Annotated in this window: 44 protein-coding genes, 1 pseudogene and 1 riboswitch (1 of these 46 cut by a window edge); of the genes and pseudogenes, 10 read left to right on the top strand and 35 right to left on the bottom strand. The window is 71.7% G+C overall.

Features of this window, described 5'->3' with window-relative positions:
* Positions 1–43 precede the first annotated feature (43 nt).
* The 5 genes from ilvC to NQO67_RS23390 form a co-directional block, all read right to left on the bottom strand.
* The gene (gene ilvC, locus NQO67_RS23410; RefSeq protein ID WP_255952138.1) at positions 44–1,042 is read right to left on the bottom strand and encodes a ketol-acid reductoisomerase; all 999 of its coding nucleotides are present in this window, start codon (positions 1,040–1,042) and stop codon (positions 44–46) included.
* A gap of 265 nt (positions 1,043–1,307) precedes the next feature.
* Positions 1,308–1,832, bottom strand: coding sequence for an acetolactate synthase small subunit (ilvN, locus tag NQO67_RS23405; protein ID WP_255952137.1), 525 nt, complete (start codon positions 1,830–1,832; stop codon positions 1,308–1,310).
* A 20-nt stretch (positions 1,833–1,852) separates the two neighbouring features.
* Entirely contained in the window at positions 1,853–3,727 is a 1,875-nt protein-coding gene (locus NQO67_RS23400) for an acetolactate synthase large subunit (protein ID WP_255952136.1), read from the bottom strand.
* 276 nt (positions 3,728–4,003) lie between these two features.
* A complete protein-coding gene (locus NQO67_RS23395; protein WP_255952187.1) occupies positions 4,004–6,949 on the bottom strand; it encodes a putative bifunctional diguanylate cyclase/phosphodiesterase in 2,946 nt (981 codons plus the stop codon).
* Positions 6,950–7,391: 442 nt separating this feature from the next.
* Positions 7,392–8,345 (bottom strand): 2-hydroxyacid dehydrogenase, encoded by a 954-nt coding sequence (locus NQO67_RS23390; protein ID WP_255952135.1) that lies wholly within the window; start codon positions 8,343–8,345, stop codon positions 7,392–7,394.
* Positions 8,346–8,578: 233 nt separating this feature from the next.
* Here NQO67_RS23390 and NQO67_RS23385 point away from each other — a divergent pair, with 233 nt between their 5' ends.
* Positions 8,579–9,757, top strand: coding sequence for a PQQ-dependent sugar dehydrogenase (locus NQO67_RS23385; RefSeq protein WP_255952133.1), 1,179 nt, complete (start codon positions 8,579–8,581; stop codon positions 9,755–9,757).
* A 128-nt stretch (positions 9,758–9,885) separates the two neighbouring features.
* Here the strand turns inward: NQO67_RS23385 and NQO67_RS23380 are convergent, their stop codons facing one another.
* From NQO67_RS23380 to NQO67_RS23305, 16 genes are all read right to left on the bottom strand, one after another.
* Complete coding sequence (locus tag NQO67_RS23380) at positions 9,886–13,044, bottom strand: helix-turn-helix transcriptional regulator (protein WP_255952132.1); 3,159 nt, start codon at positions 13,042–13,044, stop codon at positions 9,886–9,888.
* Positions 13,045–13,181: 137 nt separating this feature from the next.
* A complete protein-coding gene (locus NQO67_RS23375) occupies positions 13,182–13,400 on the bottom strand; it encodes a hypothetical protein (protein ID WP_255952130.1) in 219 nt (72 codons plus the stop codon).
* A gap of 332 nt (positions 13,401–13,732) precedes the next feature.
* On the bottom strand, positions 13,733–14,644 hold the full coding sequence (locus tag NQO67_RS44320; RefSeq protein WP_374119066.1) for a hypothetical protein: 912 nt from the start codon (positions 14,642–14,644) through the stop codon (positions 13,733–13,735).
* A gap of 327 nt (positions 14,645–14,971) precedes the next feature.
* Positions 14,972–16,138, bottom strand: coding sequence for a PP2C family protein-serine/threonine phosphatase (locus tag NQO67_RS23365; protein WP_255952129.1), 1,167 nt, complete (start codon positions 16,136–16,138; stop codon positions 14,972–14,974).
* A 218-nt stretch (positions 16,139–16,356) separates the two neighbouring features.
* A complete protein-coding gene (gene gatB / locus NQO67_RS23360) occupies positions 16,357–17,880 on the bottom strand; it encodes an Asp-tRNA(Asn)/Glu-tRNA(Gln) amidotransferase subunit GatB (protein WP_255952127.1) in 1,524 nt (507 codons plus the stop codon).
* Positions 17,881–17,893: 13 nt separating this feature from the next.
* On the bottom strand, positions 17,894–18,127 hold the full coding sequence (locus tag NQO67_RS23355; RefSeq protein ID WP_255952185.1) for a hypothetical protein: 234 nt from the start codon (positions 18,125–18,127) through the stop codon (positions 17,894–17,896).
* Between the two features lie 5 nt (positions 18,128–18,132).
* On the bottom strand, positions 18,133–19,626 hold the full coding sequence (gene gatA, locus NQO67_RS23350) for an Asp-tRNA(Asn)/Glu-tRNA(Gln) amidotransferase subunit GatA (protein WP_255952126.1): 1,494 nt from the start codon (positions 19,624–19,626) through the stop codon (positions 18,133–18,135).
* Between the two features lie 3 nt (positions 19,627–19,629).
* Complete coding sequence (gene gatC, locus NQO67_RS23345) at positions 19,630–19,926, bottom strand: Asp-tRNA(Asn)/Glu-tRNA(Gln) amidotransferase subunit GatC (protein WP_255952123.1); 297 nt, start codon at positions 19,924–19,926, stop codon at positions 19,630–19,632.
* A 203-nt stretch (positions 19,927–20,129) separates the two neighbouring features.
* Complete coding sequence (locus NQO67_RS23340; RefSeq protein ID WP_255952122.1) at positions 20,130–21,635, bottom strand: APC family permease; 1,506 nt, start codon at positions 21,633–21,635, stop codon at positions 20,130–20,132.
* Positions 21,635–23,194 carry a GMC family oxidoreductase gene (locus NQO67_RS23335; RefSeq protein ID WP_255952121.1) on the bottom strand — a complete coding sequence of 520 codons (1,560 nt, stop codon included), beginning with the start codon at positions 23,192–23,194 and terminating at the stop codon, positions 21,635–21,637. The genes NQO67_RS23340 and NQO67_RS23335 overlap by 1 nt, the downstream gene beginning before the upstream one ends.
* A 21-nt stretch (positions 23,195–23,215) precedes the next feature.
* The gene (locus NQO67_RS23330; protein ID WP_255952120.1) at positions 23,216–24,682 is read right to left on the bottom strand and encodes an aldehyde dehydrogenase family protein; all 1,467 of its coding nucleotides are present in this window, start codon (positions 24,680–24,682) and stop codon (positions 23,216–23,218) included.
* 357 nt (positions 24,683–25,039) lie between these two features.
* The gene (locus NQO67_RS23325) at positions 25,040–27,340 is read right to left on the bottom strand and encodes a putative bifunctional diguanylate cyclase/phosphodiesterase (RefSeq protein ID WP_374119065.1); all 2,301 of its coding nucleotides are present in this window, start codon (positions 27,338–27,340) and stop codon (positions 25,040–25,042) included.
* Positions 27,341–28,891: 1,551 nt separating this feature from the next.
* Entirely contained in the window at positions 28,892–31,084 is a 2,193-nt protein-coding gene (gene ligA, locus NQO67_RS23320; protein WP_255952118.1) for an NAD-dependent DNA ligase LigA, read from the bottom strand.
* Between the two features lie 12 nt (positions 31,085–31,096).
* The gene (locus NQO67_RS23315) at positions 31,097–32,128 is read right to left on the bottom strand and encodes a methionine synthase (RefSeq protein WP_374119064.1); all 1,032 of its coding nucleotides are present in this window, start codon (positions 32,126–32,128) and stop codon (positions 31,097–31,099) included.
* Between the two features lie 278 nt (positions 32,129–32,406).
* Complete coding sequence (locus tag NQO67_RS23310; protein ID WP_255952117.1) at positions 32,407–33,105, bottom strand: SDR family oxidoreductase; 699 nt, start codon at positions 33,103–33,105, stop codon at positions 32,407–32,409.
* Between the two features lie 62 nt (positions 33,106–33,167).
* Positions 33,168–33,707 carry an LOG family protein gene (locus NQO67_RS23305; RefSeq protein ID WP_255952116.1) on the bottom strand — a complete coding sequence of 180 codons (540 nt, stop codon included), beginning with the start codon at positions 33,705–33,707 and terminating at the stop codon, positions 33,168–33,170.
* Positions 33,708–33,758: 51 nt separating this feature from the next.
* Here NQO67_RS23305 and NQO67_RS23300 point away from each other — a divergent pair, with 51 nt between their 5' ends.
* On the top strand, positions 33,759–34,088 hold the full coding sequence (locus NQO67_RS23300; RefSeq protein WP_255952115.1) for a DUF427 domain-containing protein: 330 nt from the start codon (positions 33,759–33,761) through the stop codon (positions 34,086–34,088).
* Between the two features lie 25 nt (positions 34,089–34,113).
* On the opposite strand, the gene mnmA is transcribed toward NQO67_RS23300, so the two are convergent.
* Positions 34,114–35,301: a tRNA 2-thiouridine(34) synthase MnmA gene (gene mnmA / locus NQO67_RS23295; protein WP_305126142.1), complete on the bottom strand. Its 1,188-nt coding sequence runs from the start codon at positions 35,299–35,301 to the stop codon at positions 34,114–34,116.
* Between the two features lie 140 nt (positions 35,302–35,441).
* Between mnmA and NQO67_RS23290 the strand changes: the two genes are divergently transcribed.
* The gene (locus NQO67_RS23290) at positions 35,442–36,143 is read left to right on the top strand and encodes an N-acetylmuramoyl-L-alanine amidase (RefSeq protein ID WP_255952113.1); all 702 of its coding nucleotides are present in this window, start codon (positions 35,442–35,444) and stop codon (positions 36,141–36,143) included.
* Between the two features lie 587 nt (positions 36,144–36,730).
* Positions 36,731–37,246 carry a lytic polysaccharide monooxygenase auxiliary activity family 9 protein gene (locus tag NQO67_RS23285; RefSeq protein WP_255952111.1) on the top strand — a complete coding sequence of 172 codons (516 nt, stop codon included), beginning with the start codon at positions 36,731–36,733 and terminating at the stop codon, positions 37,244–37,246.
* Between the two features lie 129 nt (positions 37,247–37,375).
* Here the strand turns inward: NQO67_RS23285 and NQO67_RS23280 are convergent, their stop codons facing one another.
* The 3 genes from NQO67_RS23280 to NQO67_RS23270 form a co-directional block, all read right to left on the bottom strand.
* Entirely contained in the window at positions 37,376–38,539 is a 1,164-nt protein-coding gene (locus NQO67_RS23280) for a cysteine desulfurase family protein (RefSeq protein ID WP_255952110.1), read from the bottom strand.
* A 134-nt stretch (positions 38,540–38,673) separates the two neighbouring features.
* Positions 38,674–38,955, bottom strand: a complete 282-nt coding sequence (locus tag NQO67_RS23275; protein WP_255952109.1) for a DUF4190 domain-containing protein — start codon at positions 38,953–38,955, stop codon at positions 38,674–38,676.
* Positions 38,956–39,109: 154 nt separating this feature from the next.
* A complete protein-coding gene (locus tag NQO67_RS23270; RefSeq protein WP_255952108.1) occupies positions 39,110–39,268 on the bottom strand; it encodes a hypothetical protein in 159 nt (52 codons plus the stop codon).
* A gap of 141 nt (positions 39,269–39,409) precedes the next feature.
* Here NQO67_RS23270 and NQO67_RS23265 point away from each other — a divergent pair, with 141 nt between their 5' ends.
* Positions 39,410–40,027, top strand: a complete 618-nt coding sequence (locus tag NQO67_RS23265; protein ID WP_255952106.1) for a TetR family transcriptional regulator — start codon at positions 39,410–39,412, stop codon at positions 40,025–40,027.
* A gap of 76 nt (positions 40,028–40,103) precedes the next feature.
* Here NQO67_RS23265 and NQO67_RS23260 read toward each other — a convergent pair whose 3' ends face one another.
* The 9 genes from NQO67_RS23260 to NQO67_RS23220 all read right to left on the bottom strand — a co-directional run bounded on the left by NQO67_RS23260 (position 40,104) and on the right by NQO67_RS23220 (position 51,266).
* Positions 40,104–41,030 carry a thioesterase family protein gene (locus NQO67_RS23260; protein ID WP_255952105.1) on the bottom strand — a complete coding sequence of 309 codons (927 nt, stop codon included), beginning with the start codon at positions 41,028–41,030 and terminating at the stop codon, positions 40,104–40,106.
* Between the two features lie 138 nt (positions 41,031–41,168).
* Positions 41,169–42,428, bottom strand: coding sequence for an ABC transporter ATP-binding protein (locus NQO67_RS23255; RefSeq protein ID WP_255952104.1), 1,260 nt, complete (start codon positions 42,426–42,428; stop codon positions 41,169–41,171).
* Positions 42,425–43,543 (bottom strand): ABC transporter ATP-binding protein, encoded by a 1,119-nt coding sequence (locus tag NQO67_RS23250; RefSeq protein ID WP_255952103.1) that lies wholly within the window; start codon positions 43,541–43,543, stop codon positions 42,425–42,427. Before NQO67_RS23250 ends, NQO67_RS23255 begins: the two co-directional genes overlap by 4 nt.
* Entirely contained in the window at positions 43,540–44,538 is a 999-nt protein-coding gene (locus NQO67_RS23245; RefSeq protein ID WP_255952102.1) for an ABC transporter permease, read from the bottom strand. Before NQO67_RS23245 ends, NQO67_RS23250 begins: the two co-directional genes overlap by 4 nt.
* Before the next feature lie 138 nt (positions 44,539–44,676).
* Positions 44,677–46,446 (bottom strand): ABC transporter substrate-binding protein, encoded by a 1,770-nt coding sequence (locus NQO67_RS23240; RefSeq protein WP_255952100.1) that lies wholly within the window; start codon positions 46,444–46,446, stop codon positions 44,677–44,679.
* A 53-nt stretch (positions 46,447–46,499) separates the two neighbouring features.
* Positions 46,500–47,507, bottom strand: coding sequence for an ABC transporter permease (locus NQO67_RS23235; protein WP_255952099.1), 1,008 nt, complete (start codon positions 47,505–47,507; stop codon positions 46,500–46,502).
* A 781-nt stretch (positions 47,508–48,288) separates the two neighbouring features.
* Positions 48,289–49,089: an enhanced serine sensitivity protein SseB C-terminal domain-containing protein gene (locus NQO67_RS23230; RefSeq protein ID WP_255952098.1), complete on the bottom strand. Its 801-nt coding sequence runs from the start codon at positions 49,087–49,089 to the stop codon at positions 48,289–48,291.
* A 421-nt stretch (positions 49,090–49,510) separates the two neighbouring features.
* Positions 49,511–50,335: an enhanced serine sensitivity protein SseB gene (locus tag NQO67_RS23225; RefSeq protein ID WP_255952096.1), complete on the bottom strand. Its 825-nt coding sequence runs from the start codon at positions 50,333–50,335 to the stop codon at positions 49,511–49,513.
* A gap of 292 nt (positions 50,336–50,627) precedes the next feature.
* A complete protein-coding gene (locus NQO67_RS23220) occupies positions 50,628–51,266 on the bottom strand; it encodes an AAA family ATPase (RefSeq protein ID WP_255952182.1) in 639 nt (212 codons plus the stop codon).
* Positions 51,267–51,849: 583 nt separating this feature from the next.
* Positions 51,850–51,946: riboswitch (glycine riboswitch) on the top strand.
* 330 nt (positions 51,947–52,276) lie between these two features.
* Between NQO67_RS23220 and gcvT the strand changes: the two genes are divergently transcribed.
* From gcvT to NQO67_RS23195, 5 genes and pseudogenes are all read left to right on the top strand, one after another.
* The gene (gcvT, locus tag NQO67_RS23215) at positions 52,277–53,449 is read left to right on the top strand and encodes a glycine cleavage system aminomethyltransferase GcvT (protein WP_255952095.1); all 1,173 of its coding nucleotides are present in this window, start codon (positions 52,277–52,279) and stop codon (positions 53,447–53,449) included.
* Positions 53,450–53,601: 152 nt separating this feature from the next.
* Positions 53,602–53,979 carry a glycine cleavage system protein GcvH gene (gene gcvH / locus NQO67_RS23210; protein ID WP_255952094.1) on the top strand — a complete coding sequence of 126 codons (378 nt, stop codon included), beginning with the start codon at positions 53,602–53,604 and terminating at the stop codon, positions 53,977–53,979.
* A 213-nt stretch (positions 53,980–54,192) separates the two neighbouring features.
* Positions 54,193–55,488, top strand: coding sequence for a serine hydroxymethyltransferase (gene glyA / locus NQO67_RS23205; protein WP_305126141.1), 1,296 nt, complete (start codon positions 54,193–54,195; stop codon positions 55,486–55,488).
* A gap of 290 nt (positions 55,489–55,778) precedes the next feature.
* A complete protein-coding gene (locus NQO67_RS23200; RefSeq protein WP_255952092.1) occupies positions 55,779–57,146 on the top strand; it encodes an L-serine ammonia-lyase in 1,368 nt (455 codons plus the stop codon).
* A gap of 220 nt (positions 57,147–57,366) precedes the next feature.
* Positions 57,367–57,591: pseudogene (locus NQO67_RS23195) on the top strand (cation:proton antiporter domain-containing protein); the annotation flags it as partial.
* 47 nt (positions 57,592–57,638) lie between these two features.
* Here the strand turns inward: NQO67_RS23195 and NQO67_RS23190 are convergent.
* Positions 57,639–57,671 carry the 3' end of an ROK family protein gene (locus tag NQO67_RS23190; RefSeq protein WP_255952088.1) on the bottom strand. 903 nt of this gene lie beyond the right edge of the window, so the window shows 33 of its 936 coding nt (coding positions 904–936); its start codon lies off the right edge, out of view — the gene reads right to left on this strand; its stop codon occupies positions 57,639–57,641.

The raw sequence follows: 57,671 nt of genomic DNA, 5'->3' as shown, positions 1-57,671 counted from the left end.
CCGCGGGGCCGCCCCCGTAGGAGCGGCCCCGCGGCGCACGCCGTCAGTTCTCTTCGTCGACCCAGCTCATCAGCTTGCGCAGCTTCTTGCCGGTGGTCTCCAGGAGGTGCTCCTGGTCGGCCTTCTTGTACTCGTTGTACTTCGGCAGGCCGGCCTCGTACTCCTTCATCCAGTTCTGCGCGAAGGAGCCGTCCTGGATCTCGGCGAGGATCTTCTTCATCTCGGCCTTGGTGCCGTCGTTGATGATCCGCGGGCCGGAGACGTAGTCGCCCCACTCGGCGGTCTCGGAGATCGACCAGCGCATCTTCTCCAGGCCGCCCTCGTACATGAGGTCGACGATCAGCTTCAGCTCGTGCAGGCACTCGAAGTACGCGATCTCCGGCTGGTAGCCGGCCTCGACCAGCGTCTCGAAGCCGGCCTTCACCAGCGCCGACGCGCCACCGCACAGCACCGTCTGCTCACCGAAGAGGTCGGTCTCCGTCTCCTCGGTGAAGGTGGTCTTGATGACACCGGCGCGGGTGCCGCCGATGCCCTTGGCGTACGACAGCGACAGCGCGAACGCGCCCCCGGTGGCGTCCTGCTCGACGGCCGCGATGCAGGGCACGCCGCGACCCTCCTCGTACTGCCGGCGCACCAGGTGACCCGGGCCCTTCGGGGCGACCATGCAGACGTCGACGCTGGCCGGCGGCTTGATGAAGCCGTAGCGGATGTTCAGGCCGTGTCCGAAGAACAGGGCGTCGCCGTCCTTGAGGTTGCCGGCGATGGACTCCTCGTAGACGCGGCCCTGGATCGGGTCCGGCACCAGGATCATGATCACGTCGGCTTCGGCGGCGGCCTCGGCCGGGGTGACCACGCGCAGGCCCTGCTCCTCGGCCTTCGCCTTGGACTTCGAACCCTCGTGCAGGCCGACGCGGACGTCGACGCCCGAGTCGCGCAGCGACAGCGCGTGCGCGTGACCCTGGCTTCCGTAGCCGATGACCGCGACCTTGCGGCCCTGGATGATGGACAGGTCGGCGTCGTCGTCGTAGAACAGCTCGGCCACTGGGTGTCTCCTTGAATTACTCAGGTTTGCCACGCGATGTCCGTGCTGGTTACACCGCGTCGTCTGTTTTTCTGGGTGGGGGGTCCGGCCCGTCGCGGAGCGACTGTGTACTGCCGCATCCCCCGGGAAATTGCAGCACGCCGGTATGGCTCGTGTTGCGTCCCACCGTAGGGCGGGAGGGGGAGGGGGTGTGCGCGCCGGGGCGTCGTCGACCCGTACGCAGCAGCCGGCCGGCGGGTCCGGGTGGGACGCCGCCGGCCGCAGGTCAGGCGCTGCGGTCCAGGGCCCGCAGGCTGCGGTCCGTGATGGAACGGGCGCCGCGCCCGATGGCGATGGTGCCGGACTGGACGAGCTCCTTGATACCGAAGGGCTCCAGCATCTTCAGCATCGCCTCCAGCTTGTCGCTGGAGCCGGTGGCCTCGATGGTGACGGCCTCCGGGGAGACGTCCACCGTCTTGGCACGGAAGAGTTGGACGATCTCCACGATCTGGGAGCGCGTCTCGTTGTCGGCGCGGACCTTCACCAGGACGAGTTCGCGCTGTACGGCGCCGCCCGGCTCCAGTTCGACGATCTTCAGGACGTTGACCAGCTTGTTGAGCTGCTTCGTGACCTGTTCGAGCGGCAGGTCCTCGACGGTGACCACAATGGTGATGCGGGAGATGTCGGGGTGCTCGGTGGTACCGACCGCGAGCGAGTCGATGTTGAAGCCGCGGCGGGAGAACATGGCGGCGATCCGGGCGAGGATGCCGGGGGTGTTCTCGACCAGGACGGAGAGCGTGTGCTTGGACATGGTTCCTTCGTCTCTCTCGCTCAGTCGTCTTCGTTGTCGCCGAAGTTGGGGCGGACGTCCCGGGCGGCCATGATCTCGTCGTTCGAGGTGCCGGCTGCGACCATCGGCCACACCATCGCATCCTCGTGGACGATGAAGTCGATCACGACCGGGCGGTCGTTGATCGCGTTGGCCTCCTGGATGACCTTGTCCAGCTCGTCCGGGGACTCACAGCGCAGCGCGACACAGCCCATCGCCTCCGACAGCTTGACGAAGTCGGGGATCCGGGTGCCCTTGGCCTCCCGGCTGTCCGTCGCGCCACCCGCGCCGGTGTGCAGGGTGGTGTGCGAGTAGCGCTGGTTGTAGAAGAGCGTCTGCCACTGGCGGACCATCCCGAGGGCGCCGTTGTTGATGATGGCGACCTTGATGGGGATGTTGTTCAGGGCGCAGGTGGTGAGCTCCTGGTTGGTCATCTGGAAGCAGCCGTCGCCGTCGATCGCCCAGACCGTGCGGTCCGGGCAGCCGGCCTGGGCGCCCATCGCGGCCGGCACCGCGTAACCCATCGTCCCGGCACCGCCGGAGTTCAGCCAGGTCGCCGGCTGGTCGTAGCCGATGAAGTGGGCCGCCCACATCTGGTGCTGGCCGACTCCGGCCGCGAAGATCGTGCCCTCCGGTGCCAGCTGCCCGATCCGCTCGATGACCTGCTGCGGGGCCAGGCTGCCGTCCTCCGGCTGGTCGTAGCCGAGCGGGTAGGTCTCCCGCCAGCGGTTCAGATCGCGCCACCATCCGGCGTAGCGGCTGCCGGCGGCCTCGCCCTCGTGACCCTCGCTGTGCTCGCGCTGGACCGCCTGCACCAGGTCAGCGATGACCTCGCGGGCGTCACCGACGATCGGGACGTCAGCGGCGCGGTTCTTGCCGATCTCGGCCGGGTCGACGTCCGCGTGCACGATCTTGGCGTGCGGCGCGAAGCTGTCCAGCTGGCCGGTGACCCGGTCGTCGAAGCGGGCGCCCAGCGCGACGATCAGGTCGGCCTTCTGGAGGGCGGCCACCGCGGTGACCGCGCCGTGCATACCGGGCATGCCCACGTGCTGCGGGTGGCTGTCGGGGAAGGCGCCGAGACCCATCAGGGTGGTGGTCACCGGGGCGCCGGTGAGCTCGGCCAGCACCTTCAGCTCCGCCGTGGCGCGCGCCTTGAGCACACCGCCGCCCACGTACAGCACGGGCCGCTTGGCCTGCGTGATCAGCCGGGCCGCCTCACGGATCTGCTTGGCGTGCGGCTTGGTCACCGGACGGTAGCCGGGCAGGTCCATGACGGGCGGCCAGCTGAACGTGGTCTGCGCCTGGAGGGCGTCCTTGGCGATGTCGACCAGCACCGGTCCCGGGCGGCCGGTGGAGGCGATGTGGAACGCCTCGGCGATCGTCCGGGGGATGTCCTCGGCGTTCTTTACCAGGAAGTTGTGCTTGGTGATCGGCATGGAGATACCGACGATGTCGGCCTCCTGGAAGCCGTCGGTCCCGATCAGCTTGCTGGCCACCTGGCCGGTGATCGCGACCATCGGGACGGAGTCCATGTGGGCGTCGGCGAGCGGGGTGACCAGGTTGGTGGCGCCGGGACCCGAGGTGGCCATGCAGACCCCGACCTTGCCGGTGGCCTGCGCGTAACCGGTGGCCGCATGCCCCGCGCCCTGCTCGTGACGGACCAGGATGTGGCGGACCCGCGAGGAGTCGACCAGCGGGTCGTACGCCGGAAGGATCGCACCGCCGGGGATTCCGAATACCGTCTCCGCGCCGACCTCCTCAAGCGAGCGAATGAGCGACTGCGCGCCCGTGACGTGCTCGACGAGGGGGGTGGAGGGCTGCCCTGTGGATCGGGGCCGCGGCTGCGGATGGTGGGCCCCGGAGGCCTGCTCGGTCATCGGCGTCTCTTCTCGATGCGAGGGTTGGTGCGTGGTTGGGGGTGCGAAGCTGGGTTACGGATACGGGGGACGGGGTGCCAGGGGGGCGGCAGGTGCGCCGTGCCACTCCCGCGAGGGCACTGGTGCAACAAAAAACCCTCGCGGCCGTGAGGCAAGCGAGGGGAGCGCGCCGGATGTGGTCGCCGGGTTGATGGGCCCGGCTCAGCCGACGCGCTGGCCAAGTACGAGAATTCGGGTGCGCATGGCTCTGACCTTCTCCCCGCCGCGCTCTGGCTGTCAAGGAGGTGGGACGGGCGTCTCACTATGTGAGCGAGTGGCGGCCTGTCCGGAGTACACCCCCGCTGCACCGCCGGTGAGGACCGCCTCCACGGGAACGCGCGGCACCGGGAACCGCCCCACGGCCAGCGCCCGCCGCAGCCGGTACTCGTCCAGGGGCCCGGAGAAGGCCAGCCCCTGGCCGTAGGTGCACCCCATGGCCTGGAGGGCGGCCACCTGCTCGGGGCGGTCGACGCCGTCCGCCACGGAGCACAGGCCGAGGTCGGACGCGATCCGCAGCAGCCCGCTGGTGATCTTGTGCAGCCGGGCGGAGTCGACGACGCCTTCGATGAGGGCGCGATCGAGTTTGAGCCAGTCGACGGGGAGCCTGCGCAGGCTGTTGAAGGCCGCGTATCCGCTGCCGAAGCCGTCCAGGGCGATCCGGACGCCGTGCCGCCGCAGTGCGGCGAGGCGGCGTTCGAGATCGTCCAGCGGGACGTGGGGGTCGCTGCCGGCCAGCTCGATGATGAGAGAGCCGGAGGGCAGGCCGTGCCGGGTGAGCAGCGCCTCGATGGTGCCGGACGGCAGGGAACGGTCCATGAGGCGGCGCGCGGCGGTGCGGACGACGACGGGCACCGGGTGCCCGGTCCTGCTGCGCTCGACGGCCTGCTCGACGGCGGCCTCGAAGGTCCAGCGGCCCAGGTCTGCGGTGTGGTCGGCGTCGTCGACGGCGCGCAGGAAGTCCGCGGGTGCGAGCAGCGCGCCCTGCGGGGAGCGGCGCCGGGCCTGGGCGGCGACCGTCACGATCCGGCCGTTGGTCAGGGAGACCACGGGCTCGTGCAGCAGGGTGAACTCGCTGTCGTGGCGGCAGGTGCGCGGCCGGGGGGAGGTGAACGTCGCCTTGCGCACCGCCTCGGCGCGCATCTGGGGGGCGTAGAGCACCACGCGGCCCTTGCCGCCGGCCTTGGCGCGGTACATGGCGAGGTCGGCGTTGCGCAGCAGCTCGCCCGCGGTCAGGCCGGGCTCGGCGAAGGCGGCGCCGATGGAGGCGCCGACCCGCACGGTGTGGCCGTCGACCGTGTAGGGACGGGAAAGGGCGGCTCGCAGGCGGTCGGCCAGCTCGTAGATGTGCTGCTCGCGTGCGGTGCCGGGGGTGCCGTCACCGAGGACGAGGGCGGCGAACTCGTCGCCGCCGAGGCGGGCCGGCGTGTCGGACTGGCGCACGGCCTCCCGTAGCCGGCGGGCGGCCTGCACGAGCAGTTCGTCGCCGGCCTGGTGACCGATGGTGTCGTTGATCCCCTTGAAGCCGTCCAGGTCGATGAAGAGCACCGCGGTGCCCCGGTCGGTGGCGCGTCGCCCGCTGAGCGCGAGGCCGACCCGGCGGGTGAACAGGACGCGGTTGGGCAGGTCGGTGAGCGGGTCGTGCTCGGCGTTGTGCTGCAACTGGGCCTGGAGGCGGACGCGTTCGGTGACGTCGCGGCTGTTCAGGATGAGGCCGCCCTCGTGGCGGTTGACGGTGGACTCGACGTTGAGCCACTGGTGACCGCCGGATCGGAAGCGGCACTCGATGCGGGTGGTGGGCTCCTGGTGCGGGCTGGCGGCGAGGAAGCGGCGGATCTCGTGCAGGACGCTGCCCAGGTCGTCCGGGTGGATGAGGGCGGACAGCTCGGAGCCGATGAGCTCCTCGGCGTCGCGGCCGTAGACACCGGCGGCGGCGGGGCTGACGTAGCGGAGCACGCCGTCCGGGTCGGCGATCATGATGACGTCGCTGGAGCCCTGCACCAGGGAGCGGAAGTGGTTCTCCTTCTCGGCCAGCTCCCGGGCGAGCGCCATGTTGTCCAGGAGCATGATGCCCTGGCGGACGATCAGGACGAGGACGACGAGGCAGGCGGTGAAGAGCACCACGCGGTCGACCTTGCGGCCGTCCAGGACGGTGGACAGGATGCCGAGGGTGCAGACGGCGGCCGCCAGGTAGGGCGTGAGGGCGGTGAGCGAGCCGACGCTGGGGCGGCTGACCGGATAGCGCTCATGGCTCGCGAAGGTGCCGGGCGGGATGCTCGCCGGGCTGCCGTGCGCGGCGGCGGTCGTGGTGACCCCGGCGGTGCGGCCGGTGGCCGGCGCGAAGCCGGCGGCGAGGGCCGGACCGCGCACATAGCGGGTCTCCGAGGCCGGGCCGAGGGGCTGGCCGGTGCGGATGCCGCCCGCCCAGGGCGCGTAGGCGAGCAGCAGGGAGCCGGCGAACCAGCCGGCGTCCAGCAGGTGCCCCGAGTGGTAGTTGGCGTGCAGCAGCGGCGAGGTGAACAGCGCGTCGGACAGCACGGTCAGTCCGAGGGCGCCGATGGCGGTGTTCACCGCGGAGCGGTTGACGGACGTGCGGCGGAAGTGCAGCACGAGCACCATGCTGATCAGGACGATGTCCAGCATGGGGTAGGCCAGCGAGAGCGCGACGTGCTGCACGCTCTGGCCCCCGACACGGGCCGTGCGGGCCAGTGCGAGGCTCCAGGAGAGCGTCAGCAGCGACCCGCCGATGAGCCAGGAGTCCAGGCCGAGGCAGATCCAGCCGGCCTTGGACTGGGGTCGCTTGGCCAGCACCAGCAGGCCGACGATGGCGGACGGCGCGAAGCACAGGAAGAACAGGTCGGCGCAGCTCGGGTTGGGCACGGGGCGGTCCAGGACCACCTCGTACCAGCCCCACACGCCGTTGCCCAGCGAGGTCATCAGCGAGGAGACGGCGAAGAGCAGCCAGGCGGGCCGCAGGCCGCTGCGTCGGTCGCGTGCGTACAGCAGGCAGGAGACCGAGGCGGCGAGCGCGGCGGCGCTCAGCCCGAAGTCGCCCATCACCAGGGCGAACCACCGCGAGCCCCACCCGAGGGTGGCGCCGATGGCGTATCCGCCGCAGACCAGGGCCAGAGCGCACTGCGGGAACCGGCCGCTTCCCCCGCCGAGGAAGGGACGCCGGGCCCACAGCACGGGCGAGCTCACCGCTCCGCTCCCGCCCGGGAGGCCCCGCGCACGACCGGCGCGACGGCGAGCGAGGCGTGGCAGGGGCGTGCGCCCGGCGGCCGGCGGGTGCCGGCGTACCGAGCGCGACCGGAGCGGGATGCGCTGCCGGGTATGGGTCGCACCGCGCGCCAGGGCCGTGGTCGTCGGTTCTGCCGCGTTGGATCGTCTGTCCATAGGCCGTGCATCGCCCGTCGCCCCCCTCGCAGGTCATGGGGCCTCTCCGTCGGCGCCGAACGGTCCGGCGCAGCCCCCTGTTCGGGACCATACACCAGGTTGGTCACTCAGGGACATAGGCGATCTACGGAGGGTAGTCGTTCACCGCGATACGAACACGCCCCGTATTCATGGGAATACTCAGGCTTTACACGGCATGTCCCAACTGGGCGGATGGCCTTCCGTGTCCGCCTCACTCCCCGGTGGTCAGGATCACGTTGTCGAGTGGTTCTCCAGCGGCGTACCGGGACAGCTGGGACACGAGGAGACGCTTGGCGCGCGGCTCGAAGGCCGAGGACGGGCCGCCGACATGCGGGCTGATGAGCACTCCGGGGGCGCGCCACAACGGATGCCCGGGCGGCAGCGGTTCGGGGTCCGTGACGTCCAGCGCCGCGGTGATCCGGCCGGTGTCCAGCTCGGCCAGCAGCGCCTTGGTGTCGACGATCGCGCCGCGTGCCACGTTCACCAGCAGGGCGCCGTCCTTCATCCGGGCCAGGAAGTCGGCGTCCACCAGGCCTCGGGTGCTGGCGTCGAGCGGGGTGGCGAGCACCACCACGTCGGCGTCGGGCAGCAGAGCGGGCAGGTCGGCGAGCGGGTGTACCGGGCCGCGCTCAGTGGTGCGTGCAGAGCGCGCGACGCGCGCGACCCGCGCGACCTCAAAGGGCACAAGCCGGTCTTCCACGGCGGCGCCGATGGCTCCGTAGCCCACGATCAGCACCGACCGGTCGGCCAGAGCCGGCCGGAAGCCCGCCGCCCAGTGACCCGCCTGCTGGGCCGTGACGAAGTCCGGGACACCGCGCAGCGAGGCGAGGATCAAGGTGAGGGCGAGCTCGGCGGTGCTGGCATCGTGCACGCCGCGCGCATTGCAGAGCCGCACGCCGGGCGCGATCGACGACAGGTTCGCGAGGATGTCGTCGACGCCCGCCGTGAGTGTCTGGATCACATCGAGGTGCACCATCTCCGCGAGTGGCCGGATCTTTGCGGGCATCGACTTCATATAGGGCACCACGTAGCAGACGCAGTCCGCCGGATCCCCCGGGAACTCCTGCTCACCTCGGTCACCGCCGTCCCAGAAGCGGTAGGTGAAACCCTCGGGAAGCCCGTCGATCTCGTCCGGCGGAATGGGGAGCCACACATCAGCAGTCATGGTCAGGAGGCTATGACCTGAGACCCGGCGGCTCGCATCGGGGCCGCCGCGTACCGGCCCCCGGCGCCCACCGGGGGCACGGATACGCGGACGGCCGAGCGAGACGGACGCAGGGGCAGGGGCAGAGGGAGTGGCAGAGGCAAGAGATACGGATGTGAAAGCGCGTCAGAGGGAACCTGAAGGGCCGCGGCAGTGTAGGAACAGGTGAACCAGCTGCGTCGAAGGGATCGATCGTGCAACGTCCAGCTGTGCCGGCCGGGTTGGCCGCTGCCGTGCTCCTGCTCACCGCCGCGTGCTCCTCCGGAGCCGATCAACCGGGGCGCACGCCGGAGCGCACGGCGAGCCCCACCCGGCACGCCGCACCGTCGGCGAGTGCGACGCCGGCCGAGACGGCGCCCCCCGCGAAGGGCTCGGCGAAGGTGCTGCGCACCGTCACCGAGAACCTCAAGTCGCCCTGGGGCCTGGCGGAGCTGCCGGGAGGCGATCTGCTGGTCTCGTCACGGGACGACGGGACGATCATCCGGGTCGCCCCGGACACCGGCAAGAAGACCGAAATCGGCCAGGTTCCGGGCGTCTCCCCGGCCGGCGAGGGCGGGCTGCTCGGCATCGCGCTCTCCCCGACCTTCGCCAAGGACCACATGGTCTACGCGTACTTCACCAGCGTCTCGGACAACCGCATCGTCCGCATGCCGTACGACGAGACACGGGATTCCGGCCAGCAGCTCGGCGCGCCCAGCACGATCCTGCGCGGCATCCCGAAGGGCCAGATCCACAACGGTGGCCGGATCGCGTTCGGTCCGGACAAGATGCTCTACGCCGGCACCGGCGAGGGCGGCGAGCGCGGCCGGGCCCAGAACAAGGACGACCTGGGGGGCAAGATCCTGCGCATGACCCCGGACGGCCGTCCGGCGCCGGGCAACCCGTTCAGCGGCTCGGGTGCTCATGCGGCGTACGTGTACTCGTACGGGCACCGGAACGTGCAGGGCCTTGCCTGGGACAGCCACAAGCGGCTGTGGGCCTCGGAGTTCGGGCAGGACACCTGGGACGAGCTGAACCTGATCGAGCCCGGTGACAACTACGGCTGGCCGACCGTGGAGGGCACGGCGCACCGGTCCGGGTTCCACGACCCGGTGGCCGTGTGGCACACGTCGGAGGCTTCGCCCAGCGGTATCGCCTACGTCAAGGGTTCCATCTGGATGGCGGCCCTGCGGGGCGAACGGCTGTGGCGCATCCCCCTGAAGGGCACGCAGGCGGCTGCCGCGCCGCAGGCCTTCTTCAGGTCCACCTACGGCCGGCTGCGGACGGTCGCCCCGGCCGGGGGTGACCGGATCTGGCTCACCACGAGCGAGACGGACGGGCGAGGGACGCCCGGCAAGGGGGACGACCGGATCCTGGAGGTACGGGTGCGGTAGGTCCGGGCCGGGGCCCCGTCGCCTCCCGTTGCCCCGTCGCCCACGGGCCGGACCGTCGGGTTCCGGTCACCGCCTGCCCTCCCGGGGGCGGGTCCGCAGGTGCCTGTGGCGGGGCGCATGTGGCCGCCTCAGCGACGCGGGCCGCCGGAGTGCGCCACGGCCTCGTCCGCCGCGAACAGGCCGCGCTCGTGGGCCAGCGCAGCGGCCTCGCCGCGGCCGGAGACGCCCAGTTTGGCGAGGATGTTGGAGACGTGCACGCTGGCGGTCTTCGGGGAGATGAACAGCTCCTCGGCGATCTGGCGGTTGCTGCGGCCGGCGGCGACGAGCCGCAGCACGTCGCGCTCGCGGCTGGTGAGACCGAGCGCCTCGGCCGGGTCGGCGGGGTCCGGCGCCGCGCCACGGGTGAGGGCGAGGCGGCCGCGCTGGGCGAGCGTGGCGACGGCCTCGGCGAGCGGGCGTGCACCCAGGTGCCGGGCCACCGCACCGGCCTGCCGGAGCAGTTCGGCGGCGCGGTCCCGGTCGTCGTCGCCCTCCCCCGGCCCCCGGCAACCGCGCGGCGTCCCGGCTCCGGAGGCGAGCAGCGCCTGGGCCAGCCGGTGACGGACCCGGGCCAGATCGTAGGGCCGTTCCAGAGGACCGAACGCGGCGACGACATCCAGCCACTCGTCGGGCGCGGCCCGGCCCTCCGCGCGGAGCAGTTCGGCACGCACCCACGAGGCATGCGCCGCCCAGACCGGCACGCAGGTGGTCAGGCGCTTGGCGGCGGTCCTGATGCGGTCCACCGCGTCGGCCCGGCCCGGCCCGGCGACCGGCACCGTGCGCGCGTCGGCCTCGGCGGTGGCGGCCGCCAGCAGCAGCGGCCAGCCGTAGCGCTGGGTGCCGGGCGGGAAGCCGACCTCGATGGCCCGTGCCAACTCGGTACGGGCGTCCAGGAGGCGGCCCTCCCCCGCGGCCAGCTCCAGGGCGATACGGGCCAGCGGCAGCGACTGCTCGGGCCTGGGGTCATGGGTGCCGTAGTGCCTGCGGGCCTCGGTGAGCCGGCGGGCCGCCTCCGCCAGGTCGCCGCGTGCCAGCGCGAGGCAGGCGAGCCGGGCGGCGCCGGCCCCGCGCGGCTTGCTGTGCTGGCCGCCGCGCTCGGCCTGGGCCGCGGCCTCGGCCGCCTCGTCCCAGCGGCCCAGGGCGTACAGCGACTCGGCGAGGTTGCCCCACATCCAGGCCTGGGAGTCGAGCAGACCGTAGTGCCGGCTGAGCCGGATGCCCTCCTCGAGGACGTCGACGGCCTCCCGGGAGCGGCCGACGCCTTCCAGCGCCGACGGCAGGTTCACATAGCTGCGGCCGATCCCTGCGGGGCTGCCGAGCTCCCGCACCCGGTCCGTGACCTCCTGCATCTCGGCCAGTCCGGCCTCCACCTGGCCCGCGTCGACCATCAGACCGCCCAGCGTGGTGCGGGCGTCCATCTCGATGTCACGGGCGCCCAGCATGCGGGCGTACTCGACGGCGCGCTCCGCGGCGGCCAGGCTCTCGGGGCCCGGTTCGTGCGTCATCGACCAGCCGGCGACGCCGGCGAGCACCTCGGCGTGCACCTCGGACGGGGGCAGGCCGCGCACCAGGTCCTGTGCGGTGCCGAGCTCCTGCCAGCCGTCGCCGCGTGCCAGGCCCTGCACCAGCCGGGAGCGCTGCACCCAGAACCAGGCGGCACGCAGCGGGTCACGCCCGGCGGTCTCGTTCTCCAGCAGGTGCAACGCCCGCCTGGTGATCGTCAGCGCGCGGTCCCGCTCCCCGCACAGCCGGCCCGCCACGGCCGCCTCGGCCATCAGGTCGAGGAAGCTCAGCGGGGTGCTGTCCGGATCGCCACAGGGCAGGTACGCCTCGGTGTAGTCGACCGGACGCAGGCCGGCGCGCACCGGCTCCCCGGCGGCGTCCCACAGCTCCATGGCGCGCTCCAGCAGGCACAGCTGCTCGGAGTACGCGTGCCGGCGGCGGGCCACCACGGAGGCGCGCAGCACGGCCGGCAGCGCCTTGGCGGCGTCGTGCGCGTGGTACCAGTAGCTGGCGATGCGGGGGACGCAGGTGTCGGCCGACACCAGTGCCGGGTCGGCCTCCAGGGACGCCGCGTACCGGCGGTTGAGGCGGGAGCGCTCGCCGGGCAGCAGGTCGTCGCGTACCGCCTCGCGGACCAGCGAGTGCCGGAAGCGGTAGCCGTCGCCGTCCGACGAGGCGATGAGGATGCTGGCGCCGACGGCGGCCCTGAGGGCCTCGATCAGCTCGTCCTCGCCGAGCCCGGCGACGGCCGCCAGCAGTGCGTGCTCGACGGTGGAGCCGCCCTCGGCGGCGATCCGCACCACCCGCTGGGCATCCTCCGGGAGCCGCTCGACACGGACCAGCAGCAGGTCGCGCAGCGTGTCGGTGAGCCCGGCGGCACGGCCCTCGTGGGCGGCGCAGGCGAGTTCCTCCACGAAGAAGGCGTTGCCGTCGGAGCGCTCGAAGATGTCGTCGAGGAGGGCAGGATCGGGTGTGTGGGCGAGGATTCCGGCCAGCTGGCAGCCGACCTCGGCATGGCTGAACCTGCGCAGTTCGAGCCGGTGCACGGTGCGCAACCGGTCGAGCTCGGCGAGCAGCGGGCGCAGCGGGTGGCGGCGGTGGATGTCGTCGCTGCGGTAGGTGGCGAGAATCACGAGGCGGGGACCGCGCAGGGTGCGCAGCAGATAGGCGAGCAGATGCCGGGTGGAGGCGTCCGCCCATTGCAGGTCCTCCAGCACCACGACGAGGGTGTGCTCGCCCGCCATGCGCTCCAGGAGCCGGGCGGTGAGTTCGAAGAGGCGGGCCATCGCCTCCTCGTCGTGCAGGCTGCCGGAGCGCGGCTGCGCCTCGCCGAGCTCGGGCAGCAGCCGCGCCAGCTCGGCCTCCTGCCCCGCGGCCGCTGCGGCCATCTCGTCGGGCAGCTGTCGGCGCAGCGCCCGCAGCACCGCGGAGAACGGCGCGAAGGGCAGGCCGTCGGCGCCGATCTCGACGCAGCCGCCGATCGCCACCACGCCACCCTCAGCACGGGCAAGGGCGGCGAACTCCTCCACGAGCCGGGTCTTGCCGACCCCCGCCTCACCGCCCAGCAGGAGCGTCTCGGCCTGCGGCTGCTGGGCGGCGGTGTCCGGGGCCGTGCCGCGCGCCCGTGGGGTGGCCGAGCCGGCGGTTCCGGTGGCGCGTGCGAGCGCCGCTTTCAGCACCCCCAGCTCGTCGGCACGGCCGACGAACACCGGACTCACGGATCTCGTCTGCACAGCGCTGAGCATGGCACACCCGTACGACACGACGGCACTGCTTATCGCGTCGCCTGCCGGGTGACCTGGGCGCACGGGTGGGACACGGGGTGCACCGGTCGGACCGGCCGGTGGCCACGGGTGCCGGCCGGCGGGCTCGCGCCTCGTCCTCACGCCGCGCGCTTGAACGAGGATCCGTGCGGACCGGTGGAATCGTGCGCCGGCCCTTCGGCGTCCTCGTCCGCCGGCGCCTCGGTATCGGCCTCATGGCCGGATGTGCGTGCCTTCCGGCGCGCCTTGCCGGCCTCGGCCTCCCGTATGAGGCGCCGGTGCTCGACGGCGCGGATCAGGTCGGCCTCGCGGGTCCGGAACATCGAGAAGTCGTACATGGCGGACTCCCTGGGAAGACGGGAACGACGGGGAAGAGTGATCGATCACATCGCTTGCCGCGATGTGATCGAGACTCCTCTCCCAGGGGGTCCCGGCGCATCGGGAGAGTGCCGCATTGTGCTGGTGGGGAGGGCCTCAGGCGCGTCGCCCGGCCGGCTCAGACGGGCCAGGACCGGGCCTTAGGGCGCTGGGGGCGTCATAAGGAGCGTGGAGAAGCGCCTTGGCAGCATAAGGAGGGCCGGCCCTGGACAGTCCCGCGCCCCTGCGTGCCGGGGCACGCAGGGGCGCGGGACCATATGCAGCCGCACGCGGGCGGCTGCCACGCTGTCGGTCAGGAGCCCACCGAGGGCAACCCCAGGATGGCGTCGGAGAACTTCAACACGGCAAGCAGCAGTCCGATCAGGCCCAGGATGACGCCCGCCCAGGAGACCGACTTGATCCACGGGGCCTGCGAGATGCCCGGCACGCCGAAGGCGGGCCTGGCCAGCACAACCACGCCCACGATCATCGCGAGCAGCGCGAAGACGCCGCCGACCAGCGCGATGGCGTGCCACTGGTCGCCGTAGACCTGCTTGATCTGCTGGGCGACGCTGGCGCCCTGGGAGGTCTGGAGCTGTCCGATGAGCGACTCACGCGCCCCGGCCACGGTGCCGAGCCAGCTACCGGTGAGCGAGACCACGCCGAGCCCGGCGGAGATCACGGCACCGGCACCCTCGGCGACACCGGAGGAGACCCGGGCCGGGGGCTCCTTGTCGAACACGTAGCCCGAGTCGTCGCCGGAGTCCGCCGCGGCGTCAGCGCCGGCGTCCGCACCGCTCGCTGCGGCGTCGGGGCCCTGGTCCGCCGAGGGCGCCGCACCCGTGGGCTCCGCGCCCTTCTCGGTGCTGGTGGTGGTGTCGGCCTTTCCGGTCTTCCCGGCTCCGCCTGCGGCGTCCGTGGCGCCCGCGGGGGCCTTCACGGGTTCGGCTGCGGCGGCGTCCTTCGCAGCCTCCTTCGCGGGCCCCGTGGCTGCCCCCTCGGGGGCCTTGTCGGCGCCGGCTGCCGCCGCGCCGTCCTCGGGCGCCTGGGCCCGCTGGTCCTGCGGCTCGTCCGGCCCTTCCGGCCTGCTCATGCGCTGTCCCTTTTCGTGTTGCTGCTCGTCCTGGATGCCCTCGGCCCCTTTCTTCGCGGCCTCGTCCGTGTCCGCCGGGCGACCCTCGGCAAGGGCCTCGACCGCGGTCTCATCAGTGGTTCGTGATGCCATGCCGCGACCGTACGGACGGAGTCTGAGAGCTCTCTTAATGATCGCCGCGATCTCGCCGACGTCTTCGGCGAGCGCCGCGATCCCCTCGGGGACTGAGGTCGACGCAGCAGCGCACGACGGGTCCGGCCGTCCATCCGGCCGGATCCGGGGGTCCACCCGGGGCGAGTGCGCGGTCGGAACGGCTGTGCTCCGGGAGTGCCGTCCGTCCGCACCATCGGCGTCCTGGGCGTCGCGCCTGCCACGGCGTATGCGGCACGCTACAGCAGCGTTCGGCGGACGACGTACGGAGGTGCTCCCCTGGGCGCGCCCGGTCGCCCGTCGCCGCTTTCAACGACTGCCCTGCCTGTCCCGCGTGGCCCCCGCACGCTGCCAGGGGCCCGACCCGCGCCGTACGGCGATCATGGCCATGTCGTCCTCCAGCCTGTGCCCGACGTAGCCGAGCAGGTCGTCGGTGAGGCGGGCGAGCAGCAGTTCGGGGCCCATCGCGCGGGTGGCCTTGACGGCCGCCTCCGCGCGCTCCGCGAGCGGGTAGAAGGTGCCCGTCCTGTCCCGGGCCTCCGTGACCCCGTCGGTGTACAGCAGCACCTGGCCGCCCTCGGGAAAGGCGAAGGTCTCGGCGACGTACGCGGTGCGGGCCAGGCCGCCCAGGCCGAGGGGTGGTGCCGGATGACGGACGGTCAGCGTGGTGCTGGTGCCGTCGGTCAGCAGCAACGGCGGCGGGTGACCGCAGCTCACCAGGTGGATGACGGGTTCGTCGTCGGGGATGTCGGCCACCACGGCGGTCACGAAGCGCTCGCCCACGTCGGACTCCGCACCGGCCAGTTCCGCCAGGCCCCAGTGCACGCTGCCCTCCAGGTACGCCACCAGCTCCGGCAACGGGGACTGGCGGTGCGCCGCGGCGCGGAAGGCGCCGATCATGATCGACATGTCGTTGATCGAGTCGAGCCCCTTGCCGCGGACATCGCCGATCAGCAGCCGGGTGGAACCGACGGTTCTGGCCAGCGCGAAGAGATCGCCGCCGATGTGGGAGTCGGATTCGGCGGGCCGGTACTCGGTGGCGATGCCGAGCGGTCCGGCGTGCCGGGGCAGCGGACGCAGCACGGCCCGCTGGGTCGTCTCGGAGATCAGTCTCGCGCGGTTGAGCTGGTCCTGTTTGGTCTCGCGGACGTAGCAGAAGAGCACGAGCAGCACGGAGAGCAGGATCAGCGCGCAGACCTCCACCAGGACCTGCTCGGTGCCGAGCTCGTCGCGCTCGGCACCGGCGACGACCTGTGCGACGACCGCCAGTGCGCAGACCAGACCGGTCACCCGGGGACCGGCGACCGCGGCCGTGAAGGCGGGCGCGACGGCGAGCAGCGGAGCGAGATGCACCGTGGACGGCAGGAAGTAGTCGCTCACCGGAATGGCCACGATCAGCACCAGCGGGGCGATGATCAAAGACCCACCGGACTTCTCACTGTCGCCGAAGACCAGGGGCGGGATCCGGATACGCACTCTTCCTGAATACACCCTTTGCCGGCTTTGCGGCTCAGATGTACGCGGGGAAAGCCCCCTTGCGGGGGAAGCCCCCTATTGCAGCATTGCAGCGCATGCCCCTGGTCGCTGGCGGGGTCGCCCCGCGCCGGGGCGATCGCAGGTCGCGGCCCTGCGCCCGGGGCGATCGCAGGTGACGGCCCTGCGCCCAGGACGGGCGCAGGGCCGGCGACCAGCGGTCAGGAGGCGTCGGCTCCCAGCTTCTCCAGGATCAGCTCCTTGACGCGGGCGGCGTCGGCCTGGCCACGGGTGGCCTTCATGACCGCTCCGACCAGCGCACCCGCGGCGGCGACCTTGCCGCCGCGGATCTTGTCGGCGACGCCCGGGTTGCCGGCGATGGCCTCGTCGACGGCCGCGGCGAGCGCGGAGTCGTCCGAGACGACCTTCAGGCCGCGCTTTTCCACCACCTCGTCCGGCGTGCCCTCGCCCGCGATGACGCCCTCGATGACCTGGCGGGCCAGCTTGTCGTTGAGCGAGCCCTCCTTGACGAGGGCGGCGACCCGGGCGACCTGCTCGGGCGTGATCGCCAGGGCGGCGGGCTCGACCCCGGCCTCGTTGGCGTGCCGGGCCAGCTCGCCCATCCACCACTTGCGGGCCGCCGCGGCGTCGGCACCGGCCTCGATCGTGGCGACGATCGGGTCCAGCGCACCGGCGTTCAGGATCGACTGCATGTCGTGGGCGGTCACGCCCCACTCCTCGCGCAGCCGGTTGCGGCGCTGCAACGGCAGCTCCGGGAGGCTCGCGCGCAGCTCCTCGACCCACTCGCGCGACGGGGCGACGGGCACCAGGTCGGGCTCGGGGAAGTACCGGTAGTCCTCGGCCTCCTCCTTGACCCGACCGGAGGTGGTGGAGCCGTCCTCCTCGTGGAAGTGGCGGGTCTCCTGGACGACCGTGCCGCCCGAGGAGAGCACCGCGGCGTGCCGCTGGATCTCGTAGCGTGCGGCGCGCTCGACGCTGCGCAGCGAGTTGACGTTCTTGGTCTCGCTACGGGTGCCGAAGGTGGCGCTGCCCTTCGGGTTCAGCGACAGGTTGACGTCGCAGCGCATCTGGCCCATCTCCATGCGGGCCTCGGAGACGCCCAGCGCCCTGATCAGCTCGCGCAGCTCGGCGACGTAGGCGCGCGCCACCTCAGGTGCGCGGTCCCCGGCGCCGACGATCGGCTTGGTGACGATCTCGATGAGCGGGATGCCCGCGCGGTTGTAGTCCAGCAGGGAGTGCGAGGCGCCGTGGATACGGCCGGTGGCGCCACCCACATGGGTGGACTTCCCGGTGTCCTCCTCCATGTGGGCGCGCTCGATGTCCACGCGGAAGGTGGTGCCGTCCTCCAGCTGGACGTCCAGGTAGCCGTCGAAGGCGATCGGCTCGTCGTACTGGGACGTCTGGAAGTTCTTCGGCATGTCCGGATAGAAGTAGTTCTTCCGGGCGAAGCGGCACCACTCGGCGATCTTGCAGTTCAGCGCCAGGCCGATCCTGATGGCGGACTCGACGCCCGACGCGTTCATGACGGGCAGCGCGCCGGGCAGGCCGAGGCAGGCCGGACAGGTCTGCGAGTTCGGCGCGGCGCCCAGCTCGGTGGAGCACCCGCAGAACATCTTGGTCTTGGTGCCCAGCTCCACATGGACCTCGAGGCCCATGACGGGCTCGTAGACCGCGAGGGCTTCCTCGTACGGCAGCAGGTCCGGGGCGGTGGGTGTGACGGTCACGGTGAAATCCCTCTCAGCCCAGCAGGACGTCGTCGTCGCCGAGGCGCTTCAGCTCGCGGAAGAGGATGGCAAGACCGGTGACGATGGCCGCGGCGGAGACGGCCGCGTCGATCAGCCGGAGCGTGTCGCTGTCCTGCCGGGCCAGCTTGGCCTGCTTGGCCACGCTGAGGGCGCCGAAGGCCGTGGTGCCGATCGACAGGTACACGCCGGACTTGGACTTCTTGAAGTTCTTGGCCTTCTTCGTCATTGCGCTCACAGGGACGGTGCCTCCTCCAGAAGGGGATGCCCCCAGCGTTCCACGAAAGCGGCCTCGAGGGCGGCACCGACCTTGTACAGCCGGTGGTCCTGCATGCTCGGGGCAACGATCTGGAGACCCACCGGGAGCCGGTCCTCGGGGGCGAGGCCACACGGCAGGGACATGGCGGCGACGCCCGCGAGGCTCACCGGGATGGTGCACAGGTCCGCCAGGTACATGGCCACCGGGTCGTCGACCCGCTCGCCGATGGGGAAGGCGGTGGTCGGGGTGGTCGGCGAGACGATCACGTCGACCTGCTGGAAGGACCGCTCCCAGTCGCGGCTGATCAGGGTGCGCACCTTCTGGGCGCTGCCGTAGTACGCGTCGTAGTAGCCGGAGCTGAGCGCGTAGGTGCCGAGCATGATGCGGCGCTTGACCTCGGCGCCGAAGCCGGCCGCCCGGGTGAGGGCGGTGACCTCTTCGGCCGAGTGGGTGCCGTCGTCGCCGACCCGGAGCCCGTAGCGCATGGCGTCGAAGCGGGCCAGGTTCGAGGAGCACTCGGCCGGCGAGATCAGGTAGTACGCGGCCAGCGCGAGGTCGAAGGACGGGCAGTCCAGCTCGACGACCTCGGCGCCCAGCTCCTTCAGCAGCGCGACCGCCTCGTCGAACCGTTGCAGGACGCCGTCCTGGTAGCCCTCGCCGCGGAACTGCTTGACCACGCCGACCCGCATGCCCGCCACGCTGCCGTGCCGTGCGGCCTCGACGACCGGCGGCACCGGGGCGTCGATGGAGGTCGAGTCCAGCGGGTCGTGGCCGGCGACGATCTCGTGCAGCAGGGCCGCGTCCAGGACCGTGCGGGCGCAGGGACCGCCCTGGTCGAGGGAGCTGGAGAAGGCCACCATGCCGTAGCGCGAGACGCCACCGTAGGTGGGCTTGACGCCGACGGTGCCGGTGACGGCGGCGGGCTGGCGGATGGAGCCGCCGGTGTCGGAACCCATGGCGAGCATGGACTGGTACGACGAGAGCGCGGCGCTGGAGCCACCGCCGGAGCCGCCGGGGATCCGGGTGAGGTCCCAGGGGTTGCCGGTCGGGCCCCACGCGCTGTTCTCCGTGGAGGAGCCCATCGCGAACTCGTCCATGTTGGTCTTGCCGAGGATCACCACGCCGGCGGCCTTGAGGCGCCGGGTGACGGTGGAGTCGTACTGCGGGATCCAGCCCTCGAGGATCTTGGAGCCGGCGGTGGTGGGGACGCCCTCGGTGGTGAAGAGGTCCTTCAGCGCGATGGGCACGCCGGCGAGCGGGCCGAGCTGCTCGCCGCGCTCCCGCTGCTCGTCCACCTCGTGCGCCTGGGCGAGCGCGCCCTCGCGGTTGACGTGCAGGAAGGCGTGCACCTTCTCGTCGATCGCGTCGATGCGGGCGAGGTGCGCCTCGGTCACGGCCGTGGCGGTGAGCTCGCCGGAGGCGATCTTCGCGGCCGTCTCGGCCGCACTGAGCTTGATGAGGTCCGTCATGTCCTACTCCTCCCCCAGGATCTGCGGCACTTTGAAACGCTGCTGCTCCTGGGCGGGGGCTCCGGAGAGCGCCTGCGCGGCGGTGAGCGACGGACGGACCTCGTCCGCGCGCATGACGTTCGTCAGCGGCAGCGGGTGGGAGGTCGGCGGTACGTCTTGGGCGGCAGCTTCGGAGACGCGGGCGACGGCGCTGATGATGTCGTCGAGCTGACCGGAGAGATGGTCGAGCTCGTCGGGCTGCAGCTCCAGACGTGCCAGCCGGGCGAGGTGGGCTACCTCCTCGCGCGTGATGCCAGGCATGCGGCGATCCTCTGGGGGTGAGTGTGTGTGGTCCGGAACCCAATCCTATGGGCTACGGGGGTGCCCGCCGTACACGGTTTCAGGGCTTCAGGGCGCCTAAGGGCCTGTCCGGCGGATCTTGCCGCGGTCGCGGGGTCTGGGCACGCCCGTCTGGGCCGGAAGGTGACTGCCACCCGTATGCGGCCTGATCCGCCGAACAGGCCCTAGCCGGGCCGCCCCGGCCCGTCGGCGGCGCGCGGACCACCCGATCCGGGAATGGCGTCGCTGTACGGAGCGTCGCCGCGCCCGTAGTGGTGGGTGACCGCCATGTACAGCAGCCCGGACCCCAGGACGATGCCGCCGCACAGCAGGACGACGTAGTTCCAGTACCAAGGTTCCTCGGGGGTACGGGCCCAGCAGATGTTGACGATGGCGAAGATGCCGTAGGCGAGGGCGGCGAGGTTCACCGGCAGGCCCCAGCGGCCCATGCTGAAGGCGCCGGTCGGCCGCCATCCCTTGAGCCGGGCCCGCAGCGCGGCCAGGACGACCATCTGGAACGAGCCGTAGATCCCGAGGATGGCGAACGAGACGATCTTCGTGAGGGCGTCCTCGGAGAACAGCGAGGCGAAGGCGATCACCGCGGGCACCACGGCGGACACCATCAGGGCGGGGCCCGGCACGGCACGGTGGCGGGCGAACCTGCGCAGCACCTGGTGCCCGATGATCATCTTGTCGCGCGCGTACGAGTAGATCAGCCGCCCGGCGGCGGCCTGGAGGCTGATGGTGCAGGACAGGAACGAGATCAGCACCACGGCCATGACCAGCCGGGCGCCGGTGTGGCCCATGGCGTCGTCCAGGACGTTCACCACCGGGTTGGCGTCCTGGCCGGAGATCACCGCGTGGTAGTCGGTCACCGACAGCAGCAGGCTCAGACAGGTGAACGTGGCCGCGGCGCCGCCGATGTAGATGGTGCGGCGCATCGCGCGGGGGATCACCGTGCCCGGGCGTGCGACCTCCTCGGCGGTGTCGCCGCAGGCCTCGAATCCGTAGTACTGGTAGAAGCCGATGATCGCGGCGGCCAGGAAGACGGGCGCGTAGCTGCCGTTGCCCTGGGTGCCGAAGGTGTCGACGATGACGCCCAGGCCGTGCTCGCGGTGGGTGGTGAGCAGGAAGACGCCGACGATCAGCGCACCGGTGATCTCACCGGTGAACCCGATGATGGCCGCCGTGGAGAGGGCCTTGGTGCCCCCGAAGTTGATCAGGACCGCGACGATGATGAGGGCGACGGTGCACGCGACCGTGGTGTGCACGTTGGAGCTGAAGCCGAAGAGGATCGCGATGAAGGGCCCCGCGCCGTAGGCGACGGAGGTGATGGTGACCAGCAGGGCCCACATGTAGATCCAGCCGGTCAGCCAGGCCCAGCGCCGCCCCCACAGCCGTCTCGCCCACGGATAGACGCCGCCCGCGATCGGGAACTGCGCGACGATCTCCCCGAAGATCAGCGCCACCAGGAACTGCCCGGCGCCGGCCAGCAGGAACGCCCAGATCATCGGCGGCCCGCCGGTGGCCAGGGCGGTGCCGAAGAGCGTGTAGGTGCTGACGACGGGCGACAGGTAGGTGAAGCCGAGGGCGAAGTTCGCCCAGGGCCCCATCTCCTTGCGGAACTCCGAGCCCGGCTCGGCGTCCGGCGCCGCTCCCCCGGTCGGTGCGGGACTCGCGGTGCCCGCCATCAGGTCGCGGTCCGTGGTCCGGCGGCACCGGTGACGAGGTCCACCGCACGCTCGGCGAGCAGCAGCACCGTCACCATCGGGTTGACCGTGGGCAGCGTCGGGAAGGCCGAGGCGTCCACGATCCGCACCCCGTCCACGCCGCGCAGCCGTAGCTCGGGATCGAGCACCGCCAACGGGTCGTCGGGTGCGCCCATCCGGCAGGTGCCGGCCGGGTGGTAGACGGTGTGCGCGGCGCGCCTGCCGTACTCGGACAGCGCCGCGTCGTCCCGTACCCCGGGCCCCGGGGCGACCTCGCGGCGCAGCCAGTCCCGCAGCGGGGCGGTGGCGGCCACCTCGCGGGCGATCTTCAGGCCGTCGACGACGGTGCGCTCGTCATGGCCCTCCGGGTCGGTGAAGTACCGGAAGTCCAGGGCCGGCTTGGTCTCCGGGTCGGCGTCGCGCAGCCACATGCGGCCCACCGACCGGGCCCGCGGCACGTTCGGGGTCATGCACACCCCGTGCTCCACGGGCGGGTAGCCGAGGCGTTCGGTGTTGACGGTGAACGGCACCTGGTAGAAGTGGAACATCAGGTCGGGTCGCGGGTCGCCGGTGTCCCGTCGCAGGAAGAGGCCGGCATCGGAGTCCATGGCCGAGTTCGGCGGCAGCGGCCGTACGGTCTCCCAGACGATCACCGACTCCGGGTGGTCCAGCAGGTTCTCGCCCACCCCGGGCAGGTCGACGCGGACCTCGATGCCCAGCTCGCGCAGCTGGTCGGCGGGTCCGACGCCGGAGAGCATCAGCAGCCGCGGGGTGTCGATGGCGCCCGCGCACACCAGCAGCTCACGCTCGGCCCGTACCGTCGTACGCGCACCGTCGGCACTTCGCGCCTCGACGCGGGTGAGCCGGCCGTCGCCGTCGGGCAGCAGCCGCATGGCCCGGGTCCGCAACAGGAGGGTGAGGTTGGCGCGGTCCAGCACGGGGTGCAGGTAGGCGACGGACGACGAGGAGCGGGTGTTGTCCTCGGCACGGTAGGCGAGCGAGAAGAACCCGGTGCCGGACGCGAACGGGTGTGCGTTGAAGTCCTCGACGACCGGGACGCCGAGCGCCTGCGCTGCGGCGGTGACGAAGTCCTTGGCGATCGGATTGCGATCCTTCTCGGCCACCGGGACGATCATGTTCTGTAGCCGGTGCCGGTACGCGAGCACGGTCTCCGGGCCCCAGCCGGCGCAGCCGCGCGCCACCCAGTCGTCCAGGTCCTGGGGCATCGGCAGAAAGCTGATGAGGGTGTTGTGCGAGGAGCAGCCGCCCAGCACCCGGGCCCGCGAGTGCAGGATGTGCGAGTTGCCGCGCGGCTGCTCGACGGTGGTGTAGCCGTAGTCGTACGGCGAGTCGAGCAGGTTGATCCAGTTGCGCAGCCGCAGGATGCGCTCGTCGCCCACGTCGCTGGGGCCGCCCTCGATGACACAGACCCGGCAGGTGGGGTCCTCGGTCAGCCGGGCGGCCAGCACGCAGCCGGCCGTGCCGCCGCCGACGATGACGTAGTCGAATGCCGTGGTGTCGTCTGCCGTGGTGTCGTTCATGTGCACGTCCCAGCGGTCCGCTCAGCCCTTGAACCAGCCGGAGGGTGCCGGCCGGAGGTTCTGGTAGATGTGCTTCGTCTCCTGGTACTCCCGCAGCCCGGTGGGGCCCAGTTCGCGGCCCACGCCCGACTGGCCGAATCCGCCCCATTCGGCCTGGGGCAGGTACGGGTGGAAGTCGTTGATCCAGACCGTGCCGTGCCGCAGCCGGTTGGCCACCCGTTGGGCGCGGCTCGCGTCACCGGTCCATACGGCGGCGGCCAGCCCGTAGCGGGTGTCGTTGGCGAGTGCGACCGCCTCGTCCTCGGTGCGGAAGCGTTCGACGGTCACGACGGGTCCGAAGACCTCCTCCTGGACGATGCGCATCGTCCGGTCGCAGTCCGCGAAGACGGTCGGCAGCAGGAAGAAGCCCCGGGACAGCCCCGGGTCGTCCGGGCGGTGCCCACCGGTCACCAGCCGGGCCCCCTCCGACCTGCCGAGTTCGATGTACGCCTCCACCTTGGCGCGATGCTCGGCGGAGCTCAGCGGTCCGCTCTCGGTGTCGGGATCGCGGCCGTCGCCGAGCCGGATCCGGTCCGCCCGGGCCGCCAGGGCGGTGACGAAGCGGTCGTGCAGGGAGTCCTGCACCAGCAGGCGCGAGCCGGCCGAGCAGACCTGGCCCTGGTGCAGGAAGGACGCCTCCAGGGTGTGGTCGACGGCAGCGTCGAAGTCGGCGTCCGCAAAGATCACGTTGGGGTTCTTGCCGCCGAGCTCCAGGGCGGTGGTGCGCACGCCCGAGGCGGCGCTCGCCATGATGGCGCGCCCGGTGGCCAGGCCACCGGTGAAGGAGACCAGGTCGGCCTCCGGATGCGCGGTGAGGGCCGCGCCCACGGTGGCGCCGGAGCCGAGGACGAGATTGGCCACGCCGCGCGGCGCCCCCGCCTCCTCGATCAGCCGCACCATCATGATCGTGCTCAGCGGGGTGATCTCACTCGGCTTCAGCACGAACGTGTTGCCGGCGGCGAGCGCCGGTGCGACCTTCCAGGACGCCTGGAGCAGCGGATAGTTCCAGGGCGCGATCAGCACGCAGACACCGACGGGCTCGTGGACGACCCGGCTGAGCACGTCGGGTCCGGCGTCGACGACGCGCCCCGCGTCCTTGTCGGCGATCTCCGCGAAGTAGCGGAACGCCGCGGCGACGTCCGCCACGTCGGTGCGCGCCTCGGTGAGCGTCTTGCCGGTGTCCTGGGTCTCGGTGCGGGCGATCTCCTCCGTGTCACGGAGCAGCAACTCGTGGACCCGGTACAGGATGTCCGCGCGCCGGCGGGTCGGCGTGTACGCCCAGTCGGCGCTGTCGAACGCGTGCCGGGCGGCGCGCACGGCGCGGTCGGCGTCGGTGGCGTCCGCCTCGTCGACGGACCTGATCACGCTCCCGTCGAACGGGTTGATCACCTCGCGCCGTCCGCCCGCCGCGGTGCCGGTCCATTCGCCGTCGATGAACAGGTCAGCCATGGCCGGTCTCCTCGGTCGCGCAGGCGTACCGCACGGCACGCCATGACGTCCACGATCGGCCAGCGGCCACCCCGGAGACGGCAGCACGCACCGGGGGACGGCGTCTTGCGGTCGGGTGTGACCCTGTTGGGCTAGACGAGTAAGTCCGAAGTCGCGTCGTCGTCCGAAGGGCGGCCCGGCGGCGTCAGGTGCGTGCTCTGGGGGTCCCCTGCTCGGAGAGCTTGGGCCGGGCGCACGCCGCGGTGGTGCCTCCCACGTCTTGCGGCGGCGGCGGTGGGTGAGCCGCTGAACCGCCCGTCGGGCGACGACGGGCGGTGACGGCAGGACCTACCGACGCCGGGGCCCGCTCAGGACCTGCTAGGGGGTGTCTCCGGGGGCCGGGCCGCCGGCCACGCCGGTCGGCTCCGCCGGGCCGCTCGGGCCGACCTCGCGGGCCCGCAGCCAGGCCGTGGCCTTCTCCGGCGGCATGGCCGCGGCCACCAGCCAGCCCTGTACCGCGTCGCACCCCAGGTCGCGCAGCCGCTCCCAGGTCTCGTCGTCCTCGACCCCTTCGGCCACCACCACCAGGCCCAGGGAGTGCGCGAGGTCCACGGTGCAGCGGACGATCTCCGCGTCCTCGTTGTCCACCGCCAGGCGGGCCACGAAGGAGCGGTCGATCTTCAGCTCGCTGACCGGCAGTCGCCGCAGGTGCACCAGCGAGGAGTAGCCGGTGCCGAAGTCGTCCAGGGACATCTTCACGCCGTGGCCGGTGAGCCCGGCCAGCGTGTCGGCGGCGCGCTGCGGGTCTTCCAGCAGCACATGCTCGGTGATCTCCAACTGGAGTGCGCCCGGTGGCACACCGTGCCGGGCCAGGCGCGCGGCGACCGAGCCGGCGAAGCCGGGGGTGTGCACGTCGCGCGGTGAGACGTTCACCGCGACGGGGACCTTCAGGCCCTGGGCGCGCCAGCGGGCGACCTGGGCCAGGGCGGTCTCCAGCACGTACTCGGTGAGGTGCGGCATCAGTCCGGACGATTCGGCGATGGCGATGAACTCGTCCGGCGGCACCTTGCCGCGCTCGGGGTGCACCCAGCGCACCAGCGCCTCGAGGCCGGCCACCTCACCGTCGAAGCGGACCTTCGGCTGGTAGTGCAGCTCCACCTCGTGTGCGTCCAACGCGCGCCGCAGGTCCCCCAGGAGACCCAGCCGGTCGGGCGTGTTCGAGTCCCGCTTGGACTCGTAGACCTCGACGCCCGTGCGGTCCCGCTTCGCCTGGTACATGGCGACGTCGGCGCGCTGGAGGAGGCCTTCGGCGTCGAGCGCGTGGTCGGGGTAGACGGCGAGGCCCGCGCTGGCCTCCAGGACGAGCGTCAGGCCGTCCAGGTCGAGCGGGGAACCCAGCTCGGAGACGAGCGACCGGGCGATCCTGCTGGCCGAGGTGGTGGAGTCCGCGATCGGCAGCAGCACGGCGAACTCGTCGCCGCCGAGCCGCGCGACCTCCGCCCCGCGGGGCAGCGCCAGACGCAGCCGCTCGGCGATCTGGAGCAGCAGCCGGTCACCGGCCAGATGCCCGAGCGTGTCGTTGACCGACCGGAAGCGGTCGAGGTCGATCAGTATCAACGCCGACCGAGCGCCGGCCGGCTCGGCCTCGTCCAACGCGGCCCAGGTGCGCTCCAGCAGCCACTGGCGGTTGGGCAGCCCGGTGAGCGGGTCGCGCAGTTGCTCCTCGGCGCGGGCCCGGGCGATCCACAGGGTGCGGTCGAGAGCTATCAACGGCACCGCGAAGAGCGGCAGCAGCACCGGGCGCGCCACGGCGACCACGCAGATCAACGGGGCGATGCCGAGCAGCGCCGCACCGACCAGGCCCTGCCGGACCAGCGCGGTGCGCACGACGGTGGGCAGGTCGGCGCGGGGGGTGTGCACGTACCAGACCAGCAGCCAGGTGACGGCGACGTAGGCGGTGGCGACGAGCACCGCCTCGGGCGCCGTCAGCAGGTTCCAGGTCTCCGGTCGCCACGGCTCCTCGACCGTCGGTACCCGACCACAGGCCCACAGCACCAGGGCGCCGGTGCCGATGCCGAGGACATCGGCCGCGCCGTGCAACACCCCCTGCCGCCAGCCGTGTCGACGCGCGACGCCGACCAGCACGATGACGATGAGGCTGACCATGCCCGCGGGCACCCACCCGTACAGCAGCAGCACGGCCAGGGTGAGGGCCGGTCCGGAGCCGGTGCCGCTCGACCAGCGTTCCCGGCCGAGCGAGACGAGGTGACCGACTATCAGGCCGGACAGGACCGCCAGCGACCAACCGGGGGCACCGGACGGGAAGAGCGCGTGGTGGCCGTCGACCGCGTGGTAGATCCCGGCGCCGAGCACCACAGCGGCGAGCGCGACCAGGACGACCGGTAGTGCGCTGGTGAGGGTGAACCTGCCGGCGGCGTCGGAGGTGTCGTCCCCGTGCGGGCCGGCCGTGCCGGGTCCGGACGAGCGCCGGGCGGGCCACGTCCTTCCCGGGCTCTGCCCCGATGAGCCGGGCGCATCGCGACCCGACGCGGGCACGGCGATGCGGCGCCCCGTCGCGCCCTGCCCCGGGAGCCGCCGGCCAGTGCCTCCCGGATGCGCTGTATCCTGTTCCGTCCCGCTGTTTCCGCTCACGCCCCGCCCCGTCACGCTTTGCCCCATTGCATCGCGACCCACCGCACCGGACCCGGTCGGGCCCTGGCCGTTCGCCCCGGCTTCCGCGGTGTCCCATCCGGTGGCACCGGGCGCCGTGGCCTGCTGCGCTTCGGTGTCCTCCGTCGGCCCACCCGAACCGTGCCCGTGGGCCCCCCGCCCCCTCGGAACACCGTCCGCCGATCCCTGCCCTGCCACCGGGTCCACCGGACCCGAGCCCGCCGAGCCTTCCGAAGCCGACGGTGCCGTCGAGTCCGCCGGTCCCGTCAGATCCGGCAGGTCCGCCAGGTCCACCGGTCCTGTCGGGTCCACCGGTCCTGTCAGGTCCGCAGAACCCGTCGGCCCCGCAACACCCCTCGATCCCACAGAACCTGTCGAACCAGCAGAACCCGTCGGCTCGGCGGGTCCGGCCGGAGTGACAGAACCTTTCAGCTCAGCGGGTCCTGCCGGGCCAACGGGATCTGCCGACCCGGCAGATCCCTTCGCTCCGGCAGATCCCGTCGCTGCGGCAGGTGCTGCCACGCCAACCGATTCCGTCGCTCCGACCGATCCGGTCGGCAACGCCGGAATCGGGGACCCGGTGGGCCCCGTGGGCTCCGGTGTGCCGACCGGCGGTGCCGCTCTTCCCGGTGCCGGCGCATCCAGTCGCCCGGAAGCCGGCACCGGATGCCGCGCACCAGCCGAGTCAGCGTCAGTTCCTGTGGAGATCACGGTACTTGAGGGCAGCGACGCACTTGACGGCGGCAGCGGTTCCACCGATTCGGCAGATGGTTCGGCGGACTTGAGTGGTGCGGCTGATCCGGTCGGGGGCTCGGGTTCCCGGGAGGCGGGCGGACGGATCGGTTCCGCACTGTCCGGCGTCGCTGCGTCCCGCGGGCTGGTCGGCGGCGGCGGAGTGGCCGCAGGAGCGGTGGCAGCGGCGACAGGGGTGGCGGAGCTGGTGGCGGTCAGGCTCTCGGGGCCGGTCAGGCCCTCGGTGTCGGTCAGGCCCTCGGTGGTGTGCGGGTCCGGGTGCCGCGCGGGCGCTTCGGCAGGTCCCGGCGGCGCGCTCGGCTGCCCCGCGGGCCGCCACGGCCGGCCGCCGGCGCCGTGGCCCGACTGCGTTGTGGCCGCGCGGGGTTCGGCGACGGGGGTGCCGGGCTCCGGAACGAAAGCGCCACGGGGGCGCGACCGGGCGGCGCCGGCGCGGCGCAACACGGAGCGCGCCGTCCGCCCGGCGCTACGCCAGAGACCCCAGTCCCGGCGCAGCGGTGCACCGGGCGCGGAGCTCTCGGTCGGTCCCATTCGCGTCCCTCTCACAGCCGGCGGTGCCCGCGCCCTTCAGCGCAGCTACCGGTGAGCCAGTCGCCGTGCGCCGCCCTCGCTCTCGGTATCCGCGCCTGAAAAGCCTTCCCCGTGCCTGAAGAGAACCGGGGTGCCCCAACCGCTGGGCACGGCAGGCGCACTTCTCAACAGTAGGCCGCCGAAGGCTTTCAGGGGCAGCCGTCGACAGTGGTTGCCCGAATGCGCCCCGGCCACCCACCTGCATCTGATATGCGCCGATCGAGTGACGTTCAACCGCTACTCATCGGTCTGCCGTGCGATTTCCGCCGCCGCATCGGGTCCCTGTTCGAGCAGAATGCGGAAGCCGTCCTCGTCCAGGACCGGCACTTTCAACTGCACTGCTTTGTCATGCTTCGAACCGGGGTTCTCCCCTGCCACCACGAAGGAGGTCTTCTTGGAAACGGAGCCGGAGACCTTGGCGCCCCGGTTCTGCAACTCCTCCTTGGCGACGTCCCGGGTGTAGTGCTGGAGCGTGCCGGTGACGACCACGGTGAGGCCCTCGAGGGGGCGTGGGCCCTCGTCCTCGCCGGTGCCCTCCTCCTCCATCCGGACGCCGGCCGCACGCCATTTGCGCAGGATCTCGCGGTGCCAGTCCACCTCGAACCACTGCTTGACGGACTCGGCGATGATCCCGCCGACGCCGTCGACCGCGGCCAGCTCCTCCTCGCTCGCCTGCTCGATACGGTCCAGGGAACGGAACTCCCTGGCCAGCGCACGCGCCGCGACCGGGCCGACATGACGGATCGACAGGCCGGTGATGATGCGGTCCAGGGGGCGCTGCTTGGCCGCGGCGATGTTCTCCAGCATGGCGAGGGTGTTCTTCTTGGGCTCGCCCTGCTGGTTGGCGAAGAGCGTGACGATCTTCTCCTCACCGGTCTTCGGATCGCGCTTGGGCAGGCCGCTGTCCTGGTCGAGGACGTAGGCCTTGATGGGCAGCAGCTGCTCCAGGGTGAGGTCGAACAGGTCGCCCTCGTCGGTCAGGGGTGAGTCGGCCGGCTCCAGAGGCCTGGTCAGGGCGGCCGCTACGACATAGCCGAAGCTCTCGATGTCCAGGCTTCTGCGGCCGGCGAGGTAGAACAGCCGCTCACGCAACTGTGCCGGGCAGGCTCGCGCGTTCGGGCACCGCAGATCGACGTCGGCCTCCTTGGCGGGCCGCAGCGGAGTGCCGCACTCCGGGCACTTGGCGGGCATCACGAACTCCCGCTCGGTGCCGTCCCGCAGGTCGGCCACCGGGCCGAGGATCTCCGGGATGACGTCTCCGGCCTTGCGCAACACCACGGTGTCCCCGATGAGGACGCCCTTGGCCTTCACCACCTCCTGATTGTGCAGGGTGGCGAACTCGACCTCGGAGCCGGCGACGGTGACCGGCTCGACCTGGGCGTACGGGGTGACCCGGCCGGTGCGGCCGACTCCGACCCGGATGTTGACGAGTTTGGTGTTGACCTCTTCGGGGGCGTATTTCCAGGCAATGGCCCAGCGCGGGGCGCGCGAGGTGGAGCCGAGGCGGCCCTGCAACGGAATTTCGTCCAACTTGACCACGACACCGTCGATCTCATGGGCGACGGAGTGGCGGTGCCGGCCGTAGTGCTCGATGAAGGCGCGGACGCCCTCGATGTCGTCGACGACCTTGCTGTACGGGGTGGTGGGCAGGCCCCATTCGTGCAGCAGCTCGTACGCGTGCGAAAGGCGGTCGATGTCGAAGCCCTCACGGGCCCCGATGCCGTGCACCACCATGTGCAGCGGGAGCTTGGCGGTCTCCTTGGGATCCTTCTGGCGCAGTGAGCCCGATGCCGAATTGCGCGGGTTGGCGTAGGGCTTCTCGCCGGCCGCGACCCGGCCGGCGTTCAGCTCCTGGAAGGCCTCCATCGGGAAGAAGACCTCGCCTCGAATCTCGACGAGCGCGGGAATGCGGTCGCCTTTGAGTCGCTCGGGGATCTCCGCGATGGTGCGCACGTTCGGAGTGATGTCCTCGCCGGTGCGGCCGTCGCCGCGGGTGGCGGCGCGGGTCAGCCTGCCGTGTTCGTACGTGAGGTTGACGGCGAGGCCGTCGACCTTCAGCTCGCACAGGAAGTGGTAGTCGGTGGTACCGACGTCTCTGGCGATGCGGTCGGCCCAGGCTTCGAGCTCCGCGTCGTCGAAGGCGTTGTCGAGCGAGAGCATGCGCTCGCGGTGCTCGACCTCGGCGAGATCTGTCTCATAAGCGCCTGAGACCTTCTGGGTCGGCGAGTCGGGTGTGCGCAGCGACGGATGCTCGTCCTCCAGGGCCGTCAGCGCGCGCAACAACCGGTCGAACTCGGCGTCGCTGATGACCGGCTGGTCCTTCACGTAGTACCGGAAGCGGTGCTCCTCGACCTGCTCAGCGAGCTGCGCATGCTTCTCCCGTGCCTCGGCTGGCACCTCTGCGGGCTGTGCTTGCTGTTCGCCGGCCACCTTGTCCTCCCGTTACTCAGGGTTGTCCGCGAGGGATCTCGCCGCCCGGACGCAATGGGCGAGCGCCTGGCGCGCATAGTGCGGCGACGCGCCTGCGAGACCGCATGCCGGGGTGATCACCACGGACTTCTCAAGAAGCCCCGGGTGCAGCCCCAGCCTGCGCCACAGCGTCCTGACACCCATGACGCTACCTGCCGGGTCTGACAATGGGCCGTCCGTGCCGGGAACGACACCGGCGAACAGTTTCATGCCGTCCTCCACCGCCTCCCCGATGACCTCGTCGTCACGCTCGGTGAGCAGCTCGGCGTCGAAGGAGACCCCGGCCGCACCGGCCCTGCGCAGCAGCGCGAAGGGGACGTCGGGGGCGCACGAGTGCACGACGACCTGACCGCCGTGCCGGTGCTGTACCCCCATCACGTCGCGCAACGTGCCCTCCACGATCTGCCGGTCCACGGCGCCGTGCCTGCGGTAGCCGCTGGCGGACTTCACCTGCCCGCGCAGCACCGCGGTCAGCGACGGTTCGTCCAGCTGGAGCACCACCTCGGCGCCGGGCACCCGCCGGCGCACCTCGGCAAGGTGCGCCCGCAGCCCTTCGCACAGCGATTCCGCCAGGTCACGGCAGGCGCCGGGGTCCGACAGCGCCACCTCGCCACCCCGCAGCTCCAGGGTGGCCGCGAGTGTCCACGGCCCCACGACCTGCACTTTCAGCGGGCCTTCGTAGCCCTGGGTGAACTCCTCCAGCGCGTCCAGGTCCTCGCCGAGCCAGGACCGCGCCCGGCGGGTGTCCCGCCCCGGCCGGTCGCCGATGCGCCAGCCGCTGGGCTCCACGCGCGCGTACAGCTCGACGAGCAGGCCGGTGGTCCTGCCGATCATGTCGGCACCGGGCCCTCGGGCGGGCAGCTCAGGCAGGTACGGCAGCCCCTGACCGGCCGCGGCGCCCTCGAACGTGCCCGTCACGGTCTTGACGGCCTCCCGGGCGTCGGTGCCGGGCATCGACCCGACACCGGATGCGCCGCGGACGCTGAAGTCACTGATTTCGCTCACGCGTGAAGCGTACGGAATCGCTGCGCTGGGCTGAGCCGACGGTAGGGGTTCCGGTGGGGTCGGTGACCCGCGCTCCGGTGCGCCCGGCGCGGCGCGACCCTTCGGGTGGCCCACCGTCCCTCAGGGGTGCTTCGGTCGCGTCCGGAAACACCGGCCGGTGGGTGGCTGGTCGCGCAGTTCCCCGCGCCCCTTTTCAGGTGCGCCGTGCGTGCCCTTCGCTGGGCGATGGGTTGTCGTGCCTGGAGGAGTGCAGCGTGCGTGCCCCTGCCCGTCCGGGTTCAGTGGCCGGGGCGGACCGTCAGGTCGGTGACGTGGGCGTCGCGTGGCAGGTCCAGGGCCGTGAGGATGGTGGTGGCGACCGAGTCGGGGTCGATCCAGCGGGCGGCGTCGTACGTCTTGCCCTCCTGGCGGTGCACCTTCTCCTGCATGGCCGTCGCGGTGCGGCCCGGGTAGACCGAGGTGACGCGGACGCCGGCGGCGTGCTCCTCCTGGCGCAGGGCGTCCGCGAGGGCCTTCACACCGTGCTTGGAGGCGGCGTACGCGCCCCATTCGGCGCTCGCGGACAGGCCGGCGCCCGAGTTGACGAACACCACGTGACCGCGGGCGACGCGCAGCTGCGGGAGGAAGAGGCGGGTCAGCTCGGCGGGCGCGATCAGATTGACTTCCAGCTGGTGACGCCAGGTGCGCGTGGTCAGGTCGCCGACCGGTCCGAGGTCGACGACGCCCGCGATGTGCAGCAGTGAATCGACCCGCTCGGGAAGGCTCTGGTGGGAGAAGGCCCAGGACAGCCGGTCGGGCTCGGCGAGGTCACCGACGAGCGTACGGGCGCCGGCGAACTCGCCTGCCAGCTCCTTCGCACGGCCGGCGTCCCGCGCGAGCAGCACCAGATCGTCGCCGCGCGCCAGGAGCCGGCGGGCGACGGCCGCGCCGATGCCGGCACCGGCTCCGGTGATCACATGAGTAGCCATGGCAGACATGGTCGCATCACCCCCGTCCCACCCCTCTCACGACCGGCTCCGATCCCCGGCCCGCCCCGGCCTCACTGCGTGCCGGCCGACTCCTCCAGATAGGCCAGCGCCCCCACCGGCTCCTCGGCGAAGAACACCAGGTCCGTCAGTGGCAGGGGCAGGAAGCCCTCCTCCTCCATGCGCTGGAACTGCTGCTTGAGGCCGTCGTAGAAACCGGCCGTGTTGAGCAGTACGACGGGCTTGATGTGGTGGCCGTGCTTCTTCAACTCCAGGATTTCGGTGGCCTCGTCGAGGGTGCCAGTGCCGCCGACCATGACGACGACGGCGTCGGCCTTCTCCAGGAGGAACTTCTTGCGCTCGCCGAGGTCGCGGGCGATCACCATCTCGTCGGAGACCTTGCGGACCCGGTCGGCCAGGAACTCCACGGACACCCCCAGGAGCCGCCCTCCGGCCTCCGCCACCCCGTCGGCGACCACTTTCATCAGGCCCACGTCGGAGCCGCCCCACACCAGGGTGTGGCCACCCTTCCCGATCAGTTCGGCGAATTCGCGGGCGGGACGGGTGTAACGCTCATCGAGCTCGGCGGCGGAGAGGAAGACACAGATGTTCATGGCGACCACCGTACGGGGGAAGAGATCCGGCCCTCACGGTGCTCTACGGGTATGGCCAAAGGACACACGATCACCATCGAAGAGGGCACGGAGCGCGTGCGGGTGCTGCGGGACGGCCAGGTCGTCGCGGAGAGCGAGCGCCCCCTGGTGCTGCACGAGACCGGCTGTCCCCCGCGCTACTACCTGCCCCCACAGGACGTCCGCACGGACCTGCTGACGCCCTCGGAGACCCACACCCACTGCCCCTTCAAGGGCACCGCCTCGTACTGGTCCCTGCCGGGCGCCCCCGACACCGTCTGGGCCTACCCGGACCCGAAGCCGGAGGTGGCGGCCATCAAGGACCACCTGTGCTTCTACGAGGTGGAGGTGGCGGCCGGCTGAACGGCGGCCGCACTCCGCGCGGGTGTCAGACCCGTGCCGGGGCACGCGTCGTCGACGCGATCGTCGCCGACCCCACCACCCGCGTGTCGTCGTAGAGCACGATCGCCTGGCCGGGGGCGACACCGCGGACCGGTTCCGTGAAGGTGACCTTCAGGTCGCCGGCGTCGAGGTGGGCGGTGACCTCGGTCTCGCCGCCGTGGGCGCGTAGCTGGGCCGTGTAGGTGCCGGGGCCGGTCGGGGGCGTGCCGCACCAGCGGGGCCGGATGGCGGTGAGGGCGCTGACGTCCAGGGCGGCGGCGGGGCCCACCGTCACCCGGTTGTTCACGGGCGAGATGTCCAGGACGTAGCGCGGCTTGCCGTCCGGCGCCGGGTTGCCGATGCGCAGGCCCTTGCGCTGGCCGATGGTGAAGCCGTAGGCGCCCTCGTGGCTGCCGACCTTGGTGCCCGACTCGTCGACGATGTCGCCGGGGGCCGTGCCCAGGCGGCGGGCCAGGAAGCCCTGGGTGTCGCCGTCCGCGATGAAGCAGATGTCGTGGCTGTCGGGCTTGCGCGCCACGGCGAGTCCGCGGCGCTCGGCCTCGGCGCGGATCTCCTCCTTGGTGGTGATCGTGTCACCGAGCGGGAACATCGCGTGCGCGAGCTGCTGCTCGTCGAGCACCCCGAGGACGTACGACTGGTCCTTGGCCAGGTCAGAGGCGCGATGCAGCTCGCGGGAGCCGTCCTCACGTGTGATGACGTGCGCGTAGTGGCCGGTGCACACCGCGTCGAAGCCGAGGGCCAGCGCCTTGTCCAGGAGCGCGGCGAACTTGATCTTCTCGTTGCAGCGCAGGCAGGGGTTGGGGGTGCGGCCGGCCTCGTACTCGGCGACGAAGTCCTCCACCACGTCCTCGCGGAAACGCTCGGCGAGGTCCCACACGTAGAACGGGATGCCGATGACGTCGGCGGCCCGCCGGGCGTCGCGGGAGTCCTCGATGGTGCAGCAGCCGCGTGCGCCGGTGCGGAACGACTGCGGATTCGCCGACAGCGCGAGGTGCACCCCGGTCACGTCATGCCCGGCCTCGACGGCACGGGCGGCGGCGACGGCGGAGTCCACGCCGCCCGACATGGCGGCGAGCACACGGAGCGGGCGCTGTGGCGCTCGGACCCGTGCCCGGTCCTGAGTGGGGGCCGAGGCGGCCGGGTCCGGTGCCGGGTGCTGCGGGATCTCAGTCATAACGCATCCAGGGTACGGGGCGCGGGGGAACCGGTGCCGCCGGATATCCGTTGGGCAGACGGAGGGGCAGCGTCGAGGGTTACCGCCAGGGACGAGACCCAGGGCGCCACCGTCCCGAAGCCGGGGGAACGGACAAGGACATGACGACCAAGCCTGGGGGCCCCGCGCGGGGGCCCGGGCAGAGCGGCGGCTCCGGGGCGCAGACCCAGGGCATCGGCCGCCGCACCGCGGTGATCGCCGGCGGCCTCGGCGTGCTGGCCGCGGCCGGACTCGCCATGGAGGAGCTACGGCGCGTGTGGTGGCGGCTGCCCGGCATCGACAAGCCCCGCACCCCGGGCGCCGTGGACTTCTCCGGCGCCGCATGGACCGCCGCCTCCCCGGCGAACTGGCGGCGCGCCGACCGTCCCGACGACTACGCCATCGACCGCGTCGTCATCCATGTCACCCAGGGCAGCTACCGCAGCGCCGTCAGGGCCTTCCAGGACCCGCAGCACCGTGCGTCCGCGCACTACCTGGTCGGCAGGGACGGCCACATCACGCAGTTCGTCCGCGAGCTCGACGTCGCCTTCCACGCCGGCAACCGCGGCTACAACGAACGCAGCGTGGGCATCGAGCACGAGGGTTACGTGACGGACCCGTCGTTCCCTGACGTGATGTACCGGGCCTCCGCGCGGCTGACCGCACGGATCTGCGGCCGGTACGACATCCCGGTCGACCGTACGCACATCATCGGCCACTCCGAGGTCCCCGGCGCCGACCACACCGACCCGGGGCCGCACTGGGACTGGGACCACTACCTACGGCTGGTCAGGCAGGCAGCGGACGCGGCACGCGGCGACTAGGTTCTGTCGTCAAACTCCCGTCTGCCCGGCGGCGTCATGCACGCACTCTCGCCGCACCGGGCACAAGCCCACGTACTCCCCCACTGCCTGAACGGCGTGGGAGGTGCCCCCATGCGTACGCGGACTCGTGCCCGGCGCTCCCCCAAGCTCTTCGAGCAGGGGGGACCCCCAGAGCACGCACCTGACGCCGCCGGACCGCCCTTCGGGCAACGACGGGAGTTTGACGACAGGACCTAGGGCCTCCCATCGTGCCACGCCCCCGTCCTCCGGGTCCGTGCGGGCCCCCGGGGCGGGGTCGGCCCATCGTGCGCATCTGGCCTCATGCGCCCCGTCCGAGCACCTCCGCATGCCGTTCGATGACCGTCCGAATACCAGCTTTTGACCGTGTGCAGACAACTGCTAGGGTGCCGGTCAGATGGACGCAGGCCGCGCTTTTGCGGGCGACGAACGCCTGGGGGCAGGCGTAACGCAGCCATGCGATCCATCCGTTCCCCCACTTCCCGGCTACAGGATCCGCCCGGCCGCCGAGCGCGCCGTCCGTGTGCCGCTCGGGCTCTGACCAGGCGGCTCCCGTGAAGGAGCCCACGTTGAAGAAGACCCGCAAACTGGCCGTGCTGGCTGGTACCGCACTTGCGCCCATCATCGCCATCAGCCTGCCGGCCGCCTCGGCCGACGCCCACGGCTACATCTCCTCGCCGCCGAGCCGCCCGGCCCAGTGCTACAACCACACCGTGAGCTGCGGCCAGATCCAGTACGAGCCCTGGAGCGTGGAGGCCCCCAAGGGCGGAACGACGTGCAGCGGCGGCAACTCCCGGTTCCCCGACCTCAACGACAACAGCAAGCCCTGGGTCTACACGAACGTCGGCCGCTCGGTCACGTTCACCTGGACCATCCAGGCGAACCACGCCACCCGCGACTGGCAGTACTTCATCCTCGGTGGCCAGAAGATCGCACAGTTCGACGACGGCGGTAAGCAGCCGCCGACGACGCTGTCCCACACCGTCACGGTGCCCACGTCCGGGCATGTGACGATTCTTGCGGTGTGGAACGTCTACGACACTCCCAACGCGTTCTACAACTGCATCGACCTGAACGTGCAGTAGCTCCCGGCAGGGCCAGGGCCGGTGATCCGACGCGTTCGTGCGCGCCGGATCACCGGTCGTTCGCTGCGTGCCCGGATGGCCGGCCGGCCGCTCGCCGCGTGCCGCTCCCGGCCGTGCCGCGCCCGGCCGTCACGTCAGCCCGGCGGACCGTGCGCGTTCGACCGCCGGACCGATCGCCTCGGCGACCGCTGCCACGTCCGCGCCCGTGGAGGTGTGCCCGAGCGAGAAGCGCAGGGTGCCGCGGGCCAGGTCGGGATCACAGCCGGTGGCCAGCAGCACATGGCTGGGCTGGGCCACCCCGGCGGTGCACGCGGAGCCGGTGGAGCACTCGATGCCCTGCGCGTCGAGCAGCAACAGGAGCGAGTCGCCCTCGCAGCCGGGGAAGATGAAGTGGGCGTTGCCGGGCAGCCGGTCGACGGGGTCGCCGCCGAGGATCGCCTCCGGCACCGCCTTGCGTATCGCGTCGATCAACTCGTCCCGCAGCGCGCCGATGTCCCGCGCGAACTCCGCGCGCCGCTCGGTGGCCAACCGCGCGGCCACCGCGAACGCGCACGCCGCGGGCACGTCCAGGGTCCCGGAGCGCACGTGACGCTCCTGGCCGCCGCCGTGCAGCACCGGCACGGGGCTGTGGTCGCGACCGAGCAGCAGCGCCCCGATGCCGTACGGGCCGCCGATCTTGTGGCCGGACACCGTCAGCGCGGCGAGGCCACTGGCGCCGAAGTCCACCGGCACCTGGCCGACCGCCTGCACCGCGTCGGCGTGCAGGGGTATGCCGAACTCGTCGGCGACGTCGGCGAGTTCACGGATCGGCAGGAGGGTGCCGATCTCGTTGTTGGCCCACATGACGGTGGCCAGGGCGACGTCGTCCGGATTTCGCTCGATGGCCTCGCGGAGCGCCTCGGGGTGCACCCGGCCCACCGGGTCGACCGGCAGGTATTCGACGGTCGCACCCTCGTGGTCGGCGAGCCACTGCACGGCGTCCAGGACGGCGTGGTGCTCGACGGGACTGGCCAGGACGCGGGTGCGGGCCGGGTCGGCCGCACGGCGCGACCAGTAGAGACCCTTCACCGCGAGGTTGTCCGCCTCGGTGCCGCCGGAGGTGAACACCACCTCGCTGGGACGGGCCCCGAGTGACTCGGCGAGCGATTCCCGCGCCTCCTCGACGGTGCGCCGTGCCCGGCGTCCGGCGGCGTGCAGGGACGAGGCGTTTCCGGTGCGGGTGAGCTGGGCGGTCATCGCCTCGACCGCCTCCGGGAGCATGGGCGTGGTCGCGGCGTGGTCGAGGTAAGCCATGGTGGCCTCGATTCTACGGCCCCGGTGCGCTCGACCGTCGGGCGCTCGGTCGCCGTTCGGCCATCGCCGGCCGGCTCGCGGCACGACCGCCTCGCCACCGCGGCCCCGGTGCGCCCGGCGGGAACCCGGGACCGTCAGCCCGTGAGGCCCCAGGACAGGGTGTGGTCGCCGAGGACGAGCACGGCAAGGACGACGAGGTCGGCCACGCCCAGGGCGAGCCCGAGGATCGCGCGCCCCCGGCGGTTGGTGCCGCGCGCCAGCGCGAGCAGGGCCAGGGCGACGGACACCGGGCCGAGGAAGAGGTTGGCGACGAGCAGACCGAGCAGGCCGAGCACGAACGAGGCGACGGCCATGCCGTCGGCGTCCCGGCCCCGCGGCGCCGGCTCGGTGCCGCGACGCGGTGCAGTGAGTGCCATGGTGCGGACTCCAGTCGGATCAGGGTGGATGTCAGAAGGGATCGGTGCGGATCAGCGGCGGTGGGAACGGTGCGGTCAGCACGGGCCCCGCCCGTACACGGCTACGCGGGCCGGTGCGGAACCGGCTCGTACCCGTCGCCGGTCGGCAGCAGGATCAGTGGCGTTGGCGGCGGGCGCGTCGCTCGCGCACGGCGAAGACGGCGAGCCAGACCGCGATGACGGCGGCGGCGACGGCGCTGACGGACAGCGGGGCGTGGGCGACGGCGCCCAGCACGACGCCCAGCATCAGCAGGGCCACGACGAGGAACAGCATGAGGGCCCCTCTCGGAAGTCGGATCCAAGGTTCGGCGAACCTATTCGGCGAACACTTGTGACTACAACTGTTCACCGACTTGCTCCAGAGTACCCGCTCCCCCGCTTTGCAACTACAGAGAACAGTTGTTAACTACATGGCATGAGTCACACCACCGGCAAGCGGCGGGCCCAGAAGGAGCAGACCCGGCAGGCCCTGCTCGACGCCGCGCTGGTGCTCCTGGAGGACCAGAGCCTGAGCAGCCTGGGGCTGCGCGAGGTCACCCGAGTGGCGGGCATCGCACCCACCGCCTTCTACCGGCACTTCCCCGGCATCCCCGAGCTGGGTGTCGCGCTGGTCGACCAGGCGCTGGACAGCCTGCACCAGATGATCGGGGTGACCTTCGCCGCGCCGGGCGGGCTCGACGAGCGCATCGCCCGCAGCGTCGACCTGCTCACCCGGCACGTGCAGCAGTATCCGGCGCACGTCCGGTTCATCGCCCGCGAGCTGCACGGAGGCGTACAGCCGGTACGGGAGGCGATCGCCAAGCAACTGGCCCAGTTCGCCCATGAGGTACGCGCCGAGCTGGCGCGGCAGCCCGAATCCCGGGGCTGGAACGACGACGACCTGCTGATGCTCGCCCGGCTCTACGTGGAACTCATGGTGATGACGACCGCGGCCATCCTGGACGCCCCACCGGGCACGGAGGAACAGGTGACGGCCCAGACCCGCCGCCAGATGCGACTGGTCAGCCTGGGCCGCCGCCACTGGCTCGACTGACCGTCAGGGCGCCCGCCCCGCCACGGCGCCGCACGGGCTCGCGCATGCCGTCGGGGGGCCGACTCCGCGGGCTCGATCAGACGCGGGCCCGCGCCAGTTGCCGGGACTGCGCCACCAGGCGGTCCGTGCTGTCCCAGACCTCGGCGTCCTCCTCCAGGAAGCCGCCCGCGAGGTTGCGCGTGGTGATCGCCACCCGCAGCGGGCCCGGCGCCGGCAGCGCCCGGATGTGTGCGGTCAGCTCGACCGTGGGCACCCAGCCCTTGACGCCCAGCTCGAATCCGGTGGGCGGCAGGGCGTCCACGGCCACGAGGAGGGCGAGCGGGTCCGGGGCACGTCCGTCGGCGAGGCCGAACCACGCCCGCATCTCGCCCTTTCCGGACGGCGCGCCGATCGCCCAGCCGAGGGTGGCCGGGTCGAGCTTCATCCAGAGCCGGTCGGTGAGCGGTGCCGTGATCGGCGAGGGCAGCCCCTCGGGTGCGTCCTCCGCGCCGAAGCACCCTTCCACCGGCGGGATGGCGGGCGGCTTCGCGGTGGTGCGGACATCGTCGGGCAGCGTCTCCAGGTCACCGTACGAGGCGAGCACCCGGACGCGTTCGACCTCCGTGCCGTCGTCCTCGAGCTGGAACAGCGAGGCGGTGCCGGTGGCGAGGGTCCGGCCGGAGCGCGCGGTCTCGGTGCGGATCACGGCGGGACCCGGACGGGACGCGGTCAGGTAGTGGGCGGTGATGGTGAACGGGTGCGGGTACGGCAGCGTGTCGGCGAGCGCACGGCCCAGCAGCGCCAGCAGGTATCCGCCGTGCACGGGACCCAGGATGGTCCAGCCGGCGGAGAGTTCGGCGTCGTAGACACCCGGCCCCCGCGGGACGAGCGCCGTGTCCCGGTCCAGCTCGCCGTCGCCGACCGGCCTGTCGAACGCGGGCGGCGCGGCCACGGGAGTCACCTCGGGTGCCGGTGCGGCGGCCTGCGACTGGCCTGCGGTCGGGTCCGGAGCACGTTCTGCCATGGCTGCACCGTACAACAAGAGAATACTAAGCGGTAGCTTTGCCGACGGCGGCCCGTACGGTGGCACAAGGCGACGTCCGGAAACGGCGATGCCCGGTGAGGCAGCCACGCGCCGCCGCCCCACCGGGCCACCCTCGGCTCACTCGTCGGACGTCGTGCCGTCCGCCGGTTCCTCCGCAGCCGCGTCGGTCGTCGCGGCGTCCTTCGTGACACCCTTCGCGGCGTCCTTCGTGACCGCCTTCGTCGCGGGCCCGGAACCGGCCTCGGCCGCGGCACCGCCACCGGCCGGCGCGACGTCGTCCGTGGTGACCAGTTCGATCGCCTCGATCGCCGCGGAGAGCAGCTCGGTGTCCTCGGGTGCCTGGTCCGGCGCGTTCTCCGGGTGGTGGCAGGCCACCCGCTGGCCGGGCCGCAGCTCGATGAGGGGCGGCTCCTGCGTGGTGCAGATCCTCGTCGCCTTCCAGCACCGGGTGTGGAAGCGGCATCCGCTGGGCGGCGCGATCGGGGACGGAACGTCGCCCTTGAGCAGGATCCGGCCGCTCTCGGCCGAACGGCGCCTGGGGTCCGGGATCGGCACCGCGGACAGCAGCGCCTTGGTGTACGGGTGCATCGGCGTCTCGTAGAGCGCGTCGCGGTCGGACAGCTCCACGATCTTGCCGAGGTACATCACCGCGATCCGGTCCGAGACGTGCCGGACGACGGACAGGTCGTGGGCGATGATCACGTACGTCAGGCCCAGTTCGTCCTGGAGGTCGTCGAGCAGGTTCACGACCTGCGCCTGGATGGAGACGTCGAGCGCCGACACCGGCTCGTCCGCCACCACCAGCTTCGGCTTCAGGGCGAACGCACGGGCGATGCCGATGCGCTGCCGCTGGCCGCCGGAGAACTCGTGCGGGTAGCGGTTGTAGTGCTCGGGGTTGAGCCCGACCACCTCCAGCAGCCGCTGGACCTCCTTCTTGATGCCGCCGTCCGGCGTCACGCCCTGGAGCCGGAACGGGGCACCGACGATGGTGCCGATGGTGTGCCGGGGGTTCAGCGACGAGTACGGATCCTGGAAGATCATCTGGACGTCGCGGCGCATCGGGCGCATCCCGGCGACGCCGAGGTGGGTGATGTCCCGCCCCTCGAACTCGACCCGGCCCCCGGTGGGCTCCAGCAGCCGGGTGATCAGCCGCCCCATCGTCGACTTCCCGCAACCGGACTCGCCGACCACGCCGAGCGTCTCTCCGGAGCGCACGTCGAAGTCGATGCCGTCCACTGCCTTCACCGCGCCGACCTGCCGTTGCAGCAGCCCCTTGCGGATGGGGAAGTGCTTTTGCAGCCCGGTCACCTTGAGGAGGGTCTCGCCCGCCTGCGTGCCGGTGCCGCCGCTCGTCGTGCCGGTGGAAGTCTCTTTCACAGCTTCGGCGCAATCTCTTCGGTCCAGATACGCTCCCGCTGCTCCTGCGAGAGATGGCAGGCCGCCCAGTGCCGGCCGCCGACCTCCTTCAGCTCCGGCCGGACGGTGCGGGTGACGTTGTCCTTGGGCAGGTCCGCGTACGGGCAGCGCGGGTTGAACGCACAGCCGGACGGGATGTTGATGAGCGAGGGCGGGGAGCCCTTGACCGGAATGAGGCGGTCGGTCTGCGCACGGTCGAGCCGGGGCATCGAGCCGAGCAGGCCCCAGGTGTAGGGGTGCCGCGGCTCGTAGAAGACCTTCTCCGCCGGGCCGCGCTCCACGCACCGGCCGCCGTACATCACGAGGATGTCGTCGGCGAGCTCGGCGACCACGCCGAGGTCGTGGGTGATGATGATGACGGCGGAGCCGAACTCCTTCTGGAGGTCCCGGATGAGGTCGAGGATCTGCGCCTGGACCGTCACGTCCAGGGCGGTGGTCGGCTCGTCGGCGATCAGCAGCTCGGGGTTGTTGACCAGCGCCATCGCGATCATCGCGCGCTGCCGCATACCGCCCGAGAACTCGTGCGGATAGCTGTCCACCCGCTTGTCGGGCTGCGGGATGCCGACCCGGTCGAGCATCTCGACGGCGCGCCGGCGGGCCGTCTTCTTGTCCACGTTGTGGTGGACCCGGTAGGCCTCGACGATCTGCCGGCCCACCGTGTAGTACGGGTGCAGCGCGGAGAGCGGGTCCTGGAAGATCATGGCCATGTCGCGGCCGCGCAGCCGGCGCACGTCTTCCGGGTCGGCGGCCAGCAGCTCGGTGCCGTCCAGCCAGATCTCGCCGGAGATCTGGGCCTTGCGCCGGCCGTACTGACCGGCGGTGTGCAGACCCATGATGCCGAGCGAGGTGACCGACTTGCCGGAGCCGGACTCGCCGACGATGCCCAGCGTCTGGCCCTTGTCGAGCTTGAAGCTGAGCCCGTCGACGGACTTGACCAGGCCGTCGTCGGTCGGGAAGTGCACCTTCAGATCGCGCACCTCGAGGAACGCGGTCGGCTCGGGCGAGGCGGCGACGGGCTCGCCGAGCGCCCCTTCGCTGCTGCTGAGGCTGGTGCCGCTCTTGCTGAGGTCGGTCATGCGAGCCTCACTCGGGGGTCGATCACGGCGTACAGGATGTCCACGACGAGATTGGCGATGATCACCGCGATCGAGGTGATCAGGGTGACCCCGAGGATCACCGGCAGGTCGCGGACGTAGATCGCCTTGAGCACCGCCGCACCGAGTCCGGGAAGGCTGAAGGCGGTCTCGGTGAGGATCGCACCACCGACCAGGGCGCCCAGGTCCATCCCGAGCATGGTGAGGATCGGCGTCATCGTCGAGCGCATGGCGTGCCTGGAGATGACGATCGGTTCGCTCAGGCCCTTGGCGCGCGCGGTGCGGATGTAGTCCTCGCCGAGCACTTCCAGCATGGTGGCCCGGGTGATGCGGGCGTACATCGCGGCGTACAGGAAGGCCAGGGTCACCCAGGGCAGCAGCAGGCCCTGGAACCAGGGGCCGATGCCGTCCGAGATCGGATGGTAGCCGGACTCGATCCAGCCGAGGCCGTAGTCGAAGGCGGCCAGCGACAGCATCGCGGTGAAGAAGATCGGCAGCGACACGCCGGCGAGCGCCACGACCATCGCGGAACGGTCCCACATGGTGCCCCGCTTGAGGGCGGAGAGCACACCGGCGGCCAGGCCGAACAGCAGCCACAGCACGGCAGCGCCGATCGCCAGCGCCAGCGTCACGGGGAGCCGGTCGGTGAGCACCGGCCAGATGGGCTGCTCGTTCTTGAACGAGTACCCGAAGCACGGCGCGGGGCAGTGCGTGACATCGCCTCCCGCGGAGTACGTACGACCCACGAACAGGCCCTTGAAGAAGTGGAGCACCTGTTCGTAGATCGGGTCGCCCAGCTGGAGCTTCTCGCGTACGGCTGCCACGGCGGCGGCGTCCGACTGCTTGCCGACGTACAGGGTGGCCGGGTCGACATTGGTCCACTTCGGGATGAGGAAGAAGATGCAGAAGACCACCACGATGATGACCATCAGCATCACGACGACGGACATCAGCCGCCTGATGAGGTATGCGAGCACTGCTCTCGGCCCGGCGGCGGGACACGGGCCCCTGGGTGCGTCCCCGGTTGGTTCCGGGGACGCCCCAGGTGGCCCGCGACTCCCGCCGCGCCGGCCTTCACCTGCCTTTCAAGCCGTACGGCGCTGCCGGTGTGCGGATTACTTCACGCCGAGGCTGATGAAGTCGTACATACCGCTGTAGGCATCGGTGGTGTAGACGTTGCTCAGCCGGTCCGAGCGCCAGTTGATGAAGCGCTCGAAGACGAACGGAAGGTAGTACGCGCCTTCCATGACCTTGTGGTTGATGTCCCGCGCGGTCGCGGCCTTCTGCGCCGGGTCCGACTCGGTGGTGAACTTGGCGAAGTCGCCGTCGATCCCCTTGTCGTTGATCAGCGCGTAGTTGTTGTTGCCGTTCGGCAGGATGTAGCTGCTGTGCCACAGCGGCAGGCCGTAGCCCTGCACGGACGGGAAGTCCGGGCCCCAGCCCAGGATGATGATCCCCATGTTGCGCTTCTTGACCACGTCGGGGTTGCCGGGGATGGACGCGATCTCGGCGCCGTCCCACTGGTCGATGTCGGCCTTGATGCCGATCTTCGACAGCGAGGCCTGGAGGGACTCGGCGGTGGCGACCTCGACCGGCTTGTTGTTGCGGACCGAGATGGTGGTCTTGAAGCCGTTCGGCTTGCCGCAGGCCTTCAGCTCTTCCTTGGCCTTGGCGACGTTGGGCTTGCCGTCGTTCTTGGCGGTGCCGTACGGGTCGTACTTCTGGAGCTCGGAGCCGGGCACGGACGGCGGCAGCATGTTGGTGCCGATGTCACCGCCGCCCTTCGGGCCGCCACGGGCGGTCTGGAGCGACTTGTGGTCGGCGCCGTAGATGACCGCCTTGCGGCAGTGGATGTTGTCCATCGGCTTCACGTTCTGCGGGAAGACCGCGTACCGGATGTAGCCGGAGATCGGGTTGTCGATGCTGTCCTGGTGCTCCTTCAGGGCCTTGGTGCGGCCCTGCGGGGACAGACCGGTCTGGGACAGGTCCAGGTCGTACTTGCCGGCGATGAGCTGGTTGTCCAGGTCGTCGGCGTTGGTGAACAGGGTCACCGTGACCTTGTCCGGGTACGCCTTGCGGACCGGGTCCGAGGACTTCTTCCAGTTCGGGTTGCGGACCAGCACCAGCGACTTGTTCGGCGTGTACGACTGGAACTTGTACGGGCCGGAGGAGAACGGGTGCAGGCCGTACTTGGACTTGGTGTCCTTGTCCTGGCGCACCGGGGACGCCGAGGTCAGCGCGAGTATCTCCTCGAAGTCACTGTTCGGCTTCGGCAGGTGGAAGGTGATGTGGGTGGCGTCCGGCGTGTCGATCGCCTTCAGGCCCAGGTGGTCCTTGGCCTTGTCCTTGTACGGGCCCTTGTACGTCTTCTTCGGGTCGAGCACGTCCCTCAGGTAGACCGGACCGCCGGAGAGCACGTCCTGCGCCCAGACCCGCTCGATGCCGTACTTGATGTCCTGGGACGTGATCGGCTTGCCGTCCTCCCAGGTGATCCCGGGACGCAGCGTGTACGAGTACGTCTTGCCACCGTCGGTGATCTTGGCACGGCTGGTGGCGAGGTCCGGCGTGAGCTCGGCGCCCGTCTTGCCCGGCTCCGTCTTGCTGGTGAGAAGTTGACGCGAGTAGAACCGCATGAAATTCCAGGCGAAGCCGTAGTAGCCACGCGTGGTGTCCCACGAGTCGGCGTCCTGGGTGCCTGCGAACTTCAGCGTGCCGCCCGTCTTGGTCGACGCGTTGGCCACCTTGCCGTTCGCGGCGTCGTATCCGGCTCCCCCGCCGCCGTCGTCCTTGCTGCCGCCGCACGCCGCCGTGGACAGCAGCGCCGCGACCACGGCAGCTGCTGCCGCGGCTTGCTTGCGCCGCCCTTTGGTGCGTTGGGTAGTCACGTTACGGATCCTCCTGAGTAGGGCGGCCCGTGCAGGCACGGGCCATACAGCAGTTAGCGCGTCCCCTTGGGGTCGAGCGCGTCACGCACGCCGTCGCCGAAGAGGTTGAAGGAGAGCACGGTGATGAAGATGGCCAGACCCGGAACGATCATGTACATCGGGTCGGACTCGTAGTAGCTCAACGCCGCGGAGAGCATCTGGCCCCAGGAGGCGGTGGGCGGCTTGACGCCGACGCCCAGGAAGCTCAGGGCCGCCTCGGTGAGGATGTTGGTGGGGATCATCATCGTGGCGTAGACGATGATCGGAGCGATGAGGTTGGGCAGCAGTTCCTTGAAGAGGATGTAGATCCGCCCGGCTCCGAGGCTGCGCGCCGCATCCACGTACTCCCGTTCACGCAGGGACAGCGTCTGCCCGCGCACCACCCGACCCACGTACGGCCAGCCGAAGAAGCCGATCACCAGGATCATCACGAAGATGCGCACGCCGGTGCCGGTCAGGCCGAGCATGGAGTTCGGCATCACGGAGACCAGCGCGATGATGAAAAGCAGCTGCGGGAAGGACAGCAGCATGTCCATGATTCGGCTGATGATCGAGTCGAGCCAGCCGCCGAAGTAGCCCGCGAGCACCCCCAGCACGCTGCCCACCACGATCGCCACCAGCGCGGAGAGGAACCCGACCAGCAGCGAGACCCGCGCACCGTACACGGTCCGCGCGAACACGTCGCGACCGCTGACAGGTTCGACGCCGAGGAGGTGCTCACCGCTGATGCCGCCCAAGGAGCCCTTGGGGGTGGAGAAGAGCGGGTCGATCAGGTCCTCGTGGTGTTCGGTGGTCGACTGGCCCACCAGATGCGTGATCACCGGCGCGAACACCGCGATGATGATCAGCACCAGCACCACCGCGCCACCGGTCAGTGCCAGCCGGTCGCGTTTCAGCCGCTCCCAGGCGATCCGGCCCAGCGAGCGGCCCGTCACCGCTTTTCCTGGAGCCGTGGCAACGGCAGCTTCTGCGGTTGCGCTGGGGGCCGCGTCCGCAGTCGGCTCGTGCAGTGGTGCCGTCATTGTGGCAGGGACCCCTCTCAACCGGCGGTGGCCGGCCCGCACATGCCGCTGTGGCGGCGTGATCCGTCCGTCGTAAGGCAGGGGCGAGCGCCCCTTGGACCGGGAGTCTTCATGGCGGTTGCGATCTGTTGCCAGACTTGGCAGGGAATGGATGCGTAACCGTGATGCTGTCTGGGGAGTTCCGTTATCCGGACGGCGGCTGCCGAGGGTCGGACACGAATGATTCAGGACATTCCGCCCAGGCAGCGGGAAAACGCACTCTCGTGTTCACAATGTGTGAGCAAATCTCACCAGAGTAGACAACTTTCTCGCCAGTAACGTTCACCAGCCGACACCCCGATCCGCCGCGCCGACCGTAGGCGATGTTGCTCGCAGTGACGACCCCGAGGAACCAAGTCGTCGCAAAAACCGCCCGTCCCCCCTGGAAACGTGAAGACGGAAAAACCCGTCCTGTCCGACACGGCGGCCAAGGGAGACCCGACCTGCCCCGCACAGGCAAGAAGGAAACCCGCACCATTCCAGCCACTTGCGTACGGACGGCGGTCCGCGAGCATAGCCGCCACCTCAGGACGAAGCACGCAAATGTTACTGTCGGTCGCAGCGACACCGGCAAGATCTGGCCGGTTCGCGAAACAATTCAACAAGATCCAGCCCGGCCCGGGCGTAAGGCCCCCCGGGGCCTGAGGAACCGGGAGACCGTCCCCGGGGACCGTCCCCGGGGAGAGCGCGGACCGGGGAGAGTACGAACCGGGGAGAGCGCAGGAACGCGCCCGGAGGGCGGTCAGTACGTGCCGTGCGGCGGGGGGTACCCGTAGCCCGTGGTCGGCGGCGGCGCGGCCGCCACCGCTCCGCCCTCCCGGTCGTAGAACGGCCGCCCGAGCGCCCGCAGCCACATCGCCACCGGATCGTGCTCGTCGAAGAGCGCGACCGTCGACACGGACAACCCGTCCGGCACCGCGCCGATGGACTGGCGCATCATCATGCGCACCGCCTCCACCGCGGGCGGACTCGTGTCGTACACGTCGAGCCCGATGGCCAGGTAGGGCGAGCCGAGCGCCGGCTGCACCCAGGCACGGCGCAGCGAGCGCACCGCCGGGGTGCGGTGCGCGTGCTGGCTGAGCAGGGCGTAGAACTGCGGGATCTCGATCGTCGGGTCGGAGATCCGCAACGGTCCTGCGGGCTGCTGGTCGAGCCCGGACGCGAGACGACGCAGGTCGAGCCAGGGGATGCCCAGGCCGCCGCCCGGCTGGTGCGGGTTGAGCCAGAGGCCGTAGTGGTCGGGGTACAGGGTGCGGGCCACCTCGATGCCGCTGGTCACCTCGTAGGCCCTGGTCCATCCGCTGGCGGTGAGCTCCTGGGCGGAGGTGACGCAGGGCGCGTAGCCGAGGCCGTCGACCTCCAGGTAGCCGTACTGGGCGTCCGGGGAGCCGGCCTGGCCGTGCCAGAGCAGCATCCACACCTGCCCCGCGGCCGGATCGGCGAGCGCCTGGAGCAGCGCCTCGTAGGCGTCATAGCGCCCGGGCGTCACCTGGCGCAGCATCTGCTCGACCTGGCCGGCCGCTGCCGTGCCCGACGCACTCACCCTTGACCGCCCCTTCGTGAAGCCTTCGCCTGACGCAACTCGTGACGCACCCGGCTTTGTTCCGGCCGTGCGGCCGGATCCGGGCCGAGTCCTGCTCTCCGCCGGTCCATCCGATCCGGCCGGATATGACCGTATGTACTGCACTTTCCCGGGGGGTGACCCCCGGACCTCCAGCCGGAACAGCGCGCCACCGCGCCGTGCGGCGGCCCTAGCAGGTCATGGAACCACCTTAAGCGGCAGCGCCTGACACCGCTGTGAGGCATCGTTCAGCGGCGCTGCGACCCGGCTGGCCGGTGACTCTCTTGACACCGACCGACGGGCGTGATCCATTCCGGCGGTCGGTGTGGCCGTCCGCGAGCGTCACAGGGTTCCCGGGTGCGGGTCCGGTGGCGCGGGAGCGCCGGCCGTGACCGTCGCGAGGTCACGGCGCGTGTCCATAGAAGGGGACGATCTTCTCCCGCATCCATTCGGCCACCGGGTCCTGGGTGACGTCCAGCAGGACCAGGTTGACGGGCCAGCGGACCGGGACGCGGCCCAGCGCACGGCCCAGCGCGGCCAGCGGCGCCTCCCGGGTGTCACCCTCCCAGTGGGTGAGCTCCACCCCGATGAACAGCACGGGGTCGTCGCCCTCGATGCTGGCCAGGCAGCGGCGTGCGGTGCGTACCGTGCTGGGGACCTGTGCCGGGTCGGCCGCGGGCCCCGGTGCCGGGGACGCCGCCCCGGCGCCCGCGAACTCCTCGGCCGCCGCCGCCAGGAAGTCCACCGGGTCGTCCTGCCAGTCGGGTTCGAAGAGGCGGACGCGGCCACCGCTCGGGCCGTCCAGCGCGGTGCGCCCGGCCCGGCACAGCTCGGCCACGGCGCGCGGCGGCAGGGGGATGCCGACCGTGCCGTCCGGGTTGACGGCGATGCCGAGCTGCGGCGGCAGGCCACGGGCGAACTCGACGGCGGGCGCGACCGTGTACGACATGTGGTCGCCCACGACATGCCTGAACTGCTGCTCGGAGCTGAACACGGGGACGTAGGCCTGGCCCTGGAGTTCGATGGTGGGCAGGTCGAACACCGGGCGGTCGGGGCCGCCGCCGTTCGGCAACGGCACCCAGAGCGCGCTGCGGGAGAGGACTTCCAGGATGCGGGCGCTCGCCGAGGACGCCCCCGGGCTGCCCAGGGAGGCGGCCAGGACCTCTTCCAGCTCGTTGCCGGGCCATCCCACGTAGGGATGCGGCATGGCCTGTGCCGGTATGTCCATACTTCTCAACCCTTGCTTCACCCGCGCTTCCGCGCCCTTCTGACCAACGGCCTGTGCCCGCACGCGCGCGACGCCCGCGGCCGGCACGCTCCCGACTCCTGCGGCCGTACCGGCTGCGGCCGACCTGCCCGGCCGGTCGGGCCGTTCGGGTCGCGTCCGTCCGTGGGCGGTCGCCGTCGCCTGCCGGACCCCATTCTGCCGTCGCGGCACGCCGCACCCTAGCCCGTGGCGGGGTGCGGTCATCCGCCGTGCGCCCCCGTGGTCCGGTCACCGGCCGCGCGCCCCCACCGGTTCAGCGCGGTCGGCCGGCCCCGTCGGTGCCGAACCCGATGCTGCGCAGGGCGTCGGCGGCGGGCCGGTCCAGGAGCACCGCGGACGCGCAGCCGGCCGGCAGGCGGCCCGCCGTCAGCCCGCGCACCAGCTGCGCGACGGTCCTGCGGTGCCGCAGGAAGGCGTACCGCGAGACGCGCCGGCCGCGTGCCCCCTGACCGGCGAGGGCGGTCTCCGGCGCCACGTCGAGCAGCAGCAGGTGCAAGGTGGCGTGCCGGCGTGCCGCCTCCCGGGCCAGCCAGCGGCGCACCCACGCCTGCGTGCCGCAGTCGTGCACCACCAGACCGGTGCCGGTGCGCAGCAGGCGGCGCAGCCGGAGGTAGTGCGCGAGGCGGACCAGGGGGCGGTAGATCCCGTAGGGCAGCAACCGCGGCATGCGCCCGGCCCACTGGTCGCGCATGTCCTGCGAGTCGACGCGGGCACCCGGGACGGCGCGCCGCATCAGGGTGGACTTGCCGCTGCCGGGCAGGCCGGAGACGACCACCAGGTCGCCGGTGGCGAAGCGGAGCTGGCGTGGACTGCGGCCGGCGCGGCGGCGCAGATCGGTCACGGTGCCCGCCCCACCGGTGCTGCGCCGGTGCGCTGCGGCGCGGGCCGGCAGCGCCGGCGGGCCACCGGCGCCCCGGTCCCGGGCCGCGCCCCTCGTCCGTGCCGCGCCCCTCGTCCGTGCCGTGCCCTGGCTTCGCGACGTGCCCGTGGTGCGCGCCGTGCCCGTGGTTCTCGCCGTGCCGCCGGCCCGTGCCGTGCCGTGCACCGTGATCGAAGTGTTCACCGTGATCTGCCTCCCCCAAGCGGTCACGATCATGCTGCCTGTCTTCACGGTCCCGGGCGGCGTGCGGTTCCACGGCTCCCCGGCTTCGCCGCCCGGTGCTCCGGCGTGGGGGGTGCTGCTCCCGCGGGGCCCGTGCTGCCGCCCGCGATGCCCCGTCGCCGTGTCACCCATCCCACCAACTGTAAAGAAAAGGTAATGCGACGCAAGCACCTTACCGGCCTGGCCCGTCCCGAACCCGCCATACCGCGCACCCCGCGCCCCGCACGCCTCACCTCACGCACCGAACCCCACACGGCACATCGCGCACGGCGCACGGCGGGCATGCACCATCAACCCGACACCCTCACGCGCCCCCCACCGCCGCACGCGCCCTCCATGCAATGATGTGCGCGCCAACTCCATACCGGCCGTTTGAATCCGCGCGGGAGAGTTCCCGGTCATCTGACCGGGGCGCCGAAGGAGCAAGTACCTCCCTTGAATCTCTCAGGCCCCGATACCGCGCGGGCGAGGCAATTCTGGAAAGCGGGCCGTCGCGTGCGGTGGTCCCACCCAAGGTGCAAGCCAGGCTGTCCGAAACATCCCTGCGGGACGTCCCGCAGGGGAGATCCCCATGAACCGTCCGTTCGGGACGGTGCGGGACTGCGGGACGGGCTGCTGGCGAACCTCTCAGGTTCCGATGACAGAGGGGGAGGACGCGTCCTCGTGGCGTCTGCACGCCCGGTCGTGCACATCACGCAGGTCGCCGTGCGTCGCCGCCCGTCCCCCGCCCGTCCTCGTTGATCCTGTACACCGGCCCGGTCCGTCCCGGTCCGGTCCTGTCTCGCCCGGGAGCCCCGCTCATGTCACACGACACCGCCCGCACCCGCCGTACGGCCCTTGACGCCCTACACCGGTCGCTCGGCGCGACCATGACCGACTTCGCCGGCTGGGACATGCCGCTGCGCTACGGCAGCGAGCGTGCGGAGCACGAGGCCGTGCGCACCAGGGCCGGCCTCTTCGACCTGTCCCACATGGGCGAGATCACCGTCTCGGGACCCCAGGCGGGCGCCCTGCTGGACCACGCCCTGGTCGGCAACATCGGCGGGCTGCGGCCGGGCCGCGCCCGGTACACGATGATCTGCCGCGCGGACGGCGGCATCCTGGACGACCTGATCGTCTACCGGCTCGAGCGGAGCCCCGAGGCGGACGGCACCGCGGACGCCGCGCAGGACGCGTCCGAGTACCTGGTGGTGGCCAACGCCGCCAACGCGCAGACCGTCCTCGACGCGCTCGCCGAACGCGCCACCGGCTTCACCGCGACGGTGCGCGACGACCGCGACGCGTACGCCCTGCTCGCCCTCCAGGGCCCGGCGGCCGCGGGCATCCTCGCCCCGCTCACCGACGCCGACCTGGACGGGCTGAAGTACTACGCGGGCCTGCCGGGCACGGTCGCCGGGGTGCCCGCGCTGATCGCCCGCACCGGCTACACCGGCGAGGACGGCTTCGAACTGTTCGTCGCGCCGGAGCACGCCGAGCGGCTGTGGCGGGCGCTCGCCGAGGCGGGCGAGCCCGCCGGGCTCACGCCGTGCGGCCTGTCCTGCCGGGACACGCTGCGCCTCGAAGCGGGCATGCCGCTCTACGGGAACGAGCTGAGCACCGCGCTGACCCCGTTCGACGCGGGCCTGGGCCGGATCGTGAAGTTCGACAAGCAGGGTGACTTCGTGGGGCGCGACGCCCTGGAGAAGGCGGCCCGGCGGGCCGAGAGCACCCCGCCACGCCGGCTCGTCGGACTCGTCGCCGAGGGCCGCCGGGTGCCGCGCGCCGGATACGCCGTGGTGTCCGCCGCCGACGGCACCGTGCTCGGCGAGGTCACCTCCGGCGCGCCGTCGCCGACCCTCGGCCGGCCGATCGCCATGGCGTACGTGGACGCGGCCCATGCGGCGCCCGGTACCGCAGGCGTCGCCGTGGACATCCGGGGCAGCCGTGAGGCGTACGAGGTCGTGGCGCTGCCGTTCTACCGCCGCGAGAAGTGAGCGTCCGCCGCCGCGCCGTGTGACCGCACCATCGCCGCGAGAAGTCATCGTCGTCCGGACGTGACGGGACCCACACCGCGTTCCCGCACTCCGTCTCGTATCGCAAGACCGCCCGTCCCCCAGCACTCCCCCGCGTACAGGAGAATTCAGTCATGAACAACCCCCAGCAGCTGCGCTACAGCAAGGAGCACGAGTGGCTGTCGGCCGCCGAGGGCGGTGTCGCCACGGTCGGGATCACCGAGTTCGCGGCGAACGCGCTCGGTGATGTCGTCTTCGCCCAGCTCCCCGAGGTCGGTTCCACGGTGACCGCGGGCGATACCTGTGGCGAGCTGGAGTCCACCAAGTCGGTCAGCGACCTGTATGCGCCGGTCACCGGCGAGGTCACCGAGATCAACGAGGATGTCGTCGAGGACCCGTCGCTGGTGAACTCCGCTCCCTTCGAGGGCGGCTGGCTGTTCAAGGTGCGCGTCGCGCAGGAGCCGGACGACCTGCTCTCCGCTGACGAGTACGCCGACTTCGCGGGCAGCTGAGCGGGGCGGCAGGGTGCGCCGTCGCCACCGACGACTCCCGCTCCCCGGCCGCACCGCGCACCCCTGCCCGGTCAACCCCTGCCCGCCCACTTCTGGACCGCTCCGGGACCTCGGTCGCCGCCGCGCAGAGCCGTGCCGGCCCGCATCGGGTCGCGCCCGGCCCACCGTCCGACCGGACACGCCCCGGAACCATCGTCTTCCCTAGGGACCCTGATGTCGCTTCACTCGCAGCACTCGCTCCTCGACATGCCGCTCCATGAACTCGACCCGGACGTCGCCGCCGCGGTCGACGCCGAGCTGCACCGCCAGCAGTCCACGCTCGAAATGATCGCCTCGGAGAACTTCGCCCCGACCGCCGTCATGCAGGCGCAGGGCTCCGTGCTCACCAACAAGTACGCCGAGGGCTATCCGGGACGCCGTTACTACGGCGGCTGCGAGCACGTGGACGTGGTCGAGAAGATCGCGATCGACCGCATCAAGGAGCTGTTCGGCGCCGAGCACGCCAACGTCCAGCCGCACTCGGGTGCGCAGGCCAACGCCGCGGCGATGTTCGCGCTGCTCAAGCCGGGCGACACCATCATGGGCCTGAACCTGGCGCACGGTGGCCACCTCACCCACGGCATGAAGATCAACTTCTCCGGCAAGCTCTACAACGTGGTCGCCTACCACGTGGACGACGCCACCGGGCAGGTCGACATGGCGGAGGTGGAGCGGCTGGCCAAGGAGGCCAGGCCGCAGCTGATCGTGGCCGGCTGGTCGGCGTACCCGCGGCAGCTGGACTTCGCCGCCTTCCGCCGGATCGCCGACGAGGTCGGCGCGTACCTGATGGTCGACATGGCGCACTTCGCCGGCCTGGTCGCCGCCGGGCTGCACCCGAGCCCGGTGCCGCACGCCCACGTGGTGACCACCACCACCCACAAGACGCTCGGCGGCCCGCGCGGTGGCGTGATCCTGTCCACCGCCGAGCTCGCCAAGAAGATCAACTCTGCGGTCTTCCCCGGTCAGCAGGGTGGCCCGCTGGAGCATGTGATCGCGGCCAAGGCGGTGGCCTTCAAGGTCGCGGCGAGCGAGGAGTTCAAGGAGCGCCAGCAGCGCACCCTCGAAGGCGCGAAGCTCCTCGCTGAGCGGCTCGGCCGCGACGACGTGGCCGCGGCGGGCGTCTCCGTACTGTCCGGCGGGACCGACGTCCACCTGGTCCTCGTCGACCTGCGCAACAGCGAGCTCGACGGGCAGCAGGCCGAGGACCGGCTGCACGAGGTCGGCATCACGGTCAACCGCAACGCCGTCCCGAACGACCCGCGTCCCCCCATGGTCACCTCGGGCCTGCGCATCGGCACCCCCGCGCTGGCCACCCGCGGCTTCACCGCCGACGACTTCCGCGAGGTCGCCGACATCATCGCCGAGACCCTGAAGCCGGCCTTCGACGACGCGATCCGGGCCGCCCTGGCCGCGCGGGTCGAGGCGCTCACGGCCAAGCACCCGCTGTACGCAGGGCTCGACGAGCGCTAGGAACACCCTTCCGGGCGGCCGGTGCCGGCAGCGCCCTGCCGCACCGCGCAGCCTCCCGATGCTCCGCCTGACAAACACCCCGTGCACCAGTTCGTCGCCAGTTCGTCACCGGTTCGTCCGGAACGTACGCTGAGCGGGACGCCGCACCACCACCGCGGCGTCCCGCAGGCCCCTTACGTACAAGGGGCCCCTCCGCAGCGACGCGGCGCGCCCCACCACGGCGCACCCGCGCTCCGGACACCCACCGCCGGTCCCGTGCGACCGGCGCCGGTCCCCCACAAGGAGTCCCCGTGGCCGTCTCGGTCTTCGAGCTGTTCTCGATCGGTATCGGACCCTCCAGTTCCCATACGGTCGGCCCGATGCGGGCGGCGGGGATGTTCGCCCGACGCCTGGCGGACGCCGGCCTGCTCGCCCGGACGGTCTCCCTGCGCGTGGAGCTGTACGGCTCGCTGGGCGCGACCGGGCACGGGCACGGCACCCCGAAGGCGGTCCTGCTCGGCCTGGAGGGCGCCTCGCCGCGCACCGTCGACGTGGACCACGCGGACACCCGGGTCGACCGGATCAGGACCGACGGCCGCATCCGGCTGCTCGACCGCCACGAGATCGGCTTCGACGCCGACCGCGACCTGGTGCTGCACCGCCGCACCACGCTCCCGCGGCACGCCAACGGCATGATCCTGCGGGCGTACGGCGCGGACGGCGCGGCGCTGCTGGAGAAGACGTACTACTCGGTCGGCGGCGGCTTCGTGGTGGACGAGGACGCGACGGGCCCGGACCGCGTACGCGCCGACGAGACCCCGCTGAAGTACCCGTTCCGGACCGCCGAGGACCTCCTGCGGCTGACCCACGAGACCGGCCTGACGATCTCCGAGCTGATGCTCGAGAACGAACGGGCCTGGCGCGACGAGGCGGAGATCCGCGCAGGCCTATTGGAGCTGTGGCGGACCATGCGGGACTGCGTGGCGCGCGGCATGACACGCGAGGGCGTGCTGCCGGGCGGCCTGAAGGTGCGGCGCCGGGCGGCGGCCGTGGCCCGGCAGCTGCGCGCCGAGGGCGATCCCACGCTGCGCGCCATGGAATGGGTCACGCTCTACGCGATGGCCGTCAACGAGGAGAACGCGGCGGGCGGCCGGGTGGTGACCGCGCCCACCAACGGCGCGGCCGGCATCATCCCCGCGGTGCTGCACTACTACCACGACTTCGTCCCGGACGCCGACGACGAGGGCACCGTGCGCTTCCTGCTGGCGGCCGCCGCGATCGGCATGCTCTTCAAGGAGAACGCCTCCATCTCGGGCGCCGAGGTCGGCTGCCAGGGCGAGGTCGGCTCGGCCTGCTCGATGGCGGCGGGCGCCCTCGCCGAGGTGCTGGGCGGCAGCCCCGCCCAGGTCGAGAACGCCGCCGAGATCGGCATGGAGCACAACCTCGGCCTGACCTGCGACCCGGTAGGCGGCCTCGTGCAGATCCCGTGCATCGAACGGAACGGCATGGCCGCGGTCAAGGCGATCACCGCCGCCCGGATGGCACTGCGCGGCGACGGCAGCCACAAGGTGTCCCTGGACAAGGTGATCAAGACCATGCGGGACACCGGCGCCGACATGAGCGTCAAGTACAAGGAGACGGCTCGGGGCGGGCTGGCGGTGAACATCATCGAGTGCTGAGGGACGGGCCCTGACCACGGCGGCCGACGCCCGCGCCGCGCAGGGAGCCACGGTCCCGGGTGCGGCAGCCGCGATCGACGGGGCGGCCGAGCGTACGCCCGCGTAAGCCTCCCGCAGGCCGCCCCGCCCGCTCACCAGCCCTCCCTTGCCGCTGATCACAAGGACCTTGACTGTGTCTTGACGGGCTCGGCGTCGCGTTGCTCCCGGGCACCCCTGACGCACGGCCCCGGTCGCCGTCACGGCGCTGGGCCGGCGGCCGGCGCTGCCGCCGGGGGTCCAGGTCCTCGTCCAGGCGGAGAGCCTCGTCAACGACGCGACCTCCTTGGTGCTGGTCCGGGTGGCGGCGGGTGCCGCCGTGGCCTCCGCGGCGGCCGACTGGGGCGCGGCCAGCGGCGAGTTCGTGCTGCTGGCCGGCGGGGGCACGGTCATCGGGGCCGCGGTGGCCCGGTGAAGTGCCCGCACCGCGAGACTCGTTGCCCCGCCCGGCCTCCCTCAGACCCCGACCCCCGCCGTCAGCTCCCGGCG

Origin of the sequence: Streptomyces odontomachi (assembly GCF_024435355.1) — a bacterium.
Classification (GTDB): domain Bacteria; phylum Actinomycetota; class Actinomycetes; order Streptomycetales; family Streptomycetaceae; genus Streptomyces; species Streptomyces odontomachi.
This window is presented reverse-complemented; position numbering and strand designations above follow the sequence as displayed.

Bases quoted from the DNA above. Each gene is read 5' to 3' on its own strand.
- NQO67_RS23310 (WP_255952117.1), bottom strand. From the start codon at position 33,105: ATGTCTGCCATGGCTACTCATGTGATCACCGGAGCCGGTGCCGGCATC.
- NQO67_RS23270 (WP_255952108.1), bottom strand. From the start codon at position 39,268: ATGCTGTTCCTCGTCGTGGCCCTGCTGATGCTGGGCGTCGTGCTGGGC.
- NQO67_RS23390 (WP_255952135.1), bottom strand. From the start codon at position 8,345: ATGACTGCTGATGTGTGGCTCCCCATTCCGCCGGACGAGATCGACGGG.
- NQO67_RS23225 (WP_255952096.1), bottom strand. From the start codon at position 50,335: ATGGACATACCGGCACAGGCCATGCCGCATCCCTACGTGGGATGGCCC.
- glyA (WP_305126141.1), top strand. From the start codon at position 54,193: ATGTCGCTTCACTCGCAGCACTCGCTCCTCGACATGCCGCTCCATGAA.
- NQO67_RS23260 (WP_255952105.1), bottom strand. From the start codon at position 41,030: ATGGCAGAACGTGCTCCGGACCCGACCGCAGGCCAGTCGCAGGCCGCC.
- NQO67_RS23290 (WP_255952113.1), top strand. From the start codon at position 35,442: ATGACGACCAAGCCTGGGGGCCCCGCGCGGGGGCCCGGGCAGAGCGGC.
- NQO67_RS23250 (WP_255952103.1), bottom strand. From the start codon at position 43,543: ATGACCGACCTCAGCAAGAGCGGCACCAGCCTCAGCAGCAGCGAAGGG.
- NQO67_RS23300 (WP_255952115.1), top strand. From the start codon at position 33,759: ATGGCCAAAGGACACACGATCACCATCGAAGAGGGCACGGAGCGCGTG.
- NQO67_RS23305 (WP_255952116.1), bottom strand. From the start codon at position 33,707: ATGAACATCTGTGTCTTCCTCTCCGCCGCCGAGCTCGATGAGCGTTAC.
- NQO67_RS23235 (WP_255952099.1), bottom strand. From the start codon at position 47,507: ATGACGGCACCACTGCACGAGCCGACTGCGGACGCGGCCCCCAGCGCA.
- gatC (WP_255952123.1), bottom strand. From the start codon at position 19,926: ATGCCTGGCATCACGCGCGAGGAGGTAGCCCACCTCGCCCGGCTGGCA.
- gcvT (WP_255952095.1), top strand. From the start codon at position 52,277: ATGTCACACGACACCGCCCGCACCCGCCGTACGGCCCTTGACGCCCTA.
- NQO67_RS23340 (WP_255952122.1), bottom strand. From the start codon at position 21,635: ATGGCGGGCACCGCGAGTCCCGCACCGACCGGGGGAGCGGCGCCGGAC.
- gatA (WP_255952126.1), bottom strand. From the start codon at position 19,626: ATGACGGACCTCATCAAGCTCAGTGCGGCCGAGACGGCCGCGAAGATC.
- NQO67_RS23375 (WP_255952130.1), bottom strand. From the start codon at position 13,400: ATGTACGACTTCTCGATGTTCCGGACCCGCGAGGCCGACCTGATCCGC.
- NQO67_RS23355 (WP_255952185.1), bottom strand. From the start codon at position 18,127: ATGACGAAGAAGGCCAAGAACTTCAAGAAGTCCAAGTCCGGCGTGTAC.
- NQO67_RS23400 (WP_255952136.1), bottom strand. From the start codon at position 3,727: ATGACCGAGCAGGCCTCCGGGGCCCACCATCCGCAGCCGCGGCCCCGA.
- NQO67_RS23330 (WP_255952120.1), bottom strand. From the start codon at position 24,682: ATGGCTGACCTGTTCATCGACGGCGAATGGACCGGCACCGCGGCGGGC.
- gcvH (WP_255952094.1), top strand. From the start codon at position 53,602: ATGAACAACCCCCAGCAGCTGCGCTACAGCAAGGAGCACGAGTGGCTG.
- mnmA (WP_305126142.1), bottom strand. From the start codon at position 35,301: ATGACTGAGATCCCGCAGCACCCGGCACCGGACCCGGCCGCCTCGGCC.
- NQO67_RS23335 (WP_255952121.1), bottom strand. From the start codon at position 23,194: ATGAACGACACCACGGCAGACGACACCACGGCATTCGACTACGTCATC.
- NQO67_RS23265 (WP_255952106.1), top strand. From the start codon at position 39,410: ATGAGTCACACCACCGGCAAGCGGCGGGCCCAGAAGGAGCAGACCCGG.
- ilvN (WP_255952137.1), bottom strand. From the start codon at position 1,832: ATGTCCAAGCACACGCTCTCCGTCCTGGTCGAGAACACCCCCGGCATC.
- NQO67_RS23380 (WP_255952132.1), bottom strand. From the start codon at position 13,044: ATGCTCAGCGCTGTGCAGACGAGATCCGTGAGTCCGGTGTTCGTCGGC.
- NQO67_RS23280 (WP_255952110.1), bottom strand. From the start codon at position 38,539: ATGGCTTACCTCGACCACGCCGCGACCACGCCCATGCTCCCGGAGGCG.
- NQO67_RS44320 (WP_374119066.1), bottom strand. From the start codon at position 14,644: ATGGCATCACGAACCACTGATGAGACCGCGGTCGAGGCCCTTGCCGAG.
- NQO67_RS23275 (WP_255952109.1), bottom strand. From the start codon at position 38,955: ATGGCACTCACTGCACCGCGTCGCGGCACCGAGCCGGCGCCGCGGGGC.
- NQO67_RS23325 (WP_374119065.1), bottom strand. From the start codon at position 27,340: ATGGGGCAAAGCGTGACGGGGCGGGGCGTGAGCGGAAACAGCGGGACG.